Source organism: Terriglobus albidus (assembly GCF_008000815.1).
Taxonomy (GTDB): Bacteria; Acidobacteriota; Terriglobia; order Terriglobales; family Acidobacteriaceae; genus Terriglobus; species Terriglobus albidus_A.
Genome location: NZ_CP042806.1, coordinates 5,469,476 through 5,527,146 on the forward strand (window position 1 = coordinate 5,469,476; position 57,671 = coordinate 5,527,146).

At 57.9% G+C, this 57,671-nt stretch carries 46 protein-coding genes (2 of these 46 running past the window's edge); 27 read left to right on the forward strand and 19 right to left on the reverse strand.

The features are described 5' to 3' along the window. The 5 genes from FTW19_RS21900 to FTW19_RS21920 form a co-directional block, all read left to right on the forward strand. Positions 1-1,965 carry the 3' portion of an NHLP family bacteriocin export ABC transporter peptidase/permease/ATPase subunit gene (locus tag FTW19_RS21900; protein WP_147649695.1) on the forward strand. It extends 210 nt beyond the left edge of the window, so 1,965 of the gene's 2,175 nt are visible here — the last part of the coding sequence; its start codon lies beyond the left edge, outside the window; the stop codon is at positions 1,963-1,965. A gap of 1 nt (position 1,966) precedes the next feature. Further along, positions 1,967-4,555 carry an NHLP bacteriocin export ABC transporter permease/ATPase subunit gene (locus tag FTW19_RS21905; RefSeq protein ID WP_147649698.1) on the forward strand — a complete coding sequence of 863 codons (2,589 nt, stop codon included), beginning with the start codon at positions 1,967-1,969 and terminating at the stop codon, positions 4,553-4,555. A 133-nt stretch (positions 4,556-4,688) separates the two neighbouring features. Beyond that, the gene (locus FTW19_RS21910) at positions 4,689-5,147 is read left to right on the forward strand and encodes a Nif11 family protein (protein ID WP_147649700.1); all 459 of its coding nucleotides are present in this window, start codon (positions 4,689-4,691) and stop codon (positions 5,145-5,147) included. A 7-nt stretch (positions 5,148-5,154) separates the two neighbouring features. Further along, positions 5,155-6,600 carry an FAD-binding oxidoreductase gene (locus tag FTW19_RS21915; RefSeq protein ID WP_147649702.1) on the forward strand — a complete coding sequence of 482 codons (1,446 nt, stop codon included), beginning with the start codon at positions 5,155-5,157 and terminating at the stop codon, positions 6,598-6,600. A 172-nt stretch (positions 6,601-6,772) separates the two neighbouring features. After that, on the forward strand, positions 6,773-7,924 hold the full coding sequence (locus tag FTW19_RS21920) for an IS481 family transposase (RefSeq protein ID WP_147645759.1): 1,152 nt from the start codon (positions 6,773-6,775) through the stop codon (positions 7,922-7,924). Positions 7,925-8,187: 263 nt separating this feature from the next. Here FTW19_RS21920 and FTW19_RS21925 read toward each other — a convergent pair whose 3' ends face one another. Further along, entirely contained in the window at positions 8,188-9,189 is a 1,002-nt protein-coding gene (locus FTW19_RS21925) for a DUF5838 family protein (RefSeq protein WP_147649703.1), read from the reverse strand. Between the two features lie 156 nt (positions 9,190-9,345). Here FTW19_RS21925 and FTW19_RS21930 point away from each other — a divergent pair, with 156 nt between their 5' ends. The 6 genes from FTW19_RS21930 to FTW19_RS21955 are packed head-to-tail and all read left to right on the forward strand — an operon-like array spanning position 9,346 to position 17,323. Beyond that, on the forward strand, positions 9,346-10,434 hold the full coding sequence (locus FTW19_RS21930; RefSeq protein WP_147649705.1) for a sensor histidine kinase: 1,089 nt from the start codon (positions 9,346-9,348) through the stop codon (positions 10,432-10,434). Then, positions 10,431-11,066, forward strand: a complete 636-nt coding sequence (locus tag FTW19_RS21935; RefSeq protein WP_147649707.1) for a response regulator transcription factor — start codon at positions 10,431-10,433, stop codon at positions 11,064-11,066. The genes FTW19_RS21930 and FTW19_RS21935 overlap by 4 nt, the downstream gene beginning before the upstream one ends. Positions 11,067-11,119: 53 nt before the next feature. Next, on the forward strand, positions 11,120-11,530 hold the full coding sequence (locus tag FTW19_RS21940; RefSeq protein ID WP_147649709.1) for a response regulator transcription factor: 411 nt from the start codon (positions 11,120-11,122) through the stop codon (positions 11,528-11,530). Further along, positions 11,517-14,690, forward strand: coding sequence for an efflux RND transporter permease subunit (locus tag FTW19_RS21945; RefSeq protein WP_147649710.1), 3,174 nt, complete (start codon positions 11,517-11,519; stop codon positions 14,688-14,690). Before FTW19_RS21940 ends, FTW19_RS21945 begins: the two co-directional genes overlap by 14 nt. Positions 14,691-14,701: 11 nt before the next feature. Then, positions 14,702-15,880, forward strand: coding sequence for an efflux RND transporter periplasmic adaptor subunit (locus tag FTW19_RS21950; protein ID WP_147649712.1), 1,179 nt, complete (start codon positions 14,702-14,704; stop codon positions 15,878-15,880). A 9-nt stretch (positions 15,881-15,889) separates the two neighbouring features. After that, complete coding sequence (locus FTW19_RS21955) at positions 15,890-17,323, forward strand: efflux transporter outer membrane subunit (RefSeq protein ID WP_147649713.1); 1,434 nt, start codon at positions 15,890-15,892, stop codon at positions 17,321-17,323. Between the two features lie 235 nt (positions 17,324-17,558). Here the strand turns inward: FTW19_RS21955 and FTW19_RS21960 are convergent, their stop codons facing one another. Further along, positions 17,559-18,566 (reverse strand): AraC family transcriptional regulator, encoded by a 1,008-nt coding sequence (locus FTW19_RS21960; RefSeq protein ID WP_147649715.1) that lies wholly within the window; start codon positions 18,564-18,566, stop codon positions 17,559-17,561. A gap of 245 nt (positions 18,567-18,811) precedes the next feature. Here FTW19_RS21960 and FTW19_RS21965 point away from each other — a divergent pair, with 245 nt between their 5' ends. Beyond that, complete coding sequence (locus tag FTW19_RS21965) at positions 18,812-19,798, forward strand: aldo/keto reductase (RefSeq protein ID WP_147649717.1); 987 nt, start codon at positions 18,812-18,814, stop codon at positions 19,796-19,798. Positions 19,799-20,293: 495 nt separating this feature from the next. Here FTW19_RS21965 and FTW19_RS21970 read toward each other — a convergent pair whose 3' ends face one another. Beyond that, the gene (locus FTW19_RS21970; protein WP_147649719.1) at positions 20,294-21,736 is read right to left on the reverse strand and encodes a PLP-dependent aminotransferase family protein; all 1,443 of its coding nucleotides are present in this window, start codon (positions 21,734-21,736) and stop codon (positions 20,294-20,296) included. A gap of 72 nt (positions 21,737-21,808) precedes the next feature. Here FTW19_RS21970 and FTW19_RS21975 point away from each other — a divergent pair, with 72 nt between their 5' ends. The 4 genes from FTW19_RS21975 to FTW19_RS21990 all read left to right on the forward strand — a co-directional run bounded on the left by FTW19_RS21975 (position 21,809) and on the right by FTW19_RS21990 (position 25,907). Beyond that, positions 21,809-22,447, forward strand: a complete 639-nt coding sequence (locus tag FTW19_RS21975; protein WP_147649721.1) for a pyridoxamine 5'-phosphate oxidase family protein — start codon at positions 21,809-21,811, stop codon at positions 22,445-22,447. Between the two features lie 76 nt (positions 22,448-22,523). Continuing rightward, positions 22,524-23,051 (forward strand): hypothetical protein, encoded by a 528-nt coding sequence (locus FTW19_RS21980; RefSeq protein WP_147649723.1) that lies wholly within the window; start codon positions 22,524-22,526, stop codon positions 23,049-23,051. 439 nt (positions 23,052-23,490) lie between these two features. After that, on the forward strand, positions 23,491-24,165 hold the full coding sequence (locus tag FTW19_RS21985; protein WP_147649725.1) for a CatA-like O-acetyltransferase: 675 nt from the start codon (positions 23,491-23,493) through the stop codon (positions 24,163-24,165). 47 nt (positions 24,166-24,212) lie between these two features. Then, entirely contained in the window at positions 24,213-25,907 is a 1,695-nt protein-coding gene (locus tag FTW19_RS21990) for a hypothetical protein (protein WP_187143123.1), read from the forward strand. Here the strand turns inward: FTW19_RS21990 and FTW19_RS21995 are convergent. From FTW19_RS21995 to FTW19_RS22005, 3 genes are read right to left on the reverse strand one after another with little or no spacing between them, the layout of a single operon-like run. Further along, positions 25,888-26,481, reverse strand: a complete 594-nt coding sequence (locus FTW19_RS21995) for a DNA-3-methyladenine glycosylase (protein WP_147649727.1) — start codon at positions 26,479-26,481, stop codon at positions 25,888-25,890. The two genes, FTW19_RS21990 and FTW19_RS21995, sit on opposite strands and share 20 nt — an antisense overlap. Before the next feature lie 16 nt (positions 26,482-26,497). Then, complete coding sequence (locus FTW19_RS22000; RefSeq protein WP_147649729.1) at positions 26,498-26,980, reverse strand: methylated-DNA--[protein]-cysteine S-methyltransferase; 483 nt, start codon at positions 26,978-26,980, stop codon at positions 26,498-26,500. Positions 26,981-27,003: 23 nt separating this feature from the next. After that, positions 27,004-28,476, reverse strand: a complete 1,473-nt coding sequence (locus FTW19_RS22005; protein WP_147649731.1) for a DNA-3-methyladenine glycosylase 2 — start codon at positions 28,474-28,476, stop codon at positions 27,004-27,006. A gap of 394 nt (positions 28,477-28,870) precedes the next feature. Between FTW19_RS22005 and FTW19_RS22010 the strand changes: the two genes are divergently transcribed. Then, a complete protein-coding gene (locus tag FTW19_RS22010; RefSeq protein WP_147649733.1) occupies positions 28,871-30,628 on the forward strand; it encodes an energy transducer TonB in 1,758 nt (585 codons plus the stop codon). A 168-nt stretch (positions 30,629-30,796) separates the two neighbouring features. After that, on the forward strand, positions 30,797-32,506 hold the full coding sequence (locus FTW19_RS22015) for a sensor domain-containing diguanylate cyclase (protein WP_147649735.1): 1,710 nt from the start codon (positions 30,797-30,799) through the stop codon (positions 32,504-32,506). 401 nt (positions 32,507-32,907) lie between these two features. On the opposite strand, the gene FTW19_RS22020 is transcribed toward FTW19_RS22015, so the two are convergent. Beyond that, entirely contained in the window at positions 32,908-34,167 is a 1,260-nt protein-coding gene (locus FTW19_RS22020; RefSeq protein WP_147649736.1) for an MFS transporter, read from the reverse strand. A gap of 650 nt (positions 34,168-34,817) precedes the next feature. Between FTW19_RS22020 and FTW19_RS22025 the strand changes: the two genes are divergently transcribed. Beyond that, complete coding sequence (locus tag FTW19_RS22025) at positions 34,818-37,451, forward strand: ABC transporter permease (protein WP_147649737.1); 2,634 nt, start codon at positions 34,818-34,820, stop codon at positions 37,449-37,451. An 87-nt stretch (positions 37,452-37,538) separates the two neighbouring features. On the opposite strand, the gene FTW19_RS22030 is transcribed toward FTW19_RS22025, so the two are convergent. The 5 genes from FTW19_RS22030 to FTW19_RS22050 form a co-directional block, all read right to left on the reverse strand. Next, positions 37,539-38,483, reverse strand: coding sequence for a glycosidase (locus tag FTW19_RS22030; RefSeq protein WP_246153446.1), 945 nt, complete (start codon positions 38,481-38,483; stop codon positions 37,539-37,541). Between the two features lie 68 nt (positions 38,484-38,551). Continuing rightward, a complete protein-coding gene (locus FTW19_RS22035; protein WP_187143124.1) occupies positions 38,552-40,882 on the reverse strand; it encodes a glycosyltransferase family 4 protein in 2,331 nt (776 codons plus the stop codon). Between the two features lie 83 nt (positions 40,883-40,965). Then, positions 40,966-41,280 (reverse strand): hypothetical protein, encoded by a 315-nt coding sequence (locus FTW19_RS22040; protein WP_147649739.1) that lies wholly within the window; start codon positions 41,278-41,280, stop codon positions 40,966-40,968. 83 nt (positions 41,281-41,363) lie between these two features. Further along, complete coding sequence (locus FTW19_RS22045) at positions 41,364-41,567, reverse strand: hypothetical protein (protein ID WP_147649740.1); 204 nt, start codon at positions 41,565-41,567, stop codon at positions 41,364-41,366. A gap of 344 nt (positions 41,568-41,911) precedes the next feature. Further along, the gene (locus FTW19_RS22050; RefSeq protein ID WP_147649741.1) at positions 41,912-42,757 is read right to left on the reverse strand and encodes a hypothetical protein; all 846 of its coding nucleotides are present in this window, start codon (positions 42,755-42,757) and stop codon (positions 41,912-41,914) included. 342 nt (positions 42,758-43,099) lie between these two features. Between FTW19_RS22050 and FTW19_RS22055 the strand changes: the two genes are divergently transcribed. The 7 genes from FTW19_RS22055 to FTW19_RS22085 all read left to right on the forward strand — a co-directional run bounded on the left by FTW19_RS22055 (position 43,100) and on the right by FTW19_RS22085 (position 49,751). Beyond that, positions 43,100-44,005 (forward strand): acyl-CoA desaturase, encoded by a 906-nt coding sequence (locus FTW19_RS22055; protein ID WP_147649742.1) that lies wholly within the window; start codon positions 43,100-43,102, stop codon positions 44,003-44,005. Positions 44,006-44,076: 71 nt separating this feature from the next. Beyond that, positions 44,077-44,886, forward strand: a complete 810-nt coding sequence (locus FTW19_RS22060; RefSeq protein WP_147649743.1) for a hypothetical protein — start codon at positions 44,077-44,079, stop codon at positions 44,884-44,886. 375 nt (positions 44,887-45,261) lie between these two features. Next, on the forward strand, positions 45,262-46,011 hold the full coding sequence (locus FTW19_RS22065; RefSeq protein ID WP_147649744.1) for a Crp/Fnr family transcriptional regulator: 750 nt from the start codon (positions 45,262-45,264) through the stop codon (positions 46,009-46,011). Positions 46,012-46,086: 75 nt separating this feature from the next. Continuing rightward, on the forward strand, positions 46,087-46,431 hold the full coding sequence (locus FTW19_RS26500) for a response regulator (protein WP_432445178.1): 345 nt from the start codon (positions 46,087-46,089) through the stop codon (positions 46,429-46,431). Between the two features lie 241 nt (positions 46,432-46,672). After that, positions 46,673-47,383, forward strand: a complete 711-nt coding sequence (locus FTW19_RS22075; RefSeq protein WP_147649746.1) for a lipid-binding SYLF domain-containing protein — start codon at positions 46,673-46,675, stop codon at positions 47,381-47,383. Between the two features lie 187 nt (positions 47,384-47,570). Further along, a complete protein-coding gene (locus FTW19_RS22080) occupies positions 47,571-49,037 on the forward strand; it encodes an OmpA family protein (protein WP_147649747.1) in 1,467 nt (488 codons plus the stop codon). A gap of 138 nt (positions 49,038-49,175) precedes the next feature. Further along, on the forward strand, positions 49,176-49,751 hold the full coding sequence (locus tag FTW19_RS22085) for a winged helix-turn-helix domain-containing protein (protein ID WP_187143125.1): 576 nt from the start codon (positions 49,176-49,178) through the stop codon (positions 49,749-49,751). An 85-nt stretch (positions 49,752-49,836) separates the two neighbouring features. Here the strand turns inward: FTW19_RS22085 and FTW19_RS22090 are convergent, their stop codons facing one another. After that, positions 49,837-50,658, reverse strand: a complete 822-nt coding sequence (locus FTW19_RS22090) for a slipin family protein (RefSeq protein WP_147649749.1) — start codon at positions 50,656-50,658, stop codon at positions 49,837-49,839. Positions 50,659-51,087: 429 nt separating this feature from the next. Between FTW19_RS22090 and FTW19_RS22095 the strand changes: the two genes are divergently transcribed. Next, the gene (locus tag FTW19_RS22095; protein WP_187143126.1) at positions 51,088-51,981 is read left to right on the forward strand and encodes an alpha/beta fold hydrolase; all 894 of its coding nucleotides are present in this window, start codon (positions 51,088-51,090) and stop codon (positions 51,979-51,981) included. Between the two features lie 32 nt (positions 51,982-52,013). Here the strand turns inward: FTW19_RS22095 and FTW19_RS22100 are convergent, their stop codons facing one another. The 6 genes from FTW19_RS22100 to FTW19_RS22125 all read right to left on the reverse strand — a co-directional run. Beyond that, entirely contained in the window at positions 52,014-52,934 is a 921-nt protein-coding gene (locus FTW19_RS22100; protein WP_147649751.1) for a TIGR03435 family protein, read from the reverse strand. Positions 52,935-53,223: 289 nt separating this feature from the next. Continuing rightward, positions 53,224-54,306: an NAD(P)H-dependent flavin oxidoreductase gene (locus FTW19_RS22105; RefSeq protein ID WP_246153447.1), complete on the reverse strand. Its 1,083-nt coding sequence runs from the start codon at positions 54,304-54,306 to the stop codon at positions 53,224-53,226. 47 nt (positions 54,307-54,353) lie between these two features. Beyond that, positions 54,354-54,872: a RidA family protein gene (locus FTW19_RS22110; RefSeq protein ID WP_147649752.1), complete on the reverse strand. Its 519-nt coding sequence runs from the start codon at positions 54,870-54,872 to the stop codon at positions 54,354-54,356. After that, complete coding sequence (locus tag FTW19_RS22115; protein WP_147649753.1) at positions 54,866-55,594, reverse strand: SDR family NAD(P)-dependent oxidoreductase; 729 nt, start codon at positions 55,592-55,594, stop codon at positions 54,866-54,868. The genes FTW19_RS22110 and FTW19_RS22115 overlap by 7 nt, the downstream gene beginning before the upstream one ends. A 107-nt stretch (positions 55,595-55,701) precedes the next feature. Further along, a complete protein-coding gene (locus FTW19_RS22120; protein ID WP_147649754.1) occupies positions 55,702-56,619 on the reverse strand; it encodes a LysR substrate-binding domain-containing protein in 918 nt (305 codons plus the stop codon). Between the two features lie 471 nt (positions 56,620-57,090). Further along, positions 57,091-57,671 carry the 3' portion of a DUF899 domain-containing protein gene (locus FTW19_RS22125; protein WP_147649755.1) on the reverse strand. It continues 238 nt past the right edge of the window, so the window shows 581 of its 819 coding nt (coding positions 239-819); its start codon lies beyond the right edge, outside the window; the stop codon is at positions 57,091-57,093.

Below are 57,671 nucleotides of genomic sequence, written 5' to 3' on the forward strand. Positions count from 1 at the left end.
CTGGTCTGTTCTGGATGGCGTAAAGGCGCGGATGTCCTGCTGGAGCTGAAACCTCCCTTCATCGTCTTCTGGAAGATGAACCACTTCCTTGTGGTGGAGGGTTTCCGTAAAGATCGCGTTCTGATCAGCGATCCCGCTTCGGGACGATATAAAGTCAGCCGTACCGAGTTTGAAGAAGCCTACTCCGGTGTTGTGCTCACCTTCGAAAAGGGGCCTGACTTCAAAACCGGCGGTTCCCGCCCGGCCGTATGGCAAGCACTCTTAGCCCGGCTTCCAGGCAGCCGGCGGCCACTGCTCTTCCTGCTGCTGGCCAGCCTTGCGATGGTGGTACCGGGGTTGCTGACGCCGGTCTTCTCCCGCGTCTTCCTGGACAACATCCTGATCGGCGGTCTGACGAACTGGCTGCTGCCTCTGCTTGAGATCATGGGGCTCTCAGCCATCCTGGCCGCGGTGCTGACCTGGATGCAGTCCTACATCGTGCAGCGGCTCTCGATGAAGCTGTCGCTCTCGGGCTCGGCCAAGTTCTTCTGGCACATTCTGCGGCTGCCGATGGAGTTCTACGCACAGCGTTACGCAGGCGAGATCGGCTCCCGCGTCTCTCTGAACGACACGCTTGGCATCACCGTCGCCAGCCAGTTGACCGGCGGTGTTCTCAGCCTTCTACTCATCGTCTTTTATGGCATTGTGCTCTTCAAGTTCGACGCCGCGCTGACCTCCGTCGGCGTCTTCACCATGGTGGTGAACCTCCTGGTCCTGCAGTGGATCACCCGCCACCGTGTCGAACAGGGCCAGAAGCTCACCCAGTTTCAGGGCAAGGTCGTCAGCACCTCGATGGTCGGCCTGCAGAGTATTGAGACCATCAAGGCCAATGCCGGAGAATCAGACTTCTTCGCCAAATGGGGCGGGCACCAGGCAAAGCTACTGAATGCCAGCCAGGAGCTTGCCAGCTCCTCCATCGTGCTCTCCGGCATTCCCACGGTGCTGAACCAGTTGAACATCGCCACCATGATCTGCCTGGGAGGCATCCGCGTCATGGACGGCGTGCTGACCATGGGATCGCTGATCGCCTTTCAGGCCTTGATGGGGAGCTTCACCGCGCCGGTCAGCTCACTGCTCTCCACCAGCAGCCAGATCCAGGAGATGAAGGGCACCGTCAACCGCCTCGACGACGTGCTGCGCAATCCCATCGATCCGCAACTGGCCAATGAGCCCAAACCGATTCCGCATCTCGAAGGTGTTGCCCGGCTGGCCGGAGCGGTGGAGCTTCGCGATCTCACCTTCGGCTACAGCAGGCTCGATCCGCCGCTGATTCAGGGCTTCAACCTCACCCTGCGTCCCGGTCAGCGTGTCGCCCTCGTCGGAGGCTCGGGCAGCGGCAAGTCCACTGTCTCGCGTCTTATCTGCGGCCTCTTTGCTCCGTGGTCCGGCGAAGTGCTGTTCGATGGCATTCCCCGCAATGAGCTGCCGCGCCGTCTTATCCACGACTCGGTCGCCTTGGTCGATCAGGATATCGTTCTCTTTTCCGGAACCATGCGCGAGAACATCACCCTGTGGGACTCGACGGTTCCCGACGCGTCCATGATTCTGGCTGCGAAGGACGCGGCGATTCACGACACCATCGCGGGCCTGAAGGGCGGCTACGACTTCCAGGTGGAAGAGGGCGGACGCAACTTCAGCGGCGGCCAGCGTCAGCGCATCGAGATTGCACGCGCACTCTGCGGCACCCCTCGCGTGTTCGTGCTCGACGAAGCGACCAGCGCGCTCGATCCGCTCACCGAGCAAGAGGTCAGCGACAACATCCGCCGCCGCGGATGCACCTGCATCATCGTCGCCCATCGGCTCAGCACCATTCGCGACTGCGACGAGATTCTGGTGATGGAGCGCGGCAAGATCGTACAACGCGGAACCCATGAGGAGATGGCGGCAGTCGACGGGCCCTACGCCCGCCTGATTGCCACGGCATAAGATGGACACCCTCACTCCAACACGGTTTCTGCTCGACGGCGAAGGCGGGGCCTGGCGTATCGAACGCGGCACGGTCGATCTGTTCCTGGTCGACGTGGACCATGCAGGCCAGACCGGTCCTCTCTTCCACAGCACAACGCTGGAAGCAGGTACGGCGATCTTTGCTGTCGGCAAGGTGGTGCAGACGGAGAACATGGCTACCCTTCTCTGCCAGGCGCGCGCGGGTGCTGTGGTTACTCCTCTGCTGCAACCGCAGGAAGATGAGATCGCCGAGTGGAAGGAGAAGCTCGCCTTCGCCTCCGGCCTGGAGAAAGATCCCGACGCCCCGCTCGATGCGCTGCACTACATCCTTCTGCAGACCCTCATCGCCCAGCGCGACAGCCACGAACACGGCGAGAGCCGACGGCTGAAAGACAAGGAACGGGAGGGCCGCTCCGCCGTCAGCCGTGCCCTGCTGGAGCTTGGTTCTGTCCTGTCTACGCACGAAGATCCTGATGCCGTTATCGCCGACGAGCGCTCGGCCATCTTCGCCGCTTGCCGGTTCCTGGGCCACCATGCCGGCATTGAGATCCGTGCTCCGAAGTCCTTCAGCACATCTGACGATCCACTGCGTGACGTCGCCGCCATCGCGCGTGCCTCCGGAGTCCGCCATCGCGAGGTGGTGTTGCGTGGCGCATGGTGGAGGCAGGACCACGGCCCGCTGCTCGCCTTCCTGGCGGAGAACGAGGATGCAGCGCCGTCGCCGGTCGCGCTGCTGCATGAGACCCACAGCTATCGCATCTACGATCCCGCAAAAGGGACCGTCGTTCCGCTGACCACTGACATCGCAGCAAAGCTGCTGCCGGATGCGGTGATGTTCTATCGTCCCTTCCCATCACGCGCCATCGATTGGAAAGACCTGCTCCGTTTCGGTCTCTTCGGCACACGCAAAGACGCCACGACCGTCGTCATCGTCGGCATCGCGAGCGGCCTGCTGGCCCTGGTGACACCGGTAGCCACCGGCATTCTGTTCGACACCATCATTCCCAGCGCGCAGCGGCCGCAGCTCTATCAGATGGCAGCACTGCTCTTCACGGCAAACATGGTCGGCTTCCTCATCTCCTTGACTTCAAGCATTGCCATGCAGCGCATGGAAGGCCGTATGGAAGGGGCCATTCAGTCCGCCGTGTGGGATCGCCTGCTGAGCCTGCCTGTCCGCTTCTTCCGCGACTACAACTCCGGCGACCTGGTAAATCGCAGCCTCGCGATTGGGCAGATACGGCAGATGCTGACCGGCACGGCGCTGTCCACTATCCTCTCCGGCATCTTCTCCATCTTTTCCTTCTTCCTGCTGTTCCGTTACAGCATGTCGATGGCGCTGGTAGCCAGTGTTCTGGTTGTCATCACGGCAGCCTTCTCCGCCCTGTGCGGCTATCTGCAGATGCGCTTTCATCGGCAGATCTACGAGATCGCCGGAAAGATCTCAGGCCTGACGCTGGAGATCATGAACGGTATCGCCAAGCTGCGCATGTCGGGTACGGAATCACACGGATTCGCGCGCTGGGCAACAGAGTTCGCCAAACAGAAGAATGCCTACAACAAGGCCGCGCGCGTCAACATCGCCATCGACATCTTCAACGGGATCTTCCCCTCCGTCGCCGGCATCGCCATCTTCTATTACGGCTTTGAACAGATGACCAGCAGCGCCGGACTCACCCCAGGCAGCTTCGTCGCCTTCAATGCCGCCTTTGGACAGTTTCTGGGCTCGGCGCTTGGCCTGGCGCGCACGCTGGTTTCCATCATCGGCATCATCCCGGCGTATGAACGTGCCGCGCCGATCATGAAGGCCATACCGGAATCGACGGAATCGCGCTTCGATCCAGGCCGCCTGCGCGGCGCCATCGAAGCCAGTCGCCTGCGCTTCCGCTACAAGGAAGATCTTCCCATCGTTCTGAACGATGTCTCCTTCACTATCAATCCGGGAGAGTTCGTCGCCTTTGTCGGCCACTCCGGCTCGGGCAAATCCACGCTCTTCCGTCTGTTGCTCGGCTTCGAGAAGCCGGAGTCGGGCTTCATTCACTTCGACGGCCTGGATCTGGACGATATCGACCCACAGGCGCTGCGCCGCCAGATGGGCGTGGTGCTGCAGAATGGTCGCATCACCGACGGCGATATCTTCACCAACATCATCGGCTCCGCCCCTTTAAGTATCGACGACGCCTGGGTGGCCGCACGGGCCGCCGGTCTGGACAAAGATATTGAGGCTATGCCGATGGGCATGCACACCATCATCAGCGAAGGCGGCGGCGGGCTCTCCGGCGGACAGCGCCAGCGCCTGCTGATCGCCCGCGCCATCGTCCACAGGCCGCGTATCCTGCTCTTCGATGAGGCCACCAGCGCGCTCGATAACCAGACCCAGGCCACCGTAAGCCGCAGCCTGGAGCAGCTTAATTCCACCCGCATCGTCATCGCACACCGCCTCAGCACTATCCTGCATGCGGACCGCATCTTCGTCTTCGACCAGGGCCGCATTGTGCAGCAGGGGAGCTATGAAGAACTGATGAGCCAGGAAGGGCTGTTTCGTAACCTGGCCGAGCGCCAGATCGCCTGATAGCGACATGACCATTACCTGCTCTGCCCTTTCTGGAAAACGGAGATGGCTTTCTGTTCTGGTTCAGAGTAGATTGAAGACGTTCTGTTCCCCCTGGAACATTTGCTGCTAAATCTACTGCCTTGGAAAAATCATGAGTTTGCAAAGCGCTACTGAGTTTACGAACACCCTTACGTCCAATCCCGAACTGGCTGCTACCCTCTTCCAGTCTGCCAACGGCAAGACTGTTTCAGAAGCAGCCGCCATCGCCAGCGATCTCGGCAAACAGCACGGTTTTGACTTCACCGCCGATGAAGCCATCGAGGCCCGCAACGCCTACGCTTCAGCCAACCCCCTCTCGGAAGAGGAACTGGACTCGGTTGCAGGTGGCGGAGATTCCGCCCCTTATATCGGCACGATGATCGGCACCGTTGCCGGTCAGCTCGCTCCCACCGGAACTGGCGGCGTCGTCGGAGCCGGCGTTGGAGCCGGTGTCGCTACCGCCGTTGGCGGCGGCTCTGCATCCGAGTCTGTCGCAGCCGGTGCTGTCGCGGCAGCCAACAACTTAAACGAATCCAAGAACATCGTGCAGCAGATCTTCAGCGGCTGGTAAACGCGGCTTGTCCCTCGAAACAGACGTACTCGCAGAGTTCAGAGCGGCCATCGGCGAACAACATGTTCTCACCGAGGCCGCTCTTCTGCGTGCCTGCGAAACCGCGACCTTCCCAACTACCCAACAGGTCTTCGGCCTCCTACAGCCGGCCTCGGCGGAAGAGGTTGCTGCATGCGTGAAGGTCGCGGCCAATCATCGCGTTCCGCTCTACCCCATCAGCCGCGGACGGAACTGGGGGCTGGGCTCGCGTGTGCCATCGAACCATGCCGTGCTGCTCGATCTCTCACGCATGAACCGCATCCTGCACTTCGACGAGCGCTTCGGCTGCCTCACCCTTGAACCCGGCGTGACCTTCGAGCAGGTGCATGCTTTCCTGATTAGACAGAAGGCGCAGTGGTTTCTACCCACCATCGGCGGTCCGCCGGACGCCAGCGTGCTCGGTAACTTTCTTGAACGTGGCGACGGCATCGGCCCTCGTGCCGAACGAACAGCAAACATGGCCTCGCTGCAGGTGGTGCTGGGCGATGGCTCGATTATCGATGATGGTTATGCGCGCTTCGAGGATATTCCGCTTGCATTGCTGAGTGCTATGCCCGCGGGCCCGGCCTTCAGCAGCATCTTCACCCAGTCAAACCTCGGCGTCGTTACGCGCATGACGGTCTCGCTCGCGCGCCGTCCCAGTCATCTGCAGATGGTCTATGCCCCGATCCCCGATGAACATCGAGTATGTACCATCGATGCGCTGCAGCAATTACAGACGGTCATTGGCTCCGAAGCATTCCTCACGCTATGGAACGGCGGCAAACTGAACGCGCGCGGTCAGGCTATGCCGCAGGTGGATGCGAATGCATGGTTCCTCAGCGGAGCTCTTTATGGCCACAGCAGCCTGATGGCGCAGGCACAGAAAGAAGCCGCCATCGCAGCGCTTGCATCGGGGCTTCCCGCGTTGCAGTTCTTCGATGAAAGCAATCTGCCTGACTTTCAACAGCAGGCCGGCATCTATCTCGGCCAACCCAGCACGCTCAATCTGCAGAGTCTTTACGCCGCATCGCAACGAACGATGCCGGAGACTCCCGATCCCGACCGCGACGGCTGCGGAGCCATCTGGCTCTGCCCTGAGATCCCCTTTGATGGAGCCACGATCGTGCGAGCGATTACTCTCTGCGAGACCATCCTTCGCAAGTACAATCTCTCACCCATTCTCGGCATGAGCGCGCTGTCATCACGCACGGTACGGTTCTTCGTCTCTATCCTCTACGATCGCACGGCTGAAAACGCCGATGAGAACGCCATGCAATGCCACGATGAGATGCAGGCAGCGCTTCTGGCTGAAGGCTTCTATCCCTATCGGCTCGGCATCCAGTCGATGAATGCAGTCGCGCCTTCACCACTGCTGGAACGGATCAAAGCAGCACTGGATCCGAAGGGGATCCTGGCGCCTGGGCGTTACTAGGGCGAGGCTGTGTGAAAAACAGCACTGGCTTTTGCATTGCCCTCAGCGGCTAAAGCCGCCTTCTTTCGTGTCGATATACGACACGGCTAAAGCTGTTCAGTTCCATGACATCCTTTACACCTTGTCTCCAGACATCCTTTACAGGTTTATGCCTGTTTAGGGGTGTTTTTGGATGGCATGGAGGAAGGTGGAAGTGGAAGCGCAGCGATTGCGGTTTGTGGAGGCGGCGATGATTGGAGAGCGATCGTTTTCGTCTCTGTGTGTGGAGTACGAGATTAGCCGTCCGACGGGTTATCTGTGGCTGAAGCGATACCGTGAGCATGGAGCGGCCGGCATGCAGGAAGCCAGCCGCAGGCCTCTGCTGAGTCCCCGTCAGAGCCCTGCCGAGTTGGAAGAGCAGATCGTGTCTTTACGGCGCCAGCATCCTGACTGGGGTGCACGTAAGCTTCGCGTTCTGCTCGGCCGATCTGGGGTGAAGGTGCCATCGTCGACCGTACATCGAGTGTTGCGTCGGCACGGTCTGATCCACCGGCTGGACAGCCATCCACAGGCCACTGGCAGCTTCTGTCGCGAGGCGCCTAATCAGCTCTGGCAGATGGATTTCAAAAGCCCTAAGGGATGGAACGCGCATCTTGGCCCCTTATCCGTGTTGGATGACCACAGCCGCTATGCCTTGGTGTTGGAGCAACTGTCCTCGGGTGAAGGTCTCGTCGTCCAACAGAGGCTGGATAAGGCGTTCTCTGACTGTGGGTTGCCCGAGGCCATGCTGATGGATCACGGCCAGCCCTGGTGGAACGCGCAGTCACCAGGAGGATGGACGCAGCTATCCGTGTGGCTGATGCGGCTGGGCATCCGGCTGTACTTCTCCGGAGTCCGCCACCCGCAGACCCAGGGTAAGGTGGAACGCTTCCACGGTGCCCTGGAGCGGGCACGGAGAAGGTGCGGGCCGATGGATACGCCGCCTGGCCAGTCATGGCTGGACCGCTTCCGGGAAGAGTACAACCATGTTCGTCCCCATGAAGCGCTGGACATGGAAACGCCAGCAGACCACTGGCACCCCAGCCAGCGAGAGTACACCGAACCACGTAACCCCGCGTATGCCCCGGATGCCGAAGTGCGCGAGCTCAACAGCAACGGAGCGCTCTGGCTGGACGGACGCAGCTGGCAGGTAGCCGGAGCCCTGGCTCATCAGCCTGTCCGTCTCGCTCGCATCGATCAACGCATCCTGATCTTCTACGGTGACACGCCCATCCGGGAACTCGACCTCACGGGGCAGGGTTCCACGATCGTGGAACCCTGCCCCGCAAACTCACTCAATCTGTAAAGGATGTGTGGAGACAAACTGTAAACCATCTCTGGAGACTAGACAGCTAAAGCCGTGTCCTTAAGCAAGACGATTCGCGTAAAACGCGAATGCTCATGCTGACGCATGAGTAAGATATTCGAGCGAAGCTTGAATCGGCGGATATCAACACCCAGGCCAGCTCTGCTGGCTGTCTTGCTTAAGGGCACGGCTTTAGCCGTGCCGTAAAAGCCCTGCAAATATGCGGCTTTAGCCGCTGAGGTACTGATCTTACAAAATGAAACCTATTCTCTGACCTCAGGCAAACCGACTTGCTTAGGTCTCCGGCCCCCCGCCGGCATGTAATACAGCGAAAAGTTCTCAACCTCTCCACGCTCCAACTCATGCATCGGCAACGAGACCACCATATCCAGCAGCGGAACCTCTCCATAGAGACCATGCACCCGCGCCGCAACAGGATGCGGTACCCACTTCGCAAGAAACGCAGATGGCTCCATCGGATGAAGCTGCACCATCAGGTCCCGGTTTCGGCTCGAGATTTGAAAGTGCGTCCACAATGCCTCTTCCATGGCACACATGGTCTGCCGAGAAAGCACCGGCTGCAGCCGCGCCCGCACACTATCGGAAGCAAACTCTTCCGCCGTAACATCCGGATAGCTGCGAAACCCCGTCGACCCATCGAAACAAAGATCGTATCCAAACAACAGCGAGGGGTGCAGATGCAATGCATCGAATAACTCATCCCTCCCGTGCATGGCCAGCGCCTTCTGTACCGGATTACGTACAACCCCAGTCTCATCGTCCGCAAAGAACCACAGCTTCAAACGCGATTGCAATGCCTGCTCACGAAGATCAAGACCGACGACCACACGGCTGACACGTGTCCAATCGATATCGCCCTCCAGAAACCGCCACAGCAAGGAGAGGTCCAGTGCAGGAGCCTCCGCCGCTTTCACCGCTTCGAAGAACGACATCACCCCGGCAACGAATCCCTGCACATCTTGTGGTACGCAAAAGAGATTGAACCTGCCGGCTTGAACGCTGTCTCCTGCAACCTTGATCGACAACTCCACGGTTGCATACGCCGCCTCACGCACCAGCTCGCGGAAGCCTTGATAAGCCACGCTCACCTGCACCGCCTCTCCGATTCCGAAGATACGGCAGTGTGTCTCCATCCACCGGAGGTTTTTAGCAATGTGCCAGGCAGCAGGTTGCTCCGCCAGCATGCGGATGTGAGCCTGTACCCGTTCCTGAAAGCCTGCAGTTCCCGAGGAAGATATCGACACTGAGGGCCATTCTAGTCAATTCCAGCGAGTCTAGCCACCGCGGGACCTGGAGGCCAACAAGCAACTTCGTTACAGTACCGGGCTATATCGCGCCTATCCATTCCTATCGAATCCACATCTCCACCGCCGGATAGAGTTGGCCTCTGGGGGTGTGCAGTGTCACACTTAGGAGCGATCGGTTATTTCGCTGTGAAGCGCCTCTCGATGCCTCTGAACTTCAGCCCGTTGAAAACTGACCTGCTCGCAGTTGCAGCGTGTGTTCTCGCCCTGCCACTTGCCTGGGAGCTGGATGCGCCTTCCTCGTGCCTTCTGCTTGCGGTGATGGTAAGCAGCCTCTATGGCGGCCGCCGTTCCGGATATATTTCGGTCGTGCTTGGAGCGGCACTGTTTTATGTATTCTTTCTTACGCCACGGTTCAGCCTGTTTCACCCAAGGGGAGAGTTCCTGCGTCTGTTTGTCTTCATCGTGGCCATGGTGCTGGCGACGGAGTTGATTGCGGCGAGGCACCGCGCGGAAGAGTCACTCCGCCAGACACAGACGAAACTCGCACAGGCAACACAGACCGCGACAATAGCCGAGTTCTCCGCCTCGGTGGTTCATGAGATCAGCCAGCCGCTCAGCGCCGTCGTAGCGCACGGACAAGCCAGCCTGCGCTGGCTGCAAGCCGATCCTCCGAACTTCGCAAACGCCCAGGCTTCCGTCGAACGCATCGTTCGAGATAGCAAAGACGCGGTGAGCATCATTAAGGGCTTGAGGACTCTCTTTCGCAGGTCGCCGCTGCAGAAGGCCCCTATCGACCTGCGACCGGTTGTCAGCGAGGTCGTCTTGCTGGTGCGCGGCCGCGCGGAGAAAGACGGAGTTGTCGTCGAGGTCCAACTCTCGAAAGATCTGCCGTTGATCTTTGCTGACCGCATTCAACTGCAGCAGGTGCTCATGAACCTGGTATTGAATGGCATCGAATCCATGCGCGATGTCACCGGCCGGCAAAAGACTTTGGTGATCCACTCGCGAGAACAGGATGACATGCTGTTGGTGGAGGTCCGCGATCAAGGTATCGGCGTCGAGAACTTCGACAAGATCTTTGAGACGTTCTTCACCACGAAAGAAAGTGGCATGGGAATGGGACTCTCCGTCTGCCGCTCGATCATTGAGGCCCATGATGGTCGCCTGTGGGGAACGCCGGGGCCGGTTGCCGGAACGGTTTTCAGCTTCACAATTCCGGTTTTTCGGGAGCATACCGCATGAGCGCCAGGCAGCCGATCGTCTACATTGTCGATGACGACTACAGAGTGCGGGAGGCACTGCAGGCACTGCTCGCATCGGCGGGGTACGAGGTCGTCGTCTTTGACTCAGCCGCGTCCTACCTGAACTTCAATCGGCCGGACAGAGCCGCATGTCTCATCCTCGATCTGGATCTTCCCGGCATGAATGGTCTGGAACTGCAACGAAAGATCGCCGGAGAAGATACGCCTCCCATTGTTTTTCTTACAGGGCACGGAGATATTCCCTCTACCGTCAAGGCGATGAAGGCGGGCGCGACCGAGTTTCTTTCAAAGCCGTTTGACGACGAGGAATTGCTCCGGTCCGTCGAGGCCGGCCTTCAACTCGATGAAACAACGCGAGCCAGATTTGCTGAGCTTGATGTCATCCGGAAGCGGTACGCCCTGCTGACTCCGCGGGAGCGGGAGGTACTTCCCTTCGTGATCGCAGGGCTTTTGAACAAGCAGACCGCATGGGAACTGGGCACCAGCGAGATCACCATTCGCATCCATAGAGGCCAGATTATGAAGAAGATGGAAGCAGAATCCCTCGCAGATCTCGTTCGGCTCGCCGCCAGGCTGGGAATAGAGCCCCTCTCCTCTAATACAAAACGATAATTGTTGGCCCCCCACCGAATTTCCTACGATGAAACTCGATCGCAGGAGACCGCATGGCCGCTGGAAAAACATCCCGTATCGTCGCAGTCGTCGATGACGACCACCGCGTGCGTGAATCGCTGGAGCAACTCTTCCGGTCCGCAGGCGTAGAACATCTTCTCTTCTCCTCAGGGGAAGAAGTTCTTGCCCATGAAGGAACACAGCAGATCGGTTGCCTGGTCACGGATGTTCGCATGCCGGGCATGGACGGCTGTGAGCTCCAGCGTCGGATAGGAAGCAAGCTGCCTGATCTGGCCGTTATCTTCCTCACGGCGCATCAGGACGATGCCGTGTGGCGTCACGCCCGGCAACATGGGGCCTTTGCCCTTCTCTACAAACCATTTGACGGTGAAGAACTTCTCCGCCTTGTAATGCTGGCCCTAAGGTGGAGCCGCACACGGGAGGCTTTCGATGTGGATTGTTAGGCTGGCGCTTTCGCGTCCGTACACCTTTGTCGTTCTCGCACTTCTGCTCTTCCTCATCAGCCCTGTGATGCTGATGCGGACACCGGTCGACATCTTCCCTTCAATCAATATTCCGGTCGTAAGCATTATCTGGACCTATAACGGCCTGGTGCCCGCGGAGATGGAGTCACGTATCACCTCCATCTACGAGCGCGCGCTGACTACGACGGTGGGCAACATCGATCACATCGAATCGCAGTCGCTCAACGGAGTTTCTGTCATCAAGGTCTTCCTGCAGCCGCAGGCGAATGTGGATGGAGCCATTGCGCAGGTTACGGCTGAGGCCCAGGCAACGCTGAAGCAGCTTCCTTCCGGCATCACACCGCCGCTCGTGATTCAGTACAGCGCCTCCACGGTGCCTATTCTGCAACTGGGCCTGAGCGGAAAAGGACTTTCAGAACAACAATTGAATGACTTCGGATCGAACTTCATCCGTCCACAGCTCGCCACTGTTCCCGGCGCCGCTGTTCCCCTGCCGTATGGCGGTAAGGTTCGCCAGATCATGGTGGACATCGATTCGGCACAGCTCACCTCGAAGGGGCTCTCTCCGGTCGATGTGGTCAACGCCATCAATGCACAGAACGTAATTTTGCCATCGGGCTCGGCGAAGATCGGCAAAACCGAATACACCGTCGGCCTGAACGGCACACCGGTCACAGTCGACCAGCTCAACGCGCTTCCGGTAAAGACGATCAACGGCGGGTCGATCTTCATGCATGACGTCGCCAACATCCGCGACGGATTTGCAGTGCAGCAGAACATCGTTCGTCAGGATGGCCAGCGGGGCGCCTTGCTCACGATTGAAAAGGCGGGCAGCGCCTCCACCCTCGCCATCGTCTCCGGGATCCGTTCCGTATTACCGCGTATCGCCTCAACGCTTCCGCCGGAGTTGGTGATGCGGCCGCTCGCCGATCAGTCCGTCTTCGTCAGGGCATCGCTGAACGGAGTTCTGCGAGAAGGGATGATCGCGGCCTGTCTCACCTCGATCATGATCCTGGTCTTCCTTGGGAGCTGGCGCAGTACGCTGATCATCTGCATCTCGATCCCACTCTCGATCCTTACCTCGCTCCTCATCCTCAGCGCGCTTGGCGAAAGCATCAACATTATGACGCTTGGCGGCCTGGCGCTCGCGGTTGGCGTGCTGGTCGACGACGCGACCGTGGAGATCGAAAACATGCAGCGCAATGTGGCCATGGGGAAAGATCTCCGCCAGGCAATTCTCGATGCTGCCCAGGAGATTGCGGTACCTGCCTTTGTCTCAACCATATGCATCTGCATCGTCTTCGTGCCGATGTTCTTTCTCACCGGCGTCGCGCGTTACCTCTTCGTTCCTCTCGCGGAAGCCGTTGTCTTCGCGCTGCTGGCCTCTTACTTCTTCTCGCGAACCATCATCCCCACTCTGGTGATGTTCCTGCTTCCCAAAGAGGTGGAGGAACACCGGCATCCTGCATCAGACGCCAGGCCTGGCCGCTTCGCCCGGCTCCATCAGCGGTTTGAGGCCGCCTTCGACCGGTTGCGCGATCGTTATACTCACCTTCTCTCGCAGTGCCTGGAACACCGTGCGATCTTCGCAGCGTGCTTCATTACCTTCTGCCTGGGAAGCGTGTTGCTCATTCCCCTGCTGGGGCGCGACTTCTTCCCGTATGTCGATGCCGGACAGATTCGCCTGCATGTACGGGCAAAAACGGGTACTCGCATCGAAGAGACCGCGCGTCTGGTGGACGAGGTTGACCGGTATGTCAGAACCCAGATCCCCGCGGAGGAGATGGGTGGAATTCTGGATAACATCGGTCTGCCGACCAGCGGCATTAACCTTTCGTACAGTAACGGCGGCACCATTGGAAACGCAGATGCCGAGGTGCTGATCTCGCTCAACCAGAAACACCACCCAACGGCAGAGTATGTGGCGCATTTGCGCGAAGAACTGCCAAAGCAATTTCCTGGGACAGCGTTCTTCTTCGAGCCCGCCGACATCGTCAGCCAGACGCTGAACTTCGGTGTCCCGGCTCCAATCGATATCCAGATCGCCGGCAAGGACTTCGAGAGCAACTTCGCGCTCGCCTCCCAGATCGCAAACAAGATGCGATCGGTTCCCGGAGCCGTGGACGTTCATATCCAGCAGCAGATCGATCAACCGCGCCTGCAATATGACATTGACCGCACTCGTATTCAGCAGGTGGGCCTGACAGAGCGTGACGTCGCCGGGAACGTACTCGTCTCTCTCAGCTCCAGCTTCCAGACGACACCAAACTTCTGGCTCAACCCGAAGAACGGCGTCTCCTACAACATCGCCGTACAGACGCCACAGTACAAACTCAGCTCAATCGACGCCATCGGGAATATTCCCATCAATTCACCCAGCGCGCCCACGCCGCAGCTCTTCGAGAACCTTGCCACGATGAGCCGGACCTCTGAGCCCGCGGTCGTGAGCCACTACGATGTACAACGTGTTATCGACATCTATGGCAGCGTGCAGGGCCGCGATCTCGGTGGAGTCGCCAACGATGTACAGAAGATCGTGGATGACGCATCGCATCATCTTGTTCGCGGCAGCCGCATCATCACCCGCGGCCAGGTGGCCACGATGCAGGCATCCTTTACAGGACTCTTCGCCGGTCTGGCCTTCGCCATCGCGCTCGTCTATCTGCTGCTGGTCGTGAACTTCCAGTCATGGACTGAGGCCTTCATCATCATCACAGCCCTGCCCGGCGCACTGGCAGGTATCTGCTGGTTCCTCTTCCTGACGCACACTTCGCTCAGCGTCCCGGCACTGATGGGAACCATCATGAGCATCGGAGTGGCCACCTCGAACAGCGTACTCATCATCACCTTCGCCAACGAACACTTCCAGGAGAACAAAAATGCCATCAAGGCGGCTATTGAAGCTGGGGCGACCCGCCTGCGGCCGGTCATCATGACGGCCATGGCAATGATCATCGGCATGATTCCGATGGCGCTCGGCCTCGGCGATGGTGGCGAGCAGAATGCGCCTCTCGGACGGGCCGTCATCGGTGGCCTTCTCTTCGCAACCGTCGCAACGCTGTTCTTTGTTCCTACGGTCTTCGCGCTCATTCGCAACAAGCGCAGCACAAACTACGCCCCCACGCCGGGCAACGCATAGGGAGATCAACCATGACTGAACACACTCCATCTAATCCCGTTTTACCTTCTTCCAGCGGCAGACGGCTTCTGTTCTTCCTTCTGGTTCCCGCGGTGCTCTGCATTGCCGGAGTTCTGACACTCGGCCTGCGGGGGCGGCAGACGAAAGCTCTCGCGGCAACCACGCGCGCCCTGGAATCGGAACCGGTCTCGATCATCCATGCCAAAGTAGGCGCCCCTAACAGCGACCTCACGTTACCCGGAACCTTGCAGGCCTACTCCGATTCACCGATCTATGCACGGACAAGCGGCTACGTCTCCCACTGGTACGCTGACATCGGTACCCATGTGCGCCAGGGCCAGCTCCTCGCCGAGATTGACTCACCTGAGATCGACCAGGAGCTGAATCAGGCGCGTGCAACCGTGAACCAGGTACAGGCGAACCTCACCCTGGCGAATATCACCGCCAAACGCTACCAGGACCTGATCCGGACGAACGCGGTTTCGCAGCAAGAGGTGGATCAGAACAATCAGAACCTCGAAGCACAGAAGGCAAACCTGCAGGCCGCCGCCGCCAATGTGAACCGCTTGCAGCAGATGCAGGGTTTCGAGCGTGTCGTGGCCCCCTTCGACGGCGTTATCACACAGCGCCGGACCGATATCGGCGACCTCGTCAATGCCGGCAACGGAGGCGCTGCCTTTGAACTCTTCCGCATCTCGAAGATCGACACCGTCCGTATCTTCGTTCCGGTTCCGGAAGCTTACAGCCAACAGATCACGAACGGGCTGAAGGCGACACTGGAGCTTACAGCGATTCCCGGAAGAGAGTGGAGCGGTAGTGTCACCCGCGACAACCACGCAATCGACGCCACCTCACATACGCTGCTTACTGAGATCGACGTGCCGAACCCGAAGGGTGAGCTAATGCCCGGCGCCTATGCCACGGTACGCTTCCATGTCACACAACCGGTCTCATCTTTGACCATCCCGTCCGGGTCTATTCTCTACCAGGCAAGCGGGCCACAAGTCGCCACCGTGACTTCGCAGAACACCATCCTGCTCAAGAAGGTCGCTGTCGGACGCGACTTCGGCGACTCGGTGGAAGTCACAAGCGGCATCTCGGCAAACGATGCCGTCGTCTCCAGCCCACCTGATTATCTGATCGACGGCATGCGCGCCGACATTCAGAACTCAGCAGCAGGCCAAAACTAAGGAGGGACCATGCAGAGCAAGCAGCGTTTCATTTCGGCCGTCCTCGCCTGCGCTTTCACCGTGCTATTAGCGGGTTGTATGGTAGGCCCGAATTATAAGAAGCCAGTCGTTCCAGTGCCGCCCACGTTCGCCGGTGCAAACGCATCGTCCGACAATTCCCAGAGCTCGATCGCATATACAAATTGGTGGAAGGTCTTCAACGACCCTGTACTCAACGACCTCGAGACCCAGGCCGACCAGGCGAATCGTGATATCAAGATCGCCGTAACCCATGTCGATCAGGCATCCGCCTTTACTCAAGGCGTTCGGTCGCAGTTGTATCCCACGATCGGCATCGGCGGATCCGCGCTTCGCGCACGTGAGGCACAGAACCGCCCCAACAACGGCAATACGGCGGGACGGGCGGCCACGTATAACGATCTTCAGCTATCCCTTGCGGCCAGCTATGAGTTCGATGCCTGGGGACGCATCCGGCGCTCGATCGAATCTGCCCGGGCAACACAGGAGGCGTCCCAGGCGGACCTTCGCTTCGTGACCCTTTCTGTCGAGTCCGATGTTGCGGTGACGTACTACAACCTCCGACAGACAGACCAGCAATTGCAGATTCTCAGCGACACAATCGATACACTTCGTCAGAGCCTGGACCTGACGACGAGCCTGTTCCAGAAAGGGCTCAGCAGCGAGCTTGAAGTCAAGCAGGCGCAGACACTGCTCGATCAAACCGTAGCGCAACAACATGCCGCCGAGTTACAGCGTGCGCAGATGGAGCACGGCCTGGCAGTGCTGCTGGGACGCACTGTAGAAAGCTTCTCGCTGCCAGCCGCGCCGTTGCAGGCTCTTCCTCCACAGATCCCCATCGGCCTGCCGGCCAACCTGCTCGAGCGACGCCCTGACATTGTGGAGGCCGACCGCTCCGTAGCTGCAGCCACCGCACAGATCGGTGTTGCGAAGGCCGCCTACTTCCCTCAACTGTCGCTTACGGGACTGGCTGGATATGAGAGCAGCAATGCAGCCCATCTGCTCAACTGGCAGAACAGTATCGCCTCCCTTGGAGCGTCTGTGGCTGCGCCTCTCTTTACCGGCGGCAGACTGAAGGCCGGCGTGGAACAGGCGCAGGCTGTCTACAGACAGTCGTTGGCGCAGTATGAGAAGACGGTCCTCGGCGCCTACCGCGAGACCGAAGATCAGCTATCCGCACTTCACTTCCTGGAACAGCAGGCCGACGCACAAGGCAGAGCGGTGCAGGAAGCGCAGCAGGCACAAGCCATCGCAACAGCAAGGTACAAGAGCGGCCTTGTAAGTTATCTTGACGTTGTGGTCGCGGAGCAGACGGTGCTGGCCAATGAGCGCAGCGCGGCCCAGATCGCCGGAGAACGCATGGTCGCCTCAGTCGTTCTGATCAAAACCCTGGGCGGCGGATGGAATGGGACCGCAACTCCCTAGAAGGCCACAGCCAGGCCCAATAAAACCCGGCGATGAGCGAGTTTCGCCCACCGCCGGGACCCTGGAGGCTAACCAAGGAACTTATCTCTTCGCGGAGAGATACTTCTGAATCTTCACGTTTAGACGACGGCAGGACAGAGAAAGACGCATTATTACGAGCTGCGCCCTTCTACGTTAGGGCGCGCTGAATGTCGTGTGATAGATGATGCAGAATCGCAGCGATGACTGCGAGACTCTACGCGGTTGTGGATGCCCGATGCGCCTCACGCCAGTCGCCGGGTGGTACGCCTTCCCACGAGCGGAAGGCGCGGCCGAAGGAGTTCGGGTCCTGAAAGCCGAGAAGATAGGCGGCTTCATTCAGTTCCAGCGCCGAGTTGCTGAGATAGTACCTTGCCATCTGGTGACGAGCCTCATCGAGAACCCGCTGGAAGCTGGATCCACCTTCCTGCAAGCGGCGCTGCAAGGTGCGCGAGCTCATATGCAATGCACGCGCCACGATCTCAATCGATGGCCGTTGACCGGTCAGCCGATCCTGAATCGCACGCCTCACCAACTCGATAAAGCTGTCTTCCGCTTTATGCAGCTTCATCTGTTCGTCAAACTGCGGGGCAAGCAGATCCAATAGCTCCGTGTTCCGGGTCACAAACGGAAGCATGGCATCCTCTGCGCGGAAGACAATTGCGTTCTGGACAGCTCCGGTCGTCACCTGGCATCCCAAGAGGCGCTCCGTCGCGCGCACGTTCGATCGTGGCTGAATGTACTCCACACGCAGAGGCGTCACCGGCTTTCCCGTGCCATGCCGCGCAATCGTCACCATCCACGCGAAACAATAATCCGTCAGCAGCCGCGGCTCTGTCTCCACTGCCGCCAGCCAGCGAAAACTGATGCTGAACTCGTCCTCGCTAATCTGGTGGAGAATCTCTTCCGGCGCCGTCAGCTTCTTGTAGCGGGCCATATGCTTTACCGCTGCTACGAGGTTTTCGGTCGACAGCGCGGCTATCCCCATGGGATGGAAGCGCTCGGTCTTTGTCTCGACGGCAAGCTTCAGGCCGATCAGCGGATCGGAGCTCACGCACTCGATGGCATGCCACAGCGCGAAGAGCTCTTCGGTCGATACCAGGATGCGCGTCTGCCGAAAAAGATCCTGCGGCAAGCCCGCCTTCCGCAATACCTCAGGAACGGACACACCAAGCTCCTCAAGCTTGTTGGCGAGCCGGCCGGCGACACGAAAGTGCTTCAGCATGGAGTTCGTCCTCCTCTTTAAGCCTACCGGAGTACGTCATGGCCCGGCATGCCTATCGCGCCATACAGCATGCGAACCGCGCCAACTCTGGCGGCGCGGAATGGCGTATTTTGCAGATAGATTGGCGGGCGATGTTGGGCGAGCCGCGCAATATCCAGTTATTGTCAGAGCATCGGAACGCGGCTTCCCGCACTCCAACTGGCACGGAGTGACCGGCAACAGGCGGCGTTCAGGAGGAAACAAAGATGCAGAAGCGTCTCTTAGGAAAGAGCAACCTCGAAGTCTCCGCGCTGGGTTTTGGCTGCATGGGACTAAGCTCCGGGTTTGGTCCGCCGACCGAGAGGTCGCAGGCCGTCTCCGTCATCCGCGCAGCATTCGATCGCGGCGTCACTTTCTTCGATACGGCGGAGGCCTATGGACCTTACCTCAACGAAGAAGTTGTCGGCGAGGCTCTGGCTCCGGTGCGCGACCAGGTGGTTATCGCCACCAAGTTCGGCTTCCGTTTCGCCGATGGCAAAATCGCCGGTTTGAACAGTCATCCCGACCGCATCCGCGAGCACGTCGAGGCGGCGCTGAAGCGGCTCCGCACCGATGTGATCGATCTGCTTTATCAGCATCGCGTCGATCCCGAAGTGCCGATCGAAGACGTCGCCGGCGCGGTGAAAGACCTGATCACCCAGGGCAAGGTCAAACACTTCGGCATGTCCGAGGCAGGCGCCAAGACCATTCGCCGCGCCCACGCCGTGCAGCCGGTCACCGCACTGCAGAGCGAGTACTCGCTCTGGTGGCGTGAGCCCGAAGAGGAGATTCTTCCTACATTGGAAGAGCTCGGCATCGGCTTCGTCCCCTTCAGCCCGCTGGGCAAAGGCTTCCTCACCGGCGCCATCAACCAGAACACGGAATTTGCCCAGAACGACTTCCGCAACCTCTCACCCCGTTTCAACGAAGAGAACCGTAAGGCCAATCAGACACTCGTCGATGTGTTGGGGTCCATTGCGGAAGCGAAGAAGGCTACTCGTGCGCAGATCGCCCTGGCATGGCTGCTCGCACAGAAGCCGTGGATCGTTCCTATCCCAGGTACGACCAAGCTGCATCGCCTGGAAGAGAACCTCGGCGGCGCGAATGTCACACTGAACGCAGCGGACCTCAAACAGATTGAGGAAGCACTGGCAGGAATTGAAGTGCTGGGAGAACGGTATCCGGAGTTCCTGCAACGCATGATCGATCGGTAGAGCGACTTGGGTATCAATCGGGTGCCCCATCCATTGCATCGCAATGGGTGGGACATTCGGGGAACTTGCTTCGCTGGGGTGGACCATTCGAGCGAAGCTCGAATGGGGTTGAAATCATTGACTAAACAGGGTAGGAGCAGCGGGCTTCAGCCCGCTGATTCAGGCCTCATAAAACTTCGGGCTTTAGCCCTGGGCCTTTCGCTGAACGAGGCAAAGAGCCCAGGGCTAAACAGGCTGCGGAAAAACTCGATTTTCGAGAAGCGCAAAAAAAACGATCGCACCAGAATGACCTATAAGCGATCCGGGGACATTGGGTGATGATTTTCTATCCCCAAATTTGACCCGATTAACCCCTCATATAGAGTTTTTCCGCAGCCTGTGAAGCCCACGGCTCCCACCCAAACCATCACAGTGGATGTTGACAACCGCAAAAGATCTTGGTCGAGAAGCAGATTTCTCCGCTGCGCTACGAAATGACAAAAAAGGAGTGCGGTGCTAAACCTCCAGCACTCCCTTCAACCGCCGCATACCTTCCCGAATCTCCGCCTCACGCAACCTCGCAAATCCCAGGATCAATCCCGGCCTCAACGGCTTCCCGACATAGTGCCCGGAGACTCCATAGATCCCCACACCTCGTTCGGCGGCACGCGCAATTACCGCTGCTTCCTCGATGCGTCGCTTTGGCCAGAGAACGATGTGAGCCCCCGCGCCCTGCCCTGTTACTGTCACCTGGTCACCGAAGACATCCTCCACCGACTCCAGCAAAGCATCGCGGCGCGCTACATTGCTTCGCCGCAAACGCCGCAGATGCCGCTCATACATCCCGCTGATAAGAAACTCCGCCAGCGTCTGCTGTTCCAGGGTTGAAGTATGCCGATCACACAGCCACTTCGCCGCCATGAGTGCCGGCATCAGCGAACGCGGAGCAATCAGGTAGCCGATACGCAGCGCTGGGAAGACGGTCCGCGAGAATGTCCCCAGATAAAGGACACGGCCCTCACGGTCCAGCCCCTGCAGCGACTCCAGCGCCTGGCCCCCATAGCGGAATTCGCCATCGTAGTCGTCTTCCACAATCACCGCGCGATTGTGCTTGGCCCAGTCCAGCAGCTCCAACCGGCGTGAGAGCGGCAGCACCGCACCGGTCGGAAACTGATGCGACGGCGTCACGAAGACCATCCGCGCCGCTGCGGGAATCTTCCCAGGGATAATGCCTTCATGATCCACCGGCACCGGCCTCAACCGCGCCCGTGCCGCGCGCAGCCCTTCGCGGATGCCGCGATATCCGGGATCCTCAATCGCGACCGAGTCTTCGGGTTCCACCAACACACGCACAATCAGATCCAACGCCTGTGCCGAGCCGTTCACGATCAGCACCTGCGATGGATCGCACACTACACCGCGCGAGCGCTTCAGGTGGGCAGCAATCGCCTCCTGCAACTCCGGTGATCCGGCTGCGGCGCCATAATCCAGCTCATGCACCGGAGCCTTGCGGGCGCTGCGCAACAGCATGCGCCTCCACGCTTCAAAGGGAAACAGATCGATGTTGCTGCGGCCATAGACAAAGTCATAGCGCGGGGGCCGCCGCGGTCGACGATCGGTCTCACCCAGCTCCGTGGCCGTTTGCTCTACAAGCTTGCCGAAGCGCGACATCCGGAACCGTGCGGTGTGCATCCGCTCCTGCACCGCTCGCAGATTCAGCGCATCGGTCACATAGGTGCCCGCGCCGCGACGGCCCGCGATATATCCCTCCGCCAGCAATTGGTCGTAAGCAAGTAACACGACCGTCCGCGAGACATGAAGCTGCTCCGCCAATTCGCGCGTTGACGGCAGCCGCTCGCCGGAACGCAGCTTGCCCGCCAACACGGCATCGCGCAGGCCATGGTAGATCTGCCGGAAGAGCGGCTCGCCAGTCGGAGAAATTGGTATTACCAGATTCATAAAAAGTGGACCTTTGAGATTACCACGCCGTCTGGCACGATGAGACCCATGACAGATCAGGTACAAAGGCCCATGACCGAACGCTCGCAGGTAAGGCGTGTTCCCAAGCGCGCCGCCTATGACGCCGCCACCATCCACGCCATCCTGGATGCCGCATTCCTGGCCCACGTTGGCTTCGTCGTTGAAGGGCAGCCGTTCGTCATTCCCACGCTTTACGGCCGCAGGGACGACAAGCTGTATCTTCACGGATCGTCCGTGAGCCGGATGCTCCGCGAGTCGGGCAAAGGCATTCCGCTCTGTATCACCGTCACGCTCGTTGATGCCCTGGTGCTGGCGCGCTCTGCCTTTCATCACTCGATGAACTACCGCTCGGTGGTCGCCTTCGGCAACGCACGCCTGGTCGATGATGCGGAGCAGAAGAACGAGGCTCTCCGCCTGATCTCTGACCATCTCCTCGCCGGCCGCTGGGATGAGGTGCGTCCGCCTACCGCGCAGGAGCTGAAGGCGACGGCGGTGCTGGAGTTCACCATCGAAGAGGCCTCCGCCAAGACCAGAAGTGGTTTTCCGGTGGACGATGAGGAAGATTATGCGCTGCCGGTATGGGCGGGCATTCTTCCTTTGCCGGTGATACCGCAGGCCCCCATCGCCGACCCGCAACTACCTGCGGATATTGCTGTATCTGCAAGCATTACCGACCGATCTAGCCGCTGACCGAACAGACTAACCGAGTCACCGGTCTGCCGGTCTAATATGGAGACGACATTTTCGGTCTGGAAGGAGAGGTCCTATGCGCCGCTATTACCTTCTCGCCCTTGCCGCATTGCTTACCGCGACAGCCTGCACACAGCAGCCGTCGCCAGTCGTCCAGTATCGGCTTCCCGAACTTCTGGCCTCGCCTGCGGCCTGTCCCATCGGCTTCACCGCGCGTGCCAGCGGAACACCGGTGATGGTGCAGACAAAGGATGGAAAGGGCAAAGAGCCCGCCCACTCCGTCTCGCTCCAATTCAAGAGCAACGATACGCGCCGCGTTGAAAGCGCAACGGTGACGATCCACGGCATCCGGCAGACAAACCTTTATCTCAAGACCCGCGGTGCAACCGAAGCAAATACCTCACGCACTTTCTATCTGCATCCCAACGCGGGATCAGACGGAATCGTGCAGGATCAGGTCTCGGTCGCAGGAATCACCACATTGCGATCTGCCGAGATAACGGAGATGCGCTATACCGATGGAACAGTCTGGCATCCTTCCAAGCTCTCGGCCTGCCAGGCAGCGATCAGCGGCTTTCGGCTTATCAACACACCTGCTCATTGAGGAGCGTGTCGGTGGAACGGCTTGTGTTTGGAATCGTTGTAGGCTTGTGTTTCCAATTGCTATAGGGCTTAGCCGCCCATATCGAGTTTGCAAAGAACTTCAGGCGCTGAGGTACCAAGCGATTGACCTCAGCGGCTAAAGCCGCACTCCCACGACGCTGTTTCGGCACGGCTGAAGCCGTGCCCTTAAGCACGACATCGCGCTTCGCGCGACCGGATACAGGAGGGATCGTGCTCGGTTCCATCCTTTCGTTGCGCATACGTGCAACGGATTCGCACCGCAGGTGCGAGTGTCTTGCTTAAGGGGACGGCTTTCAGCCGTCCCATATCGAGCCCGCAAAGAATGCGGCTTCAGCCGCTGAGGTACCAGGCGGTTAATCTCAGACACATCCCTATACCACCCGATGGAATCTCCAATGCCGACCCATTAACATAAAACCATGCAGGAGTTCGTGATCGGCAACAAGCAGAAGGTAGACCTCGAAACCTGGGAGCGCCGCTCCATCTTCAACTTCTTCAAAAACTTCAGCGAGCCCTATCACGGCGTATGTCTTCGCTTGGACTGCACCCAGACCTTTCGCTACGCCAAGGAGCATCGCCTCTCTGTCTTCATCTCCCTGGTGCATCGTTCACTCGTTGCCTCTCACCTGGTGGAGAACTTCAAGACCCGCATCGTAAACGGCGAGGTGTGGCGCTATGACCAGATCCACGGCGGTAGTGCGATCGGCAGACCAAACGGCACCATCGGCTTCGGTCACTATCAGTTCCGCGAAGGCATCCAGCAGTTCGTACGCGAAGCCTCTCTCAAGGTCGATGAAGTCAAGCAGCGCGACGACATCGAGCGCTTTCCGGAAGACAATCTGATCCGCTTCTCCGTGCTTCCCTGGTTCGACTTCACCTCCATCTCGCACGCACGCGAGTTCGCGAGAGTTGACTCCGCACCTAGGATCACCTTCGGCAAGATCACCGACGCGGACGGACGCTGCACCATGCCCGTCTCCATCCACGCGCATCACGCTCTGGCCGATGGCCTGCACGTCGCACAGTTCGTCGAACGTTTTCAGGAGCTGCTGCACGCACCCGAGGCTCAGCCGGTTTTGCATGGCAGGACATAGCGGGAAATTCATTGCAGCCCATATCCCGCCGGGATACGCTTTTCTTCATGTTCGCAATCAGTCTTCGTAATACGGTCGCCGCTGTTGCGGCCTTGGGGCTTAGCCTCACGGCCTCTGCACAGATGGAGCATCATCACCACGATGCCGCACCGCCGGCTGCTTCAGAAAAACTCGGCTCCGTCTCCTTCCCTACGAGCTGCGCCGCCATATCGCAAAAGCCCATGGAGCGCGGCGTAGCCCTGCTGCACTCGTTCGGATACACCGAGGCGCAGCAGCAGTTCGAGGCGATTGCTAAAGCCGACTCTACCTGTGCGATGGCTCACTGGGGCATTGCGATGACGCAGTTCCGGCCACTGTGGGAGCGTCCTGATGCACAGGCGCTCAAGCTCGGCGCCGACGAGATGGCCAAAGCCCGCGCCCTGGCCGGCAACGCCACGCCGCTGGAACATGGCTACATCGATGCTCTCAGCGCCTTATACAAACCGGAGACCGCGGTCTACGAGCAGCGCACCGCCGACTATGAACGTGCGATGGACGTACTGCATGCCGCCTTTCCCGACGACGTAGAGCCTGCAGCCTTCGACGCCTTGGCCATTCTTGCCGCCGCGCCCGCAAACGAAGCGAGCCTGGAGCATCCGCGGAAGGCGCTCGCCATCCTGCAGCCGCTCTTTGCGGCGCATCCCAATCACCCCGGCCTGGCGCATTACATCGTGCATACCTGCGATACACCGGCGCTTGCTCCTCAGGGACTAGAGGCAGCCCGCGTCTATGCCTCTATCGCACCATCATCGGCACACGCCCTGCATATGCCCGGGCACATCTTCTCCCGTCTTGGCATGTGGCAGGAAGATATCTCCTCCAACCTCGCTTCGATGGCGGCATCGGAACAGGCAGAGAAGGCGCACCAGACCGGCGCCGCACACCAGATGCACGCTGACGAGTTCCTGATCTATGCCTGGCTGCAGACCGGCGAGGACGAGAAAGCCCGCGCTCTGACCGCGAAGATGCGCTCAATCTCGGCAGAGATGGCGGCCATGCCCTATATGGACGACATGAAGGACTATGGCCCTTTCTTCGACAACGAGCTGCACTCGATCTATATGTTGGAGATGCGTGACTGGAAATCCGCCGCTGCTTTACAGATTGCACCGAAGGCGCCTCCCTCGTCGCAGTTCTACGTGTACTGGGCAAACGGCCTGGCCGCGGGACATCTCGACAATGCAGCCGCGCTCGATACGGCCATTCACAATATGGATGGCGAGATCGAGGCCGTAAAACAGTCTCCCTTCGCCTGGCTGATCGACGTGCTCTATATTCAGCGCTACGAGCTCACTGCCTGGAAGAGCCTTCTCGCAGGCAAGCCGGACGACGCCATCGCCGCAATGCGATCGGCAACAGAGCTGCAGGACAAGCTCGGCCAGCAGGAGGTCGACCTGCCTGCGCATGAGATCTTCGCCGACATGCTGGTCACCATGAAGCGGCCGGAGCAGGCGCTGGACGAATACAAACAATCGTTAAAGGTTAGCCCCAACCGCCTGAACACGCTGCTGAGCGCCGGTCAGGTCGCCGAACAGCTAGGCCGCACCAGCGAAGCCCGTGCCTTCTACAAGACCGCAGCCGCGCAAACGGCGAACGGTGCGCATAGCCAGCGCGCCGACCTGAAACACGCCGTCACCATCGCCAACGAAAAGGGATCCGGTTTGTCGTTCAGTGCGGATCTTCTTAAACCGGGCCAGCGATAAGATAACGCGCCATTCGATCCGCCGCCTTGGTAATACCAATGCGGCGCGTCGTGATGATCTCGCCCGCCTTGTAACCATCGTCGAAGATACGGAGAGCGGCATCGGACTCGGTCATATCGATACCATCTTCTGTCTTCCGCGCAATGCCGAGGGCCTGGCATAAACGTCCAGGTCCTCCGGTGAGCTGCCTGGCAGATGCCTTAGGTGTCAGCTTACGAAGCCTTGCCATCGTCTCCAGACCTTGCAACGGATAGAGAGCGCGAAAGAGCACGCCGCCGGCCTGTCCGTCAGGCATACATGACACGTTCAGGCAGTAATACATGCCGTAGATGAAATAGACGTACGCCACGCCCGGCGGACCGAAGAGTACAGCGTTGCGCGATGTGCGTCCGATATAAGCGTGCGACGCCGGATCCTCAAGACCGAAGTACGCTTCCACTTCCGTGATCCTGCCGCTCAGCTCTTCATCGCCAAGACGGCGCACCAACACCTTTCCCAGCAGCGCCTTCGCTACGACATCGGGAGTTCGCTCATAGAAGCGGCTTTCAAGCTGGATCGGGCGCTTGGCTCTCATCGTTCTTATTTGATTCTCAACCCTTCCTCTCCATATCGAGAAGCCGCGCCTTTACGTCCAGACCTCCGGCGAATCCTGTCAACTTGCCGGAAGAGCCGATCACTCGATGACAGGGAACAACGATAGAGATCGGATTACGTCCGTTCGCCGCTCCCACGGCACGGCTTGCGGAAGGTCTGCCTAGTTGCTTCGCCAGTTGCCCGTAGCTCCGTGTCTCTCCGTAAGGGATCGCGAGCAGGGCCTCCCACACATCTTTCTGAAATGTGGTTCCCCGCATGTCCAGCGGCAGATCGAAGGCCCGTCGTGAGCCGCCGAAGTACTCTTCAAGCTGGCGCTCTGCCTTCAAGAGGATCGGATGCCGGTCGCCTTCTACCAGTCCGGTCAACGGAACGCGGCGAGGACTATCGTTCTCCCACAGGATGGCTGCCAGCCCCTTGTCACTCGCAACCAGCTTCAGTGCCCCAACCGGGCTCTCGACAAATTTATAGACGAGGTTCATTGCATGCTCCTTCCTGATAGTTGTTATTCCGAATCGCCATCGGCGGCCCAGAGATGTTGTGCTGCGTAGGCTCGCCAGGGTCTCCATGTTTCGGCCCTGCTGTGGAGCTGCTTCGCCGTCAGCACATTGCCTGTCACCTTCTTCGCTCCGCGCAGCAGACCGATATCCGATGCAGGAAAAGCGTCTACCTCTCGCAGAGCTCGAAGCGCGATGTACTGTGCCGTCCATTCCCCGATTCCGGGAATAGCTTTCAAAGACGCAATAGCCTGCTCCATCGAACTGGCGGACTGGAAGATCTCAGGAGACTTCGCCGCCGCGCGTGTCACCGATCGCAAGGTCTCAAGCCTGGCTGCGGGCATGCCAAGGCCAAGTGACGACGCCTTTGCGAGGTGCTGCGCCGCAGGAAAGGCATGCGTGAGATCGGGATGCATACCGTTGGCAGACGGCAGGGTCCTGCCATGCAGCTCAACCAGCTTGCCTGCCAAACGCCTCGCCGCGGCCACACTTACCTGCTGCCCCAGCACAGCCCGGATCGCGAGCTCAAAGCCATCCCATCCTCCCGGCGCACGCAGCCCCGGCCTGCGGGCTACAAATGGTGCAAGCTGCGTATCGCGGGAAAGATGTTCATCGATTGTGCCGATATCGACATTCAGATCGAACTGGCGACGCACCCGATGCACAATCGCAGGCAGCGCCTTCACGCTGGGAAATTGAATCGTGACACACAGGCTTTCGCGCCTCGGCAGATGTTTCACCGCAATCGCACCCAGCTCTCCATCAAGCTCAATGACGCGGTGATAGACACGATTCGCAACCACCTCCACCCCGGGGATCGCGCGTGCTTCAAGAAAATGCAGCATCGCGTCCCAATCGTAAGGCGGCCGGTAGCGCAGCCGAAGCATCGTGCCGGCGTCTGTTGCCACCACACTCGACCTGCGCCGCAGCGCACTGGGAGGGCGCTTAAAGAGATTCTGAAAGACCTCATTGAATCGGCGCAAACTGCTGAAACCCGAGGCCATTGCCACTTCCGTCATCGGCAGATCTGTATCGTGAATCAACTGCTTCGCGAACAGCACACGACGGGTCTGCGCCACGGCGATGGGTGACGCTCCGAGATGCTGTAGAAACAGCCGGCGTAGCTGGCGCTCGCCTACACCAAGCCTCTCGGCCAGGGTTTCAACCGTCTGCGCTTCACCATCCAGCGCGCCTTCTTCGATCAGCGCCAGCGCGCGAGAGACTGTGCTGCTTGTTCCCTGCCATGCCGCAAGCTGAGGCGCTGTCTCAGGGCGGCAACGCAGGCACGGACGGTAGCCGGCCTCCTGCGCCGCAGCGGCCGAGCCATAAAACGTGCAGTTCTCAAACTTCGGCGTACGCGCCGGACAGACGGGCCGGCAATAGATTCCTGTGGATTTGACGCCCACATAGATCTGACCATCGAACCGTGCGTCATGACTCTGTAGCGCCTTGTAAGCAACCGCCTTATCGGGGACAACCATGCCTTGAGTGTCTCTTGCCTACGCCCCGAAATACTCGCGGAATTCGGACATCAATGGAAAAGAAGGATGTCCATGCGTAACGTCATGCCAGGCGATCGTAGAAAGAACGAAGCAGAAGGCTCCCGACTTGCGTAGCGAGAGCATTTTTCTGTTGCTGGGTATTCCGGAAGGGGCGTGCAGCAACGGAAAAAATGTTCTAACTATGCGTTCTCAATCACTTAGCCACCTCTCCCATGGGCTAACGTGCTTCGCCGTACAAAGAAAACGTGAGATCTTTCCTCAACTTCGCGATTCGGTTCAAACAACACGAGGGGGTTTTATGTGTCTCTAAACATGAGTCGGTGCCAGATCTGTACCAGGTCTATGCGCAGGTGGATAGGAGTGTGTTTTAAGAGTGTTGCAGCCACTACAGCTCGAAGAGGTGAAGACTCGTTATGCAAATGAGATCGCTGAGTTGCGAGATTTTCTCCAGAAAGCTGGTTGTACCCCCGGAGCGCCCGAATCGCTGCGCGCCATCGTCAACCGGCTACAGCGGGACCGCTCGTTTCATCGCGATCTGACCTCCTACATCTGGGTCGCCATTCACAGCGGCAATCGAAACATCAGTTACGCCGACCTGCTTGGCGTACTGACGGTTGCAGCCGCCGGTGGCCGGTATGCGGCCGAAGCAGAGGGGGACGATGCGCACGCCCTGCTTCGCTTTGTCATCGAAGCGCGCGAATCGCTCGATGGAACCAGCCGGCAGAAGAACCCGCCTGCTGCCGATCATCTGCCGCCAGTCGTCCCGGCGCCTGTAGCCCCAGAGCCGCCGGTCGAGCCAAAAGCGGTCCATCCGCAACCTCCTGAGCCAGAACCGGCCCCGCAACAGTCTGCAGAGAGCCAGCCTGTCCAGTCACAACCGGTGCAGTCACGACGTGGCCGCTCACGGCACGTCCGGTCGCAGCAGGTCGAACCACAACAGCAGGCTGAGCCACAGCAGGTCGAACTACAGCAGGCCGAGCCGCAGCAGAGTGGGCCACCGCGCGCCGAGTCACAACCTGTCGAGTCACAACGCGTCGAGCCACAATCTGTCGAGCCGGGGCCAGTTGAGTCAAAGCCCGTCTATGACCATGAGCCGTTTTATCCGCACGCACGTCCTTTTCCCGAGGAGTTCTCTCCTCTGAAAGACGAAGAGGAAGGCACCGGCACGCGGAAGCGTTTGATCTGGCTCACAGTATTTTTTTTGGCAGCCGGTTTAATCGCCAGGATTGCCTTCCACAATCGCACCGTTCTGGATGAGACCGCCGCGCCAGCAACACCTGCGACAACCGCTCCGGCGGAGAGCCCTGCTCGCTCTACCCCTCCCAGTCCAAGCTCCACCCCTCCCAGTCCTCGCATCGACACAGCGCCAGCGCCCGCACCCGAACCCGAGGTAGCCGCACCTGCTCCTTCTACAACGGAAGAACGAGGCGACCGCACTCCCCGCGCCGGCTCCCAGACCCGGGGTGCCCACAGACCTTCGACAGTGAACTCTCCGGCCTCCGCTTATCCCTCAACTCCTTCAGCGTCTCCGCCGCCTCGTGTCACGACTCCATCCGGGCCGGCTCCAAAGATCCCTCCTCCACCTGAATCTCGCTCGCCAACTCCGGCCCCCGCGACGACTCCGGCTGCGCGCCCTACCTCTCCGTCTGAGCCGGATCTCACTAACACCGACCGAGGCCGTGCGGTCCCCCACCTTTTACGCCGTACTCCGGAAGATCAAGCAGAGCTGGCCGACGCATCGCCACCCGCGAATATGCCGGCGCCCACCAACGCGTCCACCACCGCATCCAAGATCGCGGCGTCCAGGCCCGCCCCCGTCGCCACTCCACAAGCACCTCGCGGTAACGTCCGGGCCGTCTCACTGGGGGTGAATGCATCCAATGTTCTCTACAGCCCCACACCGGCTTACCCTCAGGCTGCTTCTGACGCGCATGTACAGGGAGACGTAAAGGTAGAAACCAATGTCGACCGTAATGGCAACGTCGCTTCCGTACGCGTCGTCAGTGGCCCTCCGCTCCTGCGGGATGCCGCCCTCGATGCGGCGCAACGCTGGCGTTATCGCCCCCACTTCATCGGAGGCGACCAGGCTGCCATGAGCACCATTACGGTCTTCGAGTTTCAGTTGCCATAGCGGAAGCAACTCCCCAAAAGAGCACGACTTCCCCGCAGTTTATTTGCGATTTACCGCGAATGCCCTAAAATGTTGGCACCGCCGCAGGTTCGCAGTTGAGCGACTCCGAAGAACCTCGATCCTTGGATAGCTTGGCCGAAAGAAGCCCTCGCACCGCGGGCACTATCGATGCAGAAGCAGCTATCCAGTCCGAAGGCTCCGATCGTCCTGACGCTTCTTGCCGCCCTTGGATCCATCTGCTTTGCGGTCGGTTCCGGACTCTTTCTTTACAGCAATACCGAGAAGCTAATCGCTGCCCGCGAATGGATCGAACATACGCAGCAGACTCAGCTTGCGATCGAACGGCTGTCGAGACAGGTCGAACGCATCGATACGCAAACCCGGCTGTACGCCGCTACTCATGATGAGAGCACCTTGCGCTCCGCGGTTTCAGCAGCGATCGCCCTGCAAAGCGGATCGCTGCGCATGAAAAATCAGCTTGCCGATAATCGCAATCAGAACCAGAACGTCGAGCAGGTTCAGGAGTGCGCCAATCACCTGCTCGGCACCCTGACCTCGCAGTCACAAGCCGCCGCTGAGATTCGGGGCGAGACGGTGCAGTGCCAGCACTCCCTCTCCCTGATGGCGGGACAGGAAGGCGATCTGCTCCGGCAGAGAAATCAGGCGTCAGACAGCCGTTCCAAATTGTCCGTCGTGACCGAACTGATGGTGGTTCTCATTACGGTAGTAGTGCTGCTCGTTCTCTTCGCACTTTTAGTGCGCGACATTATCATGCGCAACCGGATCGCACGACATCGGGAAGAAGCTTCCGCAGAGCTGGAAGAGAGCAATCGGGATCTGGAAGCAAGCATGAAGACTCTGCGGCAGCTTGCCGATGAAGGTGTGCTGCTCTCCGCCTTCCGTGACGATCTGCAGCTCTGCACCACGACCGACGAGGTCTATGAGGCGGCATGCGTCCGCTTCCCTCAGATCTTTCCAGAGACCAGCGGCGCAATCTGCATCATCAACAACTCGCGGAACGCGCTGGAGAGCATGTCGACCTGGGGAGAGTCTTCGAACCAGATCTCCGAGGTCTTTCCGCCGGATGCCTGCTGCGGCCTCCGTATGGGACAGTTCCGCTTTCGCAAACCGGGCGCTTCAGAGGTCCACTGCAGTCACTTCGTCGGCAAGCCTCCTATGCGTTATGCATGTGTCCCGCTCATGGCACAGGGTGAAACCCTGGGGATGGTCTTTCTCAGGTGCCCCACGGAGGAGGTAGCGGCACAAGTCGAGACCAGAAACGAAGCTCTCCGCCAGCTTGTGCAGCTCACGGCTATCACACTGGCCAGCATTGACCTTCGCAATAAACTCGAGGCTCAGTCTGTCCGCGACTCCCTCACCGGCCTGTTCAATCGCCATTTCATGGAGATCGCCCTCGACCGTGAACTGGCCCGTGCCGCACGCCGCAAGAACATGCTGGCGATCTTTATGATCGACGTCGATCACTTCAAAACATTCAACGATCGCTACAGCCACGCGACCGGCGACAGCGTACTCAAGAAGGTCGCTAAAGTCATCGGCGCTTCCATCCGAACCGAAGATGTCGCCTGCCGGTATGGCGGCGAAGAGTTCACCGTCATCGTGCCCGACACAACCATCGAAGCCGCGCATGAGAGAGCCGAACGTCTACGCACAGCAGTCGAAGCGCTGCCGGCGGCTCTGGAGAACGGCCTCCATACGAACGTAACGATCTCGATCGGCATTGCCATCTTCCCCAATCACGCAACCTCTCCCGATCACCTGTTACGCAGGGCCGATGAGGCTCTCTATCGCGCAAAGCACGAAGGCCGCAATTGCGTGCGCGTCGCCGACTCTGTAGCAGAAGTTGTGCTTACTTAGCCATGCACTGTGTGCCCCATCCATCGCATCGCGATGGGTGGAATATCACGCTACGCGGGACCATTGTTGCCGTGCAAAGCGAATCAGGGTGCATCAAAAATTACGGAAGCCAAGACGATCGAACTATAGGACGGGCCTTCAGCCCTCTTACTCTTCTTGCCCCGGAGACCTGGGGCGTTGCCCCAGGCTGGTATAGAACGCGCCTTCAGCGCTCACAGTTGTCAGCAGCTTTTGTCATTTCGGAGCACGCGGGTTCCTAGCCAACTTCGTTGGATGAGGTGAAGCTGAGGGGGAAAAATCTGCTTTTCGCTCATCTTCTTTATCCGGGTGCCCCACTCACGGAGTTAGGGTGGGCTAGGCTCACCCCCAAATTCCAAAACGAATGTTGCCACAGAAACGATCTACTCCTCCGAACCCAACGGCGCCAGCACTTCCACCGTCGCCATCGTGTCTGCTTCTTCGCCAACATCCGGCTTATGGATATCCGGCAGGAACCCGGTAAGCAGGCCAAGCGCAGGCAGCACCGAGCAGACCTTGTAGACGAAGTCGATGCTGGTGTGGTCCGCAAGTGCGCCAAGAACAGCCGCCCCTAATCCACCCAATCCAAACGCAAGCCCGAAGAACAGGCCGGAGACCATGCCGACCCGTCCAGGCAGGAGCTCCTGTGCATACACAAGAATGGCCGAGAATGCGGAAGCGATCACCAGCCCGATCACAACACTAAGCGCGACCGTAACCGGCAGAGCGACATAGGGTAACAACAGCGTGAGCGGCAGCACTCCCAGGATCGAGATCCAGATCACCTTCTTGCGCCCGATGCGATCGCCTACCGGACCACCGATCACCGTACCTGCTGCGACCGCCGCGAGAAACAGGAACAGGTAGAGCTGGGCATCGCGTTCGCCGGTATGGAAGTGCTGCATCAGATAGAAGACGTAATAACTGGTGATGCTGGCCAGATAGAAGTACTTTGACAGCGTCAGCAGAATCAGAACCGCCAGCGCCCCGCCAATCCGCTTCCGGCTGAGATTCAGTGTGTGCTTCACTGCAGCATGCTTCTTTTGAATCGCATGGCCGTGCAGCTTGTACCAATGTCCAAGACCTGTCAGCAGCACGATGCCAAAGAGCGCTGCCAAGGTAAACCACGCCAGGCTCTTCTGGCCTCGCGGAAGCACGACGAAGGCAATCAACAGAGGGCCAAGCGAAGAACCGAAGTTCCCTCCCACCTGGAAGACCGACTGCGCCATGCCATGCGCTCCGCCTGACGCCAGGCGCGCGAGCCGGGATGACTCCGGATGAAAGATCGACGAACCCACACCCAGCAGCGCGCCGCCAACCAGCAGCATTCCATAATTCTGCGCAAAGGCTAGAACCAGCAGACCGGACATGGAGATGGTCATACCAACCGGCAGCGAATACGGCTGCGGCCTTCGATCGGTATAAAGCCCCACCAGCGGCTGCAGCAGCGATGCCGTGATCTGGAAGACCAGCGTGAGCGCGCCGATCTGGCCGAACGACAGGTGAAAGTTGCCTTTGAAGATGGGATATGCAGCGACAAAGAGTGACTGCAACATGTCGTTGAGCATGTGGCAGAGACTCGCTCCTCCCAGCACACGATAGGTTGCGGAGTTTTCCTTCGGATTTCGTATCGCTTCGCTCATGACCATTTCCGTATTTCTCTTCATCTCGAACGATACAATCTCTTCAATGCGGCCCACCACCCGTGTTGGGACAAATTCTTATGCGAATGGGCCATCGATTCTTTCGCTAAGGCGAAAGGGTGGGGTATCGCGCTGTGCGCGACCGCTTTTTTTGTTTTGTCATCCCGTAGGGATCTGCTTTTCCAAGGCGGCTGCACGCAGTTGCGGAGGCGTATCGATAAAATTTGCCTGGACTTAGCTCGAACTATAGGTCGGGCCTTCAGCCCTGTAACATCTTGTGGGCACTGAAACCTGGGGCGTTGCCCAGGCTGGTATGGAACGCGCCTTTCCACCCCAATGAACAAGTTCATTGGGGACCCGGCCTTCAGCGCTCAAAGGCATGGCACTTTTGTTTGTCATTTCGCAGCGACCGGGGTCCCCGGCCAGCGTGCTGGCTGGGGTGGGTCGACCGAAGGGACCGGAGAAATCTGCTTTTCAACCAATATCTTTTCACCCGGAAGATTCTGGAAAAGCAGATCCCTTCGGGATGACAAATAAAAAGAACCCGCGCATAGGAAACGCCTTCCCATAGAAGTTCGAGCGGTGTACTATCTTCTCCCATAGAAGTCCGAGTGGAGTCCGCTGGTCCGCAATCAAAGGAGGCGTCCCCGATGACCTGGTTCCGTTTTTTCCGCCGCCAACGTTCAGACTCCGAGTTACAGCAGGAGATTCGCGCTTACGTCGAAGCCGAAACGGAAGAGAACATCGCCCGGGGAATGGCTCCGGAAGAGGCTCGGCGACGAGCCAACATTAAGTTCGGCAATCCCCAAAGCATTCGCGAAAAGCTTTGGCGGCAGAACACGGTGGCTGCAATCGACCATCTGTGGCGAGACCTTGCGTATGCAGCCAGAACGTTGAAACGGACTCCTGGGTTTGCAGCGATCGCTATTCTCGTGATGGCTCTGGGCATCGGAGCCAATGTGGCGCTGTTTACCGTGGTGCGCCACGTCCTGCTCAATCCCCTGCCCTTTTCCAACCCCAACCAACTGATTGCGTTGGACGAAACCTCCGGCCACGACAAGAAAGACAGTGTCGCCGGCGGAGATTTCTACGACTGGCAAAGCGCATCCCACGGCTTTCAACAGATGGCGATCTGGCGATTCAGTGGTTACAACATCTCCGGCGATCGCAACGAGCTTCCGGAGTTCCTGCCGGCGATGACATGTTCCTGGAATCTGTTTTCCACTCTTGGCGTGCAACCCGCACTGGGCCGGTTGTTCGTCGATGCGGACGATACGGACAAGGCAGGCGTTACCGTGGTTCTTTCCTGGAGCCTCTTCAAACGCCGCTTCAATGCAGACCCGTCCATCATCGGAAAGACGATCCGGCTTAATACATTCCCCTATACCGTCATCGGTGTACTTCCGCAGAGCTTCAGCTTTCCCGATCCAAAGGTCCAGTTGTGGGTTCCCTATTACAAAGGAACTCCCAGCATCATCCTGCATAGCCACTACAGCCATAACGGTCATGTGATTGCGCGCTTGAAACCTGACTACTCCGCGTCGCAGGCGGTTCAGGAAGTTCAGGCAATCCAGCGGGGAATCTATACACGCTTCTCGGGCACGGGTCCGGTCAGCTCCGAAGTTGTTTCGCAGCCATTGATCGACGACGTCGTCGGAGATACCAAAGCTCCGCTGTATCTTCTGATGGCCGCTGTAAGCTGTCTTCTGCTGATCGCCTGCCTGAACCTGTCGAACCTGCTGGTTGCCCGCGCTGTCGCCCGCCGTAAGGAGATGGCGGTGCGATCGGCACTGGGTGGGAGCCGAGTTCACCTGATCTGCCAGCAGATTACGGAGTGTGTCCTGATCTGTATCTCGGGCGGCATCCTTGGCGTCGGTCTTGCTCACCTGGCTGTTCGTTGGCTGACCAAATACTGGCTCAATCTGCCGCGGGCGGAAGCGATTCACATCGATGCCACTGTTCTCTTCTTCGCTCTCGGAGTGACTGCTTTCGCTGGAGCTGTGTCAGGAATTCTTCCGGCGCTGTTGTTCACCGACGCCAATGTTTCCACCGCCCTGCAAGACAGCCCCAGAACAGCCGGCAGCTCCTCATCCAAAGCTTCGCTACGCAAAGGACTCATGACGGTCGAATTCGGCATCACCGTCGTTCTGCTGATCTGCGCCGGCCTCTTGTTCAAGAGTTTTCTCCAGCTCGGCTCTGTCGATCCTGGCTGCGCCACCCGCAATGTCCTCACCATGCGTTACTTTCTACGCGGACAAACCTATTCCAAGCCGGATCAGGTTATTTCGTTCCAGGAACAGCTTCTCGAGCGTGTCCGCCATCTGCCCGGTGTAACCGCCGCCGGACTCACGAATGTAGTTCCAGGCGATGGGCCCTACGGCGAGATGACCTTCACCATCCCGGAACACCCACCGCAGCCTCCGGAAAAACATGATTCTGCTCTCTTCCGCACGGCAGATCCCGGCTACTTCCAGGCGATGCAGATTCCGCTTGTCGCGGGCCGCTTCTTCATCTCCACCGAACGGTTAGGCAACAGCAGCTTCGTCATCATCAACCAAAGGCTGGCGCATGAGTTCTTTCCCAACGAAGACCCCCTCGGAAAACATCTGGCCGTCAGCTGGCGCAGCCCATCGGCTGAAAAGCTGGAGATCGTCGGCATCGTCGGTGACACGCGCCATCGGCTGAATGAGCCGGTCCAGAGCATGATGTGGTTCCCCATCCTCTCCGGAGCCCCCGGCGTCACCGCGGAGACAGCACTTGTCGTCCGCTCCACGACCGATCCAGCTCCGCTCTCCATCCCCATTCAGAAGTCCATCGCTGCGATTGATCCGGATCTTCCTGTCTCGAATGTCCTCACCATGCAGGAGCTCCTTGGCAGGTCCATGGCCAGCTCCAGCTTCGAGACCAGCCTGCTGGGAGCATTCGCCACGCTCTCTCTGTTGCTTGCATCCGTGGGGCTGTTTGGAGTGCTCTCCTACCTCGTCGCCCAGCGGACAAGCGAGATCGGCATCCGCATCGCATTGGGTGCACAGCGGGAACAGGTGCTTCGGTTGATCCTGACCGATGGTTTGCGCCCGGCATTGGTCGGCCTGGCACTTGGGCTCTGCATCAGTGCCGCAGTGACACGCAAGCTCCAGTCGCAGCTTTACGGAACCCATCCACTCGATCCTGCCGTCTTCGGACTGGTTGCGATCGCACTCCTGCTGGTTGCAGCCGCCGCCTGTACGTTTCCCGCGTGGCGGGCTTCACGGCTTGACCCAATCAAAGCACTGCGGATGGAGTGATGTCAGAGATTCACCTCTCTCGCGCGCTGCTCCCTGCTCGTTTGACTGGAAGGGTATGCAAAATGCCGGCTGCCTGTCAGAGATCCTTTACTCTCTCGCCGGCTCGTTGGGTGATGAGTTGGCATCCAGCCATGCGAGAAGACCACGAATGCTGCCTGTAGCTAACGCGATGCAGGAGTCGCCCGCACCGTAGTAGAGGCGGATCGTATCGCCATCCGGCTCTATGACCTGACCGCAAGGGAAAACAACATCTTTGACATCGCCTCCCCGCTCGTATGGAGCTTCAGGCCCAAACATCCAGGAATCTCCTCGCTGAAGACATAGATAGGGCTTTTCGAGATCAAATAGAGCGAGCCCCAGGCGATAGATACTGCCCGATGCCGTCCTTCGCACTCCGTGATAAAGCACCAGCCACCCCTTGTCCGTTTCAATCGGCGGAGAGCATAGACCTATTTTGTTGGCATCCCACCAGCCTCCACGCCGGGCCTCAAGCATGACTTTGTGGCTTCCCCAATGTCGTAGATCTGGAGAGTAAGAGATCCACATGTGCGTACCAAGGCTTGTCATTGGGCGGTGGATGAGAGCCCAGAAGCCGCCCATCTTGCGTGGTAACAAGGCAGCATCTTTATCTTCCGGCGGCATGATGACGCCAAGACGCTCGAAGCTCCGAAAGTCTGTCGTCAACGCGAGAGAGACCCCAGGACCGCCCCGTGCGTAGGAGGTATACGCAATGGCGTACTGCTCCAGTTCAGGCACGTAGGTAATTCTGGGATCTTCAATACCCCAGATCTCCTCAGGATACTCACGAGGGTTGGCCATCAGGGTCGGTTCCTCATCAATGCGCCAACCGTCGATTCCATTGACGGAACGAGCGGCGCACAGGTGCGACAGGCCTCTTCTGTCTTCCACACGGCAAAGCAACAGGACCTCGCCATCAGGCAGTCGTACGGCTCCTGCATTGAAGACACTGTTGATGGGATACGGCCAATCGCTACGGCTCAGGATGGGATTACCAGAGTGACGCGTGAACAAAGATTCTTCCACGGACGGTTTTGATTCAGCTGAAGTGTCCGGCCATTCAGCCGGCAGAGCAATCGGAGTCAACGGGGAACACTCATTTCCAGATGCGTGTGGGTGGAGCTTGTGATCTCAAAGTTCTGCATATCGAGAAGAGCCATGAGGAACGACAGGGTTGATTCAGCCCCCTGGTTTTCATTGACGCGGTCTGGATGCAGCCCGTCCCGGCAGCCGCCGGTAATTGGGTCGTAAAGCGCAATCTGCAGGTCGTTCTCTCCAAGGAACCAGCGGAAGGCGGATCTTGCTTCATCAAGCCATTGCTGCTGCTGCGTTATCCCGTAAGCAAGCAGGCACGAAGAGACTGTGCCACACGCCTCAATCGGTTGTTGATCGAAACGTGCCTTCATGCCGGCGGCAAACGCAAACCCTCTTGAGCCAATCGGAACAAAGGTGGCTTCGTCGCCTCGGTGCTGCTCTGCAAGAAGCCAACGCAGGGATTCCAATCCCGCTTCCACCATCCTCTGATTGTCACTACTGTCTCCTGCAAGAATGAGGGCCTGGGACAACCTGGCATTCGAATAGGCGAGAGTCTTCTCAAACCAGAGCCACTCCTTGCTGCGAGTGGCTTCATAGATCGTCAGCAGACGATTCGCGAGCTCGTTGCGGTAGCTTTGCACATAACGGTCTCCTGGAAACTTCTCCAGGTAACCTTGCATGCCCAAGATGGAAAACGCCCACGCCCGAGGACTTGTGAATGAAAGAGCAATTGCTGAAGCAGCTTCAAAAAGCCGCCCCGCCGCCAGGCGAAGCCCGGTGTCCCCCGTACTCGCCAAGACTGATCCTAATGCCCACAACGAACGTCCGTGGCTATCTTCAGAGCCGACATCCTCCAACCACTCTCTGCCATAGCTGAGGAAGTTTCTGAACCTGCCGCTCTTTTCATTGAATGCAAGCCACAGAAACGCAAGGTACCGCCGTGACAGGGCAACGTAGTCCTCGCAGCTTGTCAACGGAGAATTGTTGAGCCGCATGGTGACAATCAGTGCCCGGGCGTTGTCATCCGTCGTGTAGCCTTCACTGTAGTTTGGAAGAGTGAAGATGGCGTGTTGCAGGATGCCGGTATCGTCGGTCATCGTCTGCAGATGGCCACTATTGAATTCCGGCAGTAGGTCCATCGCCTTCGCAGCGAAAAGATCAGAGAGTGCAGGACGTGGCCGCAACATACGCCCGATACGAGCGCGCTGAAAGCACGCTATATAAGCCTGTGCTGTCTTCTGCCATGTTGTGCCGCGCGAGTAAAGGTAAGCCCGCTTGCGCATTGCGTGGCGGATCGCGCCATCATGCAACAGGCCGATTACTGCTCCCGCGATAGCTTCGTGGTTATCGAATGGAACCAGTATGCCGCGGTCCCCAGCGAGAAGCTCCTTAGCATGCCAATACGGCGTAGAGATAACGGCTTTGCCTGCGCCCAGAGCGATTGCGAGCGTTCCGGAGACGACCTGCGCTTCTTGCCGGTACGGCGTGATGTAGATATCCGCGGAGCCAACATGCTCAAAGAGCTCTTCAGGATTGACAAAGCGGTTATGAAATACGACATGGGACGAAACGCCCAGATCTTCCGCCAGCCGCTGTAAGCCACTTCTGTAGCGCTCCCCTTCCGATCGCAGGACATGAGGGTGGGTAACGCCGCAGACAACGTAGACTACGTCTTTGTTTTCTTCAAGAATCCGTGGAAGAGCGCGAATGACGTTCTCAATGCCTTTATTCGGCGAGAGGAGCCCGAACGTCAGTAAGACCTGCTTCCCTTCGGTCCCAAACAGATCTTTGAAGTAGTTTGGATCAGAAAACGGGAGATCCGGCACTCCATGGGGAATCATGTCGATCTTCTCAGCCGGCACGTCATAGACATCACGCAATAAGCCGGCGGCGTACTCACTCATGACGATTATCCGGTCTGAAAGAAAAACAATCTCATCCAGGACCTCACGCTGTTCACGATCCGGTTCACGAAGAACCGTGTGAAGGGTTGTCACCAGCGGCATTTTCAGCCTTCGGAGCAACGTGAGGATATATCGTCCAGCCGCTCCGCCATAGATACCGTACTCGTGCTGCAGGCAAACCAGATCGTTCCCATTGAAGTTCAGGAAGTCGCCGGCGCGCTCATAGGAAGACTCGTCTTCCTGCGTAATCTCCAGCCGCACGCGAGCAGGGTACTGATATGCGGAATCCGGATCGTTGACTGGAATGACGAAGAGTCCCAGGTCGGGATACTCACTCGCGATCGCATCGCTGAGGTCTGCCGTAAAGGTCGCAATACCACATTGGCGCGGCAGATGATTGCCGATCAAAGCGATTCGCGTGGGCAGGGGCAGCGCTACGCCTTCCAGGGGAATTGGATCATGCGGGAAACGCATACGAGCCACCTTTCACGAATCAGCATCGCGCCTTTGAGGATGTGAATCGACCTGCCCTTCTCTGGGCCGGCATGCTTGATCCTTTAGACCAGGACTTCTCGAAGGAGCATCTCGTCGACAAGCCCCAGGGAGGATTGGGGCTGAATCTGTCGCGTATGCAGCGTCACCTTGGCTACATAGAATCCCGGATATTTGGTTATCCTTACCGGACCTAATTCAGCCGTGTTGAAGCGAGCATGAATCCGATTCAGAGCCAGAGCAGCGGCATGGTCACATGCTGCCGCTTCTGACAGGCCTGCCGCCATACCGGCGGCGGACTCTACCAGCCAGACAAAGTGCCAGCCGGCCTGCCGGATCACTCTATCCATAGTGTTCACCGTCGTTGTTCCGACAGCCATCCATCCTTCACTGAAAGATTTCTGTACAAAGTCAACGTTGTCCGGCAAAACTGTACCGATACGGAGGAAAATCGCAGGAAGGTTCACGCCGGCCGTTTTCTGGTCGCGATCACAGCGAGCGACCCCTCGGGATCAAGAGCGCCCTGCGTTTCAGATTCATTCTCCAACGGTGATTTCTCGATGGAATTTCCTGTTGCATCAGGTTCGGACTCTGGCTTGAAAGGAAAGATGTTCTTATGGGGTTTGCGCCGCAGATGATTCTTTACATCAGAAGTTTTGCCAATCATGGGGAGTCTCCAGCTATTCGGTTGCTTACTTGAAAGGTGCTCGTCTGGAGCAAAAGCAATGAACCGCTGAAGGCGAGAAACGAAAATCTTGGCTACTTGTTTCAAGCATACGCTTCCAGATAGCAGCGTGCCGCCGCAAACGAAATATATAAATCCGCTCTTTTCGCTATCTTGGTTGAAGAAACCATGACACTATAGATCGCACTTTGTCCCAGAATCGACGCAGTGGGCTGGCATTTGCCGCGAATCACCGGGTGCCGCAATAACTTTGTCCTTTTCTCGCGCTCTGCCTCATCACTCATCCAAAAGCAGACAACATCGGGTGTTCTGAACAATTAAATGACTTATTGCGACGTTCGCAGTTCTTCGGCAGTTAGTTTTAATCGGTCGCAGTAGCCATAGCCGGTTTTGCATGCACTCATGTTGCGTCGCTGTTCTACTCGCTTCAGAACGGAAAGTTCAGACGCGCTCAACAGTGCATAATTACATCCCGCACCTCTATCCTCACAAGCGGAATAGTTGCGTTGACGTTCACTACGTTCCAGGATGAGGGCGTCCTTTGGCGCCAGCTTGGAGCGATCGCAGGTCTTCCATCCATTTGTGCAATCAAAGAGGTTATGCTGCTTCTCAGCATCGGACACAGCAGTTCTTTCTGCATGCGTTAGACTCCTGTGATTGCAGGTATCCATCAGACTCAGGCAATCGAACAAATTGCGCTGAGCAACGCTTTCCGCAACGGCTGCTCTTTCGCGTGCACTCAAAACGGAAGAGTCGCATGGCGTCCACCCACCCTTGCAGCGCGAGACATTTTGTTCCCGTTCAGCATTTGCGATTGCAAGCGCCTCCTTCGGAGTCAACATCGAGCGATTGCACGGCGCGATTCCATCCATGCAGGCCAGGACATTGCGCTGATGCCTGGCGACCGCTAATGCGGTTGCTTCTTGCTCCGTGAGCGCTGACTGGTCGCAAGAGACATCCCCGTTTCTACAGTTCGTGACGTTCCTTTGGCGGTTGTCCGCCGCAGATATGTCGGGGAGCGCCTCCGCACGTGAAACCTCACAAAGCTGCGTGTCAGTAACGCAGCCTCCTGAACGGGCGTCATGATTGAGTGTTTGTCCGGCGAGAAGGCCATTCCATGAGATCACTAAGGTCATCACAAAGCCGGGCAGAATGAGAGATGTAAGTTTCATTTTCAATCTCCTTCTGGAGATACGTCGCCAGGCACGCTTTATAAGTTGATCGCAGTTGCCTGAACCCGGTCCTCATCATTATTGGCCTATCTGCATGCGGACGATGATCAAATTTGATCACTGTCTGCCGAGTGCTCGCCAGCCGCGGCAATATGCGTATCGTGGATCGCACAAGCCTCGAACGCCGGGCATGTGGATGCGATGTAAGCATGCGCCGGCTCGCCGCACGGGTGTTCCTCTGACCGTCTAAGATGCGGATGAATACGTGACTCACACTACATAAGTTTTTCTGGAGGTGTCCAGCCGCAGATGTGTCCGCATCCTATGGCAAGAGGTTGCACCATGCGTCTCCCCTTCGCGAGCCGAGACAGAACATTTACCCAACCCGTCGTTTGGGTGACCAGCCTGATATTCGTCGCACTCCACGCCGGGGCGATTGCAGCTCTCTTTTTTTTCACTACCAAGGCCTTCCTGATTGCTATGTGCCTTTGGTGGGTTGCAGGAAGCCTGGGAATCGGCATTGGATATCACCGACTGCTCACACATCGTAGTTTCAAGACTTCTAAATGGGCTGAGTACTGCCTCACCATCTGCGCAACCCTGGCCCTTGAGGGCGGGCCGATCTTCTGGGTGGCAACACATCGCAAACATCATCAGAACACCGACAAAGAAGGCGATCCGCATTCCCCTAACGATGGAGCCATCTGGTCACACATTGGGTGGCTGGTGACAGGACAAACGATGCACAACGACTCCTCCAATCTTCTTCCATTGGTTCCGGACCTGCGAAAAGATCGGTTCCATGTGTGGATCAGCCGATGGCATTGGCTTCCGATCGTAGGTCTCAGTGCCGTTCTTATCCTTGTCGGTGGACTGCCGTTCTTGCTGTGGGGAATTTTCTTCCGGACCGTCCTTGGTCTGCATTCCACGTGGCTGGTGAACTCCGCGACGCACATGTGGGGATCTCGTCGTTTCGATACCGCCGACACATCGAGAAACAGCTTTTGGGTCGCAGTACTTACCTTCGGTGAAGGCTGGCACAACAACCACCATGCTCACCCTCAATCGTCGCGCCACGGGCTCACATGGTATGAAATCGACTTTAATTGGTACGGTATCGTCCTTTTGCAAAAATTGGGCCTGGCCTGGGATGTCAAAACATGTTCCCTTCCCGATGCGTCTCATAGCGAAGCCACAGAGGCCCAGGAAGAGGGGACAATTCACCTACCCGCGCACATCGGAACATAGAGTGAGCTATTTTGCTCACTCATTAAGCCGCGCCTTTTGAAACAATGTAAGCGTTATTCAAGTGTTGCAGAATGACAAGATGGTTTCCATTTCGTACTCTTTTACTGATTTCGCCGCTCTTGTTCTGCATAGGTCAGCGCCAGATGGCAAATGCGCAACAACCAGGCGGGTTCTCTCTGGTTACAAATCCTCCGCTTCTGACAGAGCAAATCATAGAAAATCTGGTTAAGAGAAATATCGAGCGTGCCCAGACGCTTCATGCCTACTCGGGGACTCGAATTTACCAGGTGGAATACCGAGGCTTTCCGGGCGGCCGCAGCGCTGAGATGGTTGTGGACGTAAAGTACCAATCACCCGGCACAAAGGAATTCACGATTCGGTCTGCAACCGGATCCAAAATGATTATCGAAAAAGTATTCAAAAAGCTCTTACAGGCCGAAAAAGAGGCACTGGCTCTGGAGGCTCAAAAGCGGGCGGCGCTGAATAGCGACAACTACAGCTTCACGCTGGTCGGCTACGAAAACACGTCATCCGGTTTGACGTACGTGCTCACCGTGGAGCCTAAAACGAAGGACAAGTTTCTTTACCGGGGCCGAATCTGGGTAGATGCAGGAGACTTCGCGGTTGCCCGTTTAGCAGCAGAACCCGCAAAGAACCCCTCCTTTTGGACAAAGGATAGCGAAATTGAGCAGGTGTACATGAAAGTGAATGAGTTCTGGCTTCCTGTACGCAACCACAGCATCACTGAGATCCGGCTTGGTGGAACCGCCGAATTGACGATTCTCTACAGCGATTACCGCGTCATCAGTAAGGAAGAGGTCAACAAACTGTCGGCCCTGAAATCGGGTCGGCCGGCAGATGCTATCCCCGCACAGCACTGATTGCTGCTGGTGACCTCGCTCGACTGTCGTGTATTAGTTGGCAATCCTCGACCTCAGGCTCTTCCGTTGCCGAGCCTTTGGCCTGGCATTCCCTGTCAGCAAGCCAGATTCGAGGAACCATTAGTCGGTCAGCCTGCTCTGAAGCGCGGCTTCAGCATTGTCGATTCTTCGAAGCATCCTGCGTGCTGAACCCTGTTCCAATGCGTGTTCGCTAATAAGACGACTGATCACTGCGCGCTCTGCACGGCCAGCTTCGAGCCAAAACGCATCTAATAAGGACCGGGTGCACTTAGAGTGGACGGAGCCGGGAAGTGATTTTTATATTGTTTCTGCATCCGAGCCGTTGAACGAATGGCCCTGGGAAAGGGGGATCCGATGGCAGCATTTGAGAATGCGAGGTTTGACGTGGCTGTCTTTTTAACAAACGCCGGTTTAGGACGAAAGATTGTTCAAGTGAAGGCCGGGCGTAATCTTTTTTCTCAGGGAGATGCGGCGGACGACGTTTTTTATCTTCAGAAAGGGCGGGCAAAGCTAACTGTCGTTTCGACACGTGGCAAGGAGGCGACGATTACCCTTCTGTCTCCCGGAGATTTTGTCGGGGAGGAGGCTCTTGCAGACAGCAAGGGACTGCGGATGGCAACGGCAATTGCGATCACGACGTGCACAGTTCTCAGGATCAAGCGGGAAGAGATGATCCGTGTGATTCATGAGGAGCACGCCTTCTCCGACCTTTTCCTGAAGTTTCTGCTTGCCCGCAGCATGCGAACCCAGGCCGATCTCGTCGATCAGCTCTTCAATTCCAGCGAAAAGCGCCTGGCTCGGATTTTGCTATTGATGGCGGAGTTCGGAAGACCGGGCGAGCCCGAAATGCTGATTCCACCTATCACGCAGGAAACACTGGCGGAGATGATCGGAACGACACGATCTCGCGTCAGCTTCTTTATGAACCGTTTCCGCAAGCTTGGATTCATTGAGTACAACGGCCGCATCCGGGTACACAAGTCGCTGCTCAATGTTGTTCTGTATGACCGGCTATCGCCGCATAATGCAGAATCTGCGCCAATTGCACTTGCCAAGCCTGCAAAAACAAGGATGGCGCCCGCACCAAGGGATGAACAAATGTGAGCTCCAGAAAGAAAATAAGGATGGAATACTCCGCATCGAGGCCGCCTTTTGCGAGGCCTCGTCCGAGGTAACGCCATGTCCTCTGCAAGAGCAAGCCTTCTCATCGTCGACGATGACTCATTGCTTCGAGTTTCTCTGTCGCAGATTTTCAGCGGAATGGACTATGAGGTTCGATCCGCGGAAGATGGACTTTCCGCACTATGCGAGATCGATCGGAAGATTCCGGCGATCATCCTTTCAGATCTCTATATGCCCAGATTGTCCGGATTTGACTTCTTGGCCGAGGTTCGCAGCAGGTTTCCTTCGATCATGCTAATCGCAATGAGTGCTTCGTTTTTTGCATCGGACGGAGTAGTCGCGGACGCTTTCTATGAAAAGGGGCCGGTCTCAGGCCATTGCTCAAGATCATGCATGACATGACCGCTACACACTGGATCTCATCCCGCCCGATGCTTACCCAGGCCCATCCTTAGCACCCAGCGAGCACCGTATTTTGACACAGTGCCCTCTGAGCTATCTAGCTCAGACACCTCCCCTTGTATCTGCTCCAATAAGTCCGGAGAAGAGTCCGTATTTTCGGCTCCCAGATGGTTTCTGAGCTAAGTCAGCACATCTGACCGTTGTCCCCCTCTTAGCTTTCCCGCATTCTGCGAGGAACCCAATGAAAACTATTTCTCTGCTCCTGGTTAGCGCCTTTCTAATGGCGAACGGAAGCCTCTGGGCTACAACCGGACGCCAGGACGCAATCGAGCGCCTGCGTATGTCCTCCGACGTACTTCACGACATCATGGAAGCTCCGGATAAGGGAATTCCGGAAGAAGTGTTAGGTAGTGCCAGGTGCATCGTGGTTGTGCCCCATCTGGTGAAAGGTGGCTTCATCTTTGGCGGTAAGCACGGCAGAGGCATCGCCTCCTGCCGTACGGCCTCTGGATGGAGTGCGCCGGCATTCGTCTCGATCGGCGGCGGTAGTTGGGGACTACAGATCGGGCTGGAGGGTGTAGACCTTGTCATGGTTGTAATGAATGAGCGGGGATTTCAGCACCTCTTGTCCAATAAATTTCAGCTCAGCGGAGATGCTTCCGCCGCCGCAGGTCCAGTGGGACGCCATGCTTCCGCGGGCACGGATTGGAAGCTTGACTCTGAGATTCTTACCTACTCCAGGTCACGGGGAGCCTTTGCGGGAATCACACTGGAAGGCGCTGTCGTACAGCACGACAGCGATTCGACGAAGGCTATCTACGGGCGCGAGCGCTCATTTGAGTCGATCCTGTCAGGCAAAGTCACCGCTCCACAATCTACTCGTGGCTTCATGAAGGCCATTGCTCAGACAGCTCGCGCGGCCGAAGTCTCTGAGCTCAAGAAAGACAAGTAGCAGGACATTTCACTGCCCTGAAAGGAGGTTGTTACAGACCTCCTTCAGAGCAGCGCTTTCGCGTTTCGCTTGCTCTCAAATCAGATGACGACATCCGGCGGCGACGACATTACAGCAACGATGCCGGGATCGCCCACTGCAACAGGACAGTCCTCTGTCCAATGGAGAAACCTTGAAAATCGCACATATGCTTCTTGCTACAACCACCTTATGCCTGAGCGCCATTGCTCAAACCAATATTCCAACAGCCATGCCTGCGCATGCACCTTTCTTTCTTGAGCCCGGCCCTCCTGTTCAGATCTTCCGCATGGCTACTATCAGCCGGAGTACCCAGGCTCTCAACTACCAGCATCGTAGCGGTGCTACGAAGGTAGACTTCAAAGGAACCGAGCTCATGCCTCTGGCGAACGGCCAGGCGAAGGTAGAGAGCAAACGTGGCGCGATTGAGATCGAGGTTGAATTCGCCAATCTGCAGACTCCGACGACCTTCGGCAGTGAGTATCTCACCTATGTTCTGTGGGCCATCTCTCCCGAGGGCAGAGCGTCAAATCTGGGCGAAGTCCTGGTCGGCGAGAATCACCGTAGCAAGCTGGATGTCACCACCGAGTTCCAATCATTCGCGATGCTTGTGACAGCTGAGCCGTATTATGCGGTCCGTCAGCCCAGCAACGTCGTCGTACTCGAAAATGTCATACGGACGGATACCAAGGCAACCGAGGCGGTGAGCGCGACGTACGAACTTATGGAGCGCGGGGGTTATATCCCGACGGGATACACATTTGACCCCGTCGTTCTGGATGCCAGGGTACCCCTGGAATTTCTCGAAGCACGGAATGCGGTGCGCATCGCGGAATTAGAAGGCGCTGGGCAGTATGCCAACGATAGCTTTCAGCATGCACTCCAGCTGATGAAGATGGCAGATGGTTATGTCACGGATAAGCGCGCTTCCAAAAAGCAGCTCATCGCGACCTCCCGCGAGACTGTCCAGACAGCGGAAGACGCACGCGCGATTGCAATTAAGAACAGGACCGAAGAGAGCCTGGCGAAAGATCGGGCTGCTTCGATGAGCGCGCAGGCAAAATCACAAGCGCAGGCAAACCATGCAACGCTCGAGCGGGATGCGGCGCAAGCCGAAGCCGCTCAATCACGCCTGAACGCGGAGCAGGCGCAACAGGCTACCGCTCAGGCGCAGGACGATAGAGCGAAGATGCGTGCTCGCTTATCACAACAGCTAAACGATGTGTTACAGACGCGTGACAGCGCTCGCGGACTCATCGTAAACATGTCAGATGTCTTGTTCGACACTGGCAGATATTCCCTGAAGTCCGAGGCACGCGAAAAACTCGCGAAGGTCTCGGGAATTCTTCTCTCATACACAGGGCTCAGCATTCAGGTGAGTGGCTACACGGACAATATCGGTGGCGATGTCATGAACCAGGAGCTCTCAGAAAACCGTGCCGGAGCAGTCCGGGATTACCTGGTACAGGAGGGCGTAGCAACCGGCGCTGTCAGCGCGAAAGGGTTTGGCAGCACAATCCCCGTTGCTTCGAATGACACTTCCGCCGGGCGCCAGCAGAACCGCCGGGTAGAGCTGCTTGTATCTGGCGATACCATCGGAGGCACTACTAGTGCAATGTTTGGCGGGCCACGCTGAACGCGGCACAAACACCAGGCAGTTCGACCGCCGGTATGGCTGTCGAATTGCCAGTTTTTTACTGGGGAGTAGTCAATTTTGACCATATGACCCGATGGCCGGTGGCCTATGCTGGCTAGGCCGTCAGGAGCCCTCAGTTTGAACCCAGAAACGAGACTGCCCCCGAACGACCCAACCATCCGCTTTGGAGAGTACGTCATTGATCCACAATCCTTGTGCCTGCTGCGAGGGATGGACGTCATTCATACCACAGCGAAACAGATTGAATTGCTTGCGCTGCTTCTTGAAGCAAAGGGGGAAGTGGTGAGTAGGATCACTCTGATGGACCGGCTATGGCGTAATGCTGAGGTGGAAGAGCACAACATTACACAAACAGTTTTTAGGCTCCGCTGCGTCTTAGGCAAATTGCCCAATGGCAAGGAATACATCGAGACCATCCCTCGACGCGGCTACCGCATGTCCTCGGCTTCGCTTGCAGTGTTACCGCTTCCTTCCGACCCGACGTCCGGGAAACGAGGAGCTAGATCTGAAACAGATCAAGGTCCCGCACAGCGCAAAATCTTCACAAAGATACGATCCCATCGTGATGCCATTGTTATTCCGCCCTCGTGGTCAAGAACTCTAAGCCAGCTCGTCTTCATTTTTGCGATCCTTGCGAGAGGTTCCCGGAAGCGTCCGAGTGCAGGATTCAGCATCGGAGATGAAAAACGCTGAAGCAAACGGACGCCTTTCAAAGGTTATTCCCATGGCACTCCAAGTCGAGAAGAATCCCGCAATCCCGGATGAGGAAACTACGTAATTATGAACCGGATTGTGTTTCCGGACTCGACGGAATGGGCTGCGCTTGCCGCGAATCGACGATACCCGCTTTTGTGATCAACCCACCCAGAAGATCAAGCGGAAGCGGAAAGACGATGGTGGTGTTCTTTTCAACTCCGATCTCAACCAGCGTCCGCAAATAACGGAGCGTGATGGCGCCGGGCTCACGGCCCAAAATGGCGGCTGCTTCAGCCAGTTTGGTGGATGCTTGAAACTCACCGGCCGCCGCAATGATCTTTGCTCTTCTCTCACGCTCTGCTTCTGCCTGAGCGGCGATGGCTCGCTGCATCTCCTGAGGAAGATCTACCTGCTTTACATTGACGCGCGTTACCTTCACTCCCCATGGTTCAGTATGTTCGTCCAGGATCGATTGGAGCTTTGTGTTCAGCGTCTCGCGCTGCGATAGAAGATCGTCCAACTCCACTTCACCGAGCACCGACCGCAGGCCCGTCTGCGCTGCCTGCTCCACGGCAAACCGGAAGTTCTCGACTTCGATGATGGCCTGAACCGCGGCGACCACTTTGAAATAGACGACTGCATTTACCTTCAAAGAGACATTGTCTTTTGTGATCACATCCTGGGGCGGAATCACCCAGGTCACGACACGCAGCGATACCCTGACTATCCTGTCGATCGGCCAAATAATGGCAACGATGCCCGGGCCTCTCGCATTTTTCCTCACACGGCCCAGCCGAAACACTACCCCACGTTCATACTCTGGCAGGATGTTGATCGATTTGACGATCCAAATCAGAAACACGAATCCCAAAATCACTACCGGAACAACAGTATTGCTATTCATGACATTGTCCTTCCAACGAACCTCAAACTCAGCCGTTCGTTTACCACTCACTCAAACCGGACAACATCATAGCTCTTCTGGACAACGAGCGAAGCACTATTAAGTGCGACAGTGGTGGCGACGATTACGCAGCAATTATGCGAAGTTCTGCGGCCCGCTTGACCACCTGTCACAGGTAAGTTCCTCGACCGACGGGGAGATCCCTGGCAGGTATTTCCATGGTTGAAGGGGCGACGGCTGATCTTATGCCCTGCGATGCGGTGCTTTAGAAGCTTGACGGCCACCTATAACGAATGCTACATAGGGGGAACACCTTAACTGGAGGCGCCCTTGATGCGCATGATGTCCCTGTTTTGTTTCTGCCTTTTGACCGCCGTACCAGCAAACGCTCAATCAACGCCTGATACATCCCCACATGCGGTTCAGTTTGTGACCGTGGAAACAGATACAAAACTTGAGGTTCTTGATTGGGGCGGGCATGGACGTCCGCTGGTACTTCTGGCGGGCAAGGGGTTTACGGCGCATGCGTTTGACACCTTTGCCTCCAAACTCACCTCCGGATACCACGTCTACGGGATCACCAGGCGCGGCTACGGCAAGTCCAGCGTTTCGCCGCCTATGGACGAGAACTACTCGGCTGCCCGGCTCGGCAAGGATGTGCTTTCGGTGATCGAACAATTGCACCTGAAACGGCCTGTACTTGCAGGACATTCCATTGCTGGAGAGGAGCTGAGCTACGTTGGAGACAACGCTCCGGATAGCGTTGCCGGCCTCGTGTATCTCGATGCTGCGTATGCATACGCCTTTTACGATCCGTCGATCGGTGATCTGACCATCGATTACAACACGCTACGCCAGCAGCTCGAGCAGTTCACCGCCCTTAAGCCGATGAAAGAACGGAAGCAACTGCTCCATGAGATTGCAGAGGGGTTACCGCGCTTCGAGAAAGACCTTGCACCTTATCGTGAACGGATGGAAGCTATTCCAGATAATGCTCCCGGGCCGCCGGATACTCCCGCGGTGCATGTCGATATTGCCATTTTCCGGGGAGAACAAAAGTTCAAGGGGGTGAAGTGTCCGGTGTTAGCGATTTACGCCGATCCCCACTCCTTCGGTGGCCAGTTCAAGAGCAATCCTGATGCCCTCAAGGCAGCACAGGCGAAAGATCACATGGAGACATCCGCCCAGGCAGATGCCTTTCAGAGAGGCACGCCCCAGGCAACAGTCCTGCGGATCGCGAACGCCGATCATTTCGTCTTCCAGTCGAATGAAGCAGAAGTGCTGCAAGCGATGAACACCTTCATCGCTTCCTTACCGCAGTAGCCACAAGCGGCTGTAGCCGGCTCGCATCTCCACTAATTTTCAGTAGGGCGTTGAACATGATCCACTACAAGTACATCGACAGAGCCCTTTCCAGATCGCAACTGGAGACCTAACTGCTCACGAACCGCCGTAAACAGATCGACTCCCGCATCACCATGTCTTACGTGAGGAACTGCGTAGCCATGTGTCATTGCGGATATGGCATTTCCCATATCGGAGGCCCATATCAGGTCAAAGCTATAAGAACCGGTCAAACCGGTCTGATCCGCGACCGGTTTTTGCAATTCCTTGCTCAAAAGATTCACCAGCGCTGATAGCGGCATGTTCCGTGCGTGTACTTCACCAGGTCCGTTCATGTCGAGTCGAACCGGATAGGAGGAATCTGATAAGGAAGGCAGGTTGGCTGCGCTGGAGATCTCCTTATCACTCGCCCTGAGCTTAACGCCGCCTTTGTCTGCCTGCAGAAAATAAACCGTCGATGGCTTCTTCTCGTTATGTAAAGAGAGCCCGAAGCGGCTATGCAACAGTTCCTGAACAAGCTGCCGATGCACACTCAGCCGCTTATCAGCCTCGCTATGGCTCAGTTGCTCTGCAAGCTCTGTCGAGGTGGTTGCCTGGATGCTATAACGTACCGTTTGCGCCCATGGAGGCAGGGAGGAGATCCGATCCTTCGTCGTCGCGTAGGCAAAACAGAGCAGGTCTTCTACGGTGTGTCCTTTTGCTTCGTACCGATCCCCTTCGAAGTTGACCCGCCATTGAAACATGGATGGGAGCGGCGGCTCCTCATGGATAGAGATCACGTCGAACTGTGGCGGATTAACAGACTGCGCTCTGCATGCAGCAGCAATGACTACCAGCCCGAAACAGGCTGTCATTGACAGAAAACGACCCGAGATAGAACTCAGCTTTTTCATGGAAGTCATCACATACAACGCGCGTGCGGGGTATTCCATACCCAATCCTATCGTTGCGAGCGTTCACCCAGCGACCAAGTTCGCTGGGGAATCCGAACGTTCAGAATGACAACATTTACGACAAGAACTTCAGACTCAGGACACTAGGGTGCGATGGGATCGAGGTATTCCAACACGACAATGCAGAGTTATAGAGCGGGCCTTCAGCCCTTCGTCTTTTAATGGGCCGGAGACCTGGGGCGCTGCCCGGCTGGTATAGAGCGCGCCTTCAGCGCTTGCCCTACCCGGAGCCCACTAGGCTGGGGAAGATATGTGCCGGCCTCCGTCTCTATCGATTCAGCCTCGCCGCGGCTCCATCCACCAGCGCCTGCAACAGTTCATGCACATCAGCACACCGCGCGAGGTTTGCGCTCTGGCCTGCCCATAGAGCCAGCAGCTCGGCATTACCGGCTTTCTGCGCAGGGATTGCGAGATTGCGCATCAGGCTTCGCTGCAGTGGATAGGGCAGAATCTCCGTTCCCGGACGATTCATCTGATCCATCAACTCGTTCCGGATACCGCGAGCGAGTCTTCCGGTAAATCCTCTGGTCAATCCCGTACGCGTGGCTCTTCCACTGCAGATGGCTTCACGATGCACCGGATGCGCGCCGGACTCCTCGCAGGCCAGAAACACGGTCCCCATCTGCACACCCTCCGCACCGAGCGCGAAGGCAGCAGCAATGCCGCGTGCATCGGCGATGCCACCAGCAGCAACGACCGGAATACTCACCGCATCGACTGTCTGCGGCACCAGCGACATCGTACCGGTCAACGAATCCTCTGAGGAACGCAGGAACGAGCCGCGATGTCCGCCTGCCTCAAAGCCGGAGGCTATCACAATATCCACGCCTGCATGCTCCAGAGCGATGGCCTCATCCACCGTCGTCGCCGTGCCCATCATCACGATCTTCTGCCGGCGGGCCTCGTCGAGAATCTCCCGGGGTGGAATGCCATAGATAAAGGAGAAGACCGGGACCTTCGCATCCAGCACGACACGCGCCTGGTCTTCAAACCGTATCGGCCTGTACGGAGTAAACACAGGCGCAGGTCCGCCGAGACGCTCGATATGAGGCGCAATCGCCGAGGCTGCCCGCTGGAATTCAACTTCCCCAGACGTACGTGCGCCTTCATCCTCCATCGAGATCCAGAGGTTCATCGCGAATGGCTTCGATGTCAGAGAGCGAATCTCCGCGATCACATCCCTGATCGCCTCAGGCTCCATGCCGTGCGCACCGAACCCACCAAGCCCGCCGAAGTTCGAGACACCGGCGGTGAGCCGTTGCGATGAGAATCCGCCGAGCGGTCCCTGAACGATTGGATACGCCACGCCCAACACACTGAAGACACGAGTCTGATTCCACAGCCCGGACACAATGCACCTCGCAACAAGAGGAGGCGGATGAACCGCCTCCTCTTCCCTTATGCCTTTACTTCGAACAGGACTTCGACCACTACCGGAACTCCGAGCGGAAGACTGGCCACACCAAGCACCATTCGTACCGGCAGCTTGTCTTCGCCGAAGACATCGCGTAACAACTCCGAGGCCGCATCAGCCACCTTCGCGTGTGCGGCGAACTCTCCCTCCGTGGCCAAATAGACCGTCAGCTTCACGACCCGGGTTACCTGATCGAGCGAGCCCAGGTGATCTCTCGCCGCAGAGAGTACATTCACTGCGGCGATGCGTGCCGCCTCACGGCCCTGCTCCACTTCGAGCTCCTTACCCAAGCGGCCGACAAACCTGGGCTGACCGGCAACGACCGGAAGCACACCGCTAAGGTAGAGCAGGTTGCCGGTCTGGACGCTTTCGGCATACGCGCCAATCGGCCTGGGAGCAGGCGGAAGCTCGATGCCGAGCTCCGCAAGCCGGCGTTCTGCGGTCGTCGGCTGCGGGCTAGCTGGCTGCGGGTTGGCTTTCTGTGGGTTCTGGGGGCTCACCATTTGCTTGCGTGCGCACCGCCGTCCACGTGCAGCACCTCCCCGGTTACGTTACGCGCTTCAGTCAGATAAACCACCGCGTCCACGATGTCACTCACGTCAGAGATGGTGCCCATCGGCGACAGCGTCTTCAGGAACTCCTTCGGGCTGTCTTTATGCAGCGGAGTATCCACCGGCCCCGGCGCAACCGCGTTGAAGCGGATGTGCTGTTTCGCGTACTCACTTGCCAGGCTGCGAACCACCGCCTCCAGACCGCCCTTGGTGATCATGGGCACCGAAGCCGTAACACCAGCAACCGGATTCGCTACCAGCGAGGTTGTGATGTTGACCACGCTTCCGCTCGACTGCTGCGCGAGCATCTGTTTCACCGCGCCCTGTGTCACGTAGAGGAAGCCTTCAAGGTTGGTGTTCGAAAGCGCCTCGAAGTCCTCGGCCGTGTAGTCGGTGAAGGCCTTGGTAAAGAAGATACCTGCATTGTTCACCAGCGCATCAATCGCTCCGAACTTCTTGATTGCCGTTTCGACCACCTTCGTGGCCACAGCACTGTCGCCAATGTTGCCGTCTACCAGCGCAAGCTGAGCGGACTCAGTAAAGGCGCCGGACTTCGTAACATTGCGTGAGTTGGCGACCACGTTATAGCCACGATCGAGGAACGCCTGCACCACGCCTGCGCCAATACCCTGCGACGCTCCCGTAACGATGATTGTCTTCTGCTTGCTTCCCATTTTTCCTGCCTCCTGGCGGCTTCCCGTTCTGCCGCCGTACATAACAGCAGATTCCGACGCACCTGATATCGATGCGTCGTAAATTTCGATCAAATGATCGGCAATACCTATCGTTCTAAATATTTCATCTTCTGGCGGATCGCCGGTAGTTCCTCGTCGAGCAGCTCAAGAAACAACTTGAGCGGGACAGAAGGCTCCTGCTTCCGCCACATGGCAACAATGTCGACGCGCACCTCATCCGGTTGCAGCCGGTAGAAGGCGACGTTGTCGGCGCGCAGATTGTGGGCCGAAGCCGAGACGATCGCCACGCCTTCCTCTGCCTCCACGGTCGACAGCACCGAGTGCATATTGTTCAACTCGTTATGCAGCCGCGGTGAGAAGCCGTTGTCGTTGCAGACGCGGATGATGGTGTCGAAGACCTCCGGAGAGCTGGCACGCTGAAAGGTGACGATGCGCTCACCTGCCAGGTCCGCGATGCGAATACGCTTTGCCTTGACCTTGCGGCCTTTCGGGAGTGCTACCACCAGCGGCTCGCGGAAGAGCAGACGAGACTCGTAAGACGCACTTCGATCGGCCGAAGGAGGACGCGTGAATCCGATATCGATCTCGCCTCGGTCGAATGCGAGATCCTGCCCGCTGGGCACGTTCTCTTCAAGCCGCAATACCACCCCGGGATGCCGCGCCTTGTATTTGCGTAACAGGTCCGGAAGAAACTGGCAGGTGGCAAATCCCATAAAACCAATGCCCAGCCTGCCTGTCTCTCCACGGGCCGCACGCTGGGCCGTGGCAATTGCCCGCTCCGCCTGAGCCAGTGTCTTCAGCGCCTCGTCATAGAAGACCTGTCCCTCCGGAGTAAGCCGCGCAACGCGCCCCTCACGCGAAAAGAGCTTAATGCCCAGCTCGCTTTCAAGATCGGACACGGCCTGGCTGATGGAGGGCTGTGCTACATAAAGATGCCGTGACGCCTCGCGGTATCCCTTCCACTGGACCACCGCCGTGAAGTAACGGAGATGCCGCAATTCCATCTGATAGCCGCTCCCTATCGGTTGTTATAAAGATACGGCTGGTAGTGATCGGCAGTCTCATACGCTGGGTGGGAGCAGCGGGCTGAAGCCCGCTGATTAGGCCATCAAAACAATGGGCTTTAGCCCTGGGCCTTCTCTGCGAATCAGAAAAAGCCCAGGGCTAAAGCCCGCTTCTTTGTTGAACCGGTAACCGTGGGCTGAAGCCCACGGCTCCCACCCGGTCCCATTCCAGCCTGGGGGATCGAACCGATAACCCGGAATCGATGCCTGGGACGATGGAGGCCGGGCCTATGTCCCCGAGGGACACCACCCCAATGAACAAGTTCATTGGGGCCCCGGCCTTCAGCGCTTATATCGCCCGGGTGCCCCACCCTCGGGGTCCCCAGAGAACTTGTTCTCTGGGGTGAACGCTCGCGACGTCAGGGTGGGTTCGGAATGCCCGGACATCCGCATGGGTTATTCCAAATCTATCTACACACCTTGTTTCTGTTTCATCTCTGCGCTTTCTTTACGAAACGCCGCCTCTCCTGCATCCGACACCTGCACCCACTTCTCATTTGGCGTCGACTCGGCAGCATACGTATCGTGCCAGTTCCACCACTTATATGTCTGAGTCTGCGGATATCCTTCGGGTGAATCCTCCCACACCTCCTGCCGGCCGAGCGGTGTGATGTCGAGATAGCTCCACACTGTTCCCATCGCCTCATCACCGCGGTTGTTGATGTAGTAGGTGCGGAAGATCTTCTCGCCGTCGCGGATGAAGACGTTATGGCCGTGCCACTCATCGACACCGAAGTCTTTATCGAAGCTGTCGGTGATGGTGTACCAGGGCATCTCCCATTCCATGCGCTTCTTCAGGCGGGCAATATCTTCCTGTCCCGCCCGCGACGCGTAGACGAGCGTTGTGTCGCGCGCATTGAGATGCGCCAGATGGCCAACCTGATCGGCGCCCAGCGAGCAGCCGCGGCAGGCATGTTCGGGCCAGCCGAAGACTCCCGGTTCGTAGAAGGCGCGATAGACAATCAACTGCCTGCGACCCTCGAAGAGATCGA

Excerpts from the sequence above, each read along its gene's own strand:
- FTW19_RS21905 (WP_147649698.1), top strand. The coding sequence starts at position 1,967 with ATGGACACCCTCACTCCAACACGGTTTCTGCTCGACGGCGAAGGCGGG.
- FTW19_RS21910 (WP_147649700.1), top strand. The coding sequence starts at position 4,689 with ATGAGTTTGCAAAGCGCTACTGAGTTTACGAACACCCTTACGTCCAAT.
- FTW19_RS21920 (WP_147645759.1), top strand. The coding sequence starts at position 6,773 with ATGGCATGGAGGAAGGTGGAAGTGGAAGCGCAGCGATTGCGGTTTGTG.
- FTW19_RS21935 (WP_147649707.1), top strand. The coding sequence starts at position 10,431 with ATGAGCGCCAGGCAGCCGATCGTCTACATTGTCGATGACGACTACAGA.
- FTW19_RS21940 (WP_147649709.1), top strand. The coding sequence starts at position 11,120 with ATGGCCGCTGGAAAAACATCCCGTATCGTCGCAGTCGTCGATGACGAC.
- FTW19_RS21945 (WP_147649710.1), top strand. The coding sequence starts at position 11,517 with ATGTGGATTGTTAGGCTGGCGCTTTCGCGTCCGTACACCTTTGTCGTT.
- FTW19_RS21950 (WP_147649712.1), top strand. The coding sequence starts at position 14,702 with ATGACTGAACACACTCCATCTAATCCCGTTTTACCTTCTTCCAGCGGC.
- FTW19_RS21955 (WP_147649713.1), top strand. The coding sequence starts at position 15,890 with ATGCAGAGCAAGCAGCGTTTCATTTCGGCCGTCCTCGCCTGCGCTTTC.
- FTW19_RS21960 (WP_147649715.1), bottom strand. The coding sequence starts at position 18,566 with ATGCTGAAGCACTTTCGTGTCGCCGGCCGGCTCGCCAACAAGCTTGAG.
- FTW19_RS21965 (WP_147649717.1), top strand. The coding sequence starts at position 18,812 with ATGCAGAAGCGTCTCTTAGGAAAGAGCAACCTCGAAGTCTCCGCGCTG.
- FTW19_RS21970 (WP_147649719.1), bottom strand. The coding sequence starts at position 21,736 with ATGAATCTGGTAATACCAATTTCTCCGACTGGCGAGCCGCTCTTCCGG.
- FTW19_RS21975 (WP_147649721.1), top strand. The coding sequence starts at position 21,809 with ATGACCGAACGCTCGCAGGTAAGGCGTGTTCCCAAGCGCGCCGCCTAT.
- FTW19_RS21980 (WP_147649723.1), top strand. The coding sequence starts at position 22,524 with ATGCGCCGCTATTACCTTCTCGCCCTTGCCGCATTGCTTACCGCGACA.
- FTW19_RS21985 (WP_147649725.1), top strand. The coding sequence starts at position 23,491 with ATGCAGGAGTTCGTGATCGGCAACAAGCAGAAGGTAGACCTCGAAACC.
- FTW19_RS21990 (WP_187143123.1), top strand. The coding sequence starts at position 24,213 with ATGTTCGCAATCAGTCTTCGTAATACGGTCGCCGCTGTTGCGGCCTTG.
- FTW19_RS21995 (WP_147649727.1), bottom strand. The coding sequence starts at position 26,481 with ATGAGAGCCAAGCGCCCGATCCAGCTTGAAAGCCGCTTCTATGAGCGA.
- FTW19_RS22000 (WP_147649729.1), bottom strand. The coding sequence starts at position 26,980 with ATGAACCTCGTCTATAAATTTGTCGAGAGCCCGGTTGGGGCACTGAAG.
- FTW19_RS22005 (WP_147649731.1), bottom strand. The coding sequence starts at position 28,476 with ATGGTTGTCCCCGATAAGGCGGTTGCTTACAAGGCGCTACAGAGTCAT.
- FTW19_RS22015 (WP_147649735.1), top strand. The coding sequence starts at position 30,797 with ATGCAGAAGCAGCTATCCAGTCCGAAGGCTCCGATCGTCCTGACGCTT.
- FTW19_RS22020 (WP_147649736.1), bottom strand. The coding sequence starts at position 34,167 with ATGAGCGAAGCGATACGAAATCCGAAGGAAAACTCCGCAACCTATCGT.
- FTW19_RS22025 (WP_147649737.1), top strand. The coding sequence starts at position 34,818 with ATGACCTGGTTCCGTTTTTTCCGCCGCCAACGTTCAGACTCCGAGTTA.
- FTW19_RS22035 (WP_187143124.1), bottom strand. The coding sequence starts at position 40,882 with ATGCGTTTCCCGCATGATCCAATTCCCCTGGAAGGCGTAGCGCTGCCC.
- FTW19_RS22040 (WP_147649739.1), bottom strand. The coding sequence starts at position 41,280 with ATGGCTGTCGGAACAACGACGGTGAACACTATGGATAGAGTGATCCGG.
- FTW19_RS22045 (WP_147649740.1), bottom strand. The coding sequence starts at position 41,567 with ATGATTGGCAAAACTTCTGATGTAAAGAATCATCTGCGGCGCAAACCC.
- FTW19_RS22050 (WP_147649741.1), bottom strand. The coding sequence starts at position 42,757 with ATGAAACTTACATCTCTCATTCTGCCCGGCTTTGTGATGACCTTAGTG.
- FTW19_RS22055 (WP_147649742.1), top strand. The coding sequence starts at position 43,100 with ATGCGTCTCCCCTTCGCGAGCCGAGACAGAACATTTACCCAACCCGTC.
- FTW19_RS22060 (WP_147649743.1), top strand. The coding sequence starts at position 44,077 with ATGACAAGATGGTTTCCATTTCGTACTCTTTTACTGATTTCGCCGCTC.
- FTW19_RS22065 (WP_147649744.1), top strand. The coding sequence starts at position 45,262 with ATGGCAGCATTTGAGAATGCGAGGTTTGACGTGGCTGTCTTTTTAACA.
- FTW19_RS26500 (WP_432445178.1), top strand. The coding sequence starts at position 46,087 with ATGTCCTCTGCAAGAGCAAGCCTTCTCATCGTCGACGATGACTCATTG.
- FTW19_RS22075 (WP_147649746.1), top strand. The coding sequence starts at position 46,673 with ATGAAAACTATTTCTCTGCTCCTGGTTAGCGCCTTTCTAATGGCGAAC.
- FTW19_RS22080 (WP_147649747.1), top strand. The coding sequence starts at position 47,571 with ATGCTTCTTGCTACAACCACCTTATGCCTGAGCGCCATTGCTCAAACC.
- FTW19_RS22090 (WP_147649749.1), bottom strand. The coding sequence starts at position 50,658 with ATGAATAGCAATACTGTTGTTCCGGTAGTGATTTTGGGATTCGTGTTT.
- FTW19_RS22100 (WP_147649751.1), bottom strand. The coding sequence starts at position 52,934 with ATGGAATACCCCGCACGCGCGTTGTATGTGATGACTTCCATGAAAAAG.
- FTW19_RS22110 (WP_147649752.1), bottom strand. The coding sequence starts at position 54,872 with ATGGTGAGCCCCCAGAACCCACAGAAAGCCAACCCGCAGCCAGCTAGC.
- FTW19_RS22115 (WP_147649753.1), bottom strand. The coding sequence starts at position 55,594 with ATGGGAAGCAAGCAGAAGACAATCATCGTTACGGGAGCGTCGCAGGGT.
- FTW19_RS22120 (WP_147649754.1), bottom strand. The coding sequence starts at position 56,619 with ATGGAATTGCGGCATCTCCGTTACTTCACGGCGGTGGTCCAGTGGAAG.